55 protein-coding genes, 2 tRNA genes, 1 pseudogene and 1 riboswitch (2 of these 59 only partly in view) are annotated in these 55,267 nt (G+C 73.3%); of the genes and pseudogenes, 40 read left to right on the top strand and 18 right to left on the bottom strand.

Annotated elements, in window-relative coordinates:
- From PUR71_RS24170 to PUR71_RS24160, 3 genes and pseudogenes are all read left to right on the top strand, one after another.
- Positions 1-295: the 3' portion of an FAD binding domain-containing protein gene (locus PUR71_RS24170; protein ID WP_329929225.1), read on the top strand. The gene continues 572 nt to the left of window position 1, outside the view; 295 of the gene's 867 nt are visible here — the last part of the coding sequence; the start codon falls outside the window, past its left edge; it ends in the stop codon at positions 293-295.
- Positions 296-366: 71 nt separating this feature from the next.
- Positions 367-861, top strand: a pseudogene (locus PUR71_RS24165) ((2Fe-2S)-binding protein); the annotation flags it as partial.
- 620 nt (positions 862-1,481) lie between these two features.
- Positions 1,482-3,809 (top strand): xanthine dehydrogenase family protein molybdopterin-binding subunit, encoded by a 2,328-nt coding sequence (locus PUR71_RS24160; RefSeq protein WP_329929180.1) that lies wholly within the window; start codon positions 1,482-1,484, stop codon positions 3,807-3,809.
- A gap of 63 nt (positions 3,810-3,872) precedes the next feature.
- Here the strand turns inward: PUR71_RS24160 and PUR71_RS24155 are convergent.
- Positions 3,873-3,944: transfer RNA gene (locus tag PUR71_RS24155), tRNA-Cys, on the bottom strand.
- An 83-nt stretch (positions 3,945-4,027) separates the two neighbouring features.
- Positions 4,028-4,094: riboswitch (guanidine-III (ykkC-III) riboswitch) on the top strand.
- Positions 4,095-4,139: 45 nt separating this feature from the next.
- Between PUR71_RS24155 and PUR71_RS24150 the strand changes: the two genes are divergently transcribed.
- Together PUR71_RS24150 and PUR71_RS24145 are read left to right on the top strand one after the other, a co-directional pair.
- The gene (locus PUR71_RS24150) at positions 4,140-4,454 is read left to right on the top strand and encodes a DMT family transporter (protein WP_329929179.1); all 315 of its coding nucleotides are present in this window, start codon (positions 4,140-4,142) and stop codon (positions 4,452-4,454) included.
- A 106-nt stretch (positions 4,455-4,560) separates the two neighbouring features.
- Positions 4,561-5,994, top strand: a complete 1,434-nt coding sequence (locus PUR71_RS24145) for an MFS transporter (protein ID WP_329929178.1) — start codon at positions 4,561-4,563, stop codon at positions 5,992-5,994.
- A 3-nt stretch (positions 5,995-5,997) separates the two neighbouring features.
- Here PUR71_RS24145 and PUR71_RS24140 read toward each other — a convergent pair whose 3' ends face one another.
- Positions 5,998-7,314: a hypothetical protein gene (locus PUR71_RS24140; RefSeq protein ID WP_329929177.1), complete on the bottom strand. Its 1,317-nt coding sequence runs from the start codon at positions 7,312-7,314 to the stop codon at positions 5,998-6,000.
- Between the two features lie 460 nt (positions 7,315-7,774).
- On the opposite strand from PUR71_RS24140, the gene PUR71_RS24135 reads away from it, so the two are divergent.
- The 3 genes from PUR71_RS24135 to PUR71_RS24125 are packed head-to-tail and all read left to right on the top strand — an operon-like array spanning position 7,775 to position 12,260.
- Positions 7,775-8,362 (top strand): class F sortase, encoded by a 588-nt coding sequence (locus PUR71_RS24135; protein WP_329929224.1) that lies wholly within the window; start codon positions 7,775-7,777, stop codon positions 8,360-8,362.
- Positions 8,359-9,684, top strand: a complete 1,326-nt coding sequence (locus tag PUR71_RS24130) for an alpha/beta hydrolase (RefSeq protein WP_329929176.1) — start codon at positions 8,359-8,361, stop codon at positions 9,682-9,684. The genes PUR71_RS24135 and PUR71_RS24130 overlap by 4 nt, the downstream gene beginning before the upstream one ends.
- On the top strand, positions 9,681-12,260 hold the full coding sequence (locus tag PUR71_RS24125) for a rhomboid family intramembrane serine protease (RefSeq protein WP_329929175.1): 2,580 nt from the start codon (positions 9,681-9,683) through the stop codon (positions 12,258-12,260). The genes PUR71_RS24130 and PUR71_RS24125 overlap by 4 nt, the downstream gene beginning before the upstream one ends.
- 59 nt (positions 12,261-12,319) lie before the next feature.
- Here PUR71_RS24125 and PUR71_RS24120 read toward each other — a convergent pair whose 3' ends face one another.
- Positions 12,320-12,766, bottom strand: coding sequence for an SsgA family sporulation/cell division regulator (locus PUR71_RS24120; RefSeq protein WP_329929174.1), 447 nt, complete (start codon positions 12,764-12,766; stop codon positions 12,320-12,322).
- A 305-nt stretch (positions 12,767-13,071) separates the two neighbouring features.
- Between PUR71_RS24120 and PUR71_RS24115 the strand changes: the two genes are divergently transcribed.
- From PUR71_RS24115 to PUR71_RS24095, 5 genes are all read left to right on the top strand, one after another.
- Positions 13,072-14,904: a DEAD/DEAH box helicase gene (locus PUR71_RS24115; protein ID WP_329929223.1), complete on the top strand. Its 1,833-nt coding sequence runs from the start codon at positions 13,072-13,074 to the stop codon at positions 14,902-14,904.
- 272 nt (positions 14,905-15,176) lie between these two features.
- Entirely contained in the window at positions 15,177-15,467 is a 291-nt protein-coding gene (locus PUR71_RS24110) for a TM2 domain-containing protein (RefSeq protein WP_443077540.1), read from the top strand.
- Between the two features lie 17 nt (positions 15,468-15,484).
- On the top strand, positions 15,485-15,907 hold the full coding sequence (locus PUR71_RS24105; protein WP_329929173.1) for a DUF2752 domain-containing protein: 423 nt from the start codon (positions 15,485-15,487) through the stop codon (positions 15,905-15,907).
- Positions 15,908-16,308: 401 nt separating this feature from the next.
- Entirely contained in the window at positions 16,309-16,959 is a 651-nt protein-coding gene (locus tag PUR71_RS24100; protein WP_329929172.1) for an IclR family transcriptional regulator, read from the top strand.
- Positions 16,960-16,997: 38 nt separating this feature from the next.
- Entirely contained in the window at positions 16,998-17,804 is an 807-nt protein-coding gene (locus tag PUR71_RS24095) for a S16 family serine protease (protein ID WP_329929171.1), read from the top strand.
- 18 nt (positions 17,805-17,822) lie between these two features.
- Here the strand turns inward: PUR71_RS24095 and PUR71_RS24090 are convergent, their stop codons facing one another.
- Both PUR71_RS24090 and PUR71_RS24085 read right to left on the bottom strand, forming a co-directional pair.
- Positions 17,823-18,392 (bottom strand): Lrp/AsnC family transcriptional regulator, encoded by a 570-nt coding sequence (locus PUR71_RS24090; RefSeq protein WP_329929170.1) that lies wholly within the window; start codon positions 18,390-18,392, stop codon positions 17,823-17,825.
- Between the two features lie 112 nt (positions 18,393-18,504).
- Positions 18,505-19,044 (bottom strand): hypothetical protein, encoded by a 540-nt coding sequence (locus PUR71_RS24085; RefSeq protein ID WP_329929169.1) that lies wholly within the window; start codon positions 19,042-19,044, stop codon positions 18,505-18,507.
- Positions 19,045-19,210: 166 nt separating this feature from the next.
- Between PUR71_RS24085 and PUR71_RS24080 the strand changes: the two genes are divergently transcribed.
- The 4 genes from PUR71_RS24080 to PUR71_RS24065 all read left to right on the top strand — a co-directional run bounded on the left by PUR71_RS24080 (position 19,211) and on the right by PUR71_RS24065 (position 24,796).
- Complete coding sequence (locus tag PUR71_RS24080; protein ID WP_329929168.1) at positions 19,211-19,915, top strand: response regulator transcription factor; 705 nt, start codon at positions 19,211-19,213, stop codon at positions 19,913-19,915.
- Positions 19,916-19,947: 32 nt separating this feature from the next.
- On the top strand, positions 19,948-21,363 hold the full coding sequence (locus tag PUR71_RS24075; RefSeq protein WP_329929221.1) for a sensor histidine kinase: 1,416 nt from the start codon (positions 19,948-19,950) through the stop codon (positions 21,361-21,363).
- Between the two features lie 242 nt (positions 21,364-21,605).
- A complete protein-coding gene (locus PUR71_RS24070) occupies positions 21,606-23,201 on the top strand; it encodes a glycoside hydrolase family 18 protein (protein WP_329929167.1) in 1,596 nt (531 codons plus the stop codon).
- 197 nt (positions 23,202-23,398) lie between these two features.
- Positions 23,399-24,796, top strand: coding sequence for a glycosyltransferase 87 family protein (locus tag PUR71_RS24065; RefSeq protein ID WP_329929166.1), 1,398 nt, complete (start codon positions 23,399-23,401; stop codon positions 24,794-24,796).
- Between the two features lie 64 nt (positions 24,797-24,860).
- Here the strand turns inward: PUR71_RS24065 and PUR71_RS24060 are convergent, their stop codons facing one another.
- Entirely contained in the window at positions 24,861-25,304 is a 444-nt protein-coding gene (locus PUR71_RS24060) for an SsgA family sporulation/cell division regulator (protein WP_329929165.1), read from the bottom strand.
- A 409-nt stretch (positions 25,305-25,713) separates the two neighbouring features.
- Here PUR71_RS24060 and PUR71_RS24055 point away from each other — a divergent pair, with 409 nt between their 5' ends.
- Positions 25,714-27,129, top strand: a complete 1,416-nt coding sequence (locus tag PUR71_RS24055) for an RDD family protein (RefSeq protein WP_329929164.1) — start codon at positions 25,714-25,716, stop codon at positions 27,127-27,129.
- An 89-nt stretch (positions 27,130-27,218) separates the two neighbouring features.
- Complete coding sequence (locus PUR71_RS24050; protein WP_329929163.1) at positions 27,219-27,959, top strand: RDD family protein; 741 nt, start codon at positions 27,219-27,221, stop codon at positions 27,957-27,959.
- A 43-nt stretch (positions 27,960-28,002) separates the two neighbouring features.
- Here PUR71_RS24050 and PUR71_RS24045 read toward each other — a convergent pair whose 3' ends face one another.
- Positions 28,003-28,236 (bottom strand): hypothetical protein, encoded by a 234-nt coding sequence (locus tag PUR71_RS24045; RefSeq protein ID WP_329929162.1) that lies wholly within the window; start codon positions 28,234-28,236, stop codon positions 28,003-28,005.
- Between the two features lie 231 nt (positions 28,237-28,467).
- Between PUR71_RS24045 and PUR71_RS24040 the strand changes: the two genes are divergently transcribed.
- Both PUR71_RS24040 and PUR71_RS24035 read left to right on the top strand, forming a co-directional pair.
- Positions 28,468-29,181 (top strand): endonuclease V, encoded by a 714-nt coding sequence (locus PUR71_RS24040; protein ID WP_329929161.1) that lies wholly within the window; start codon positions 28,468-28,470, stop codon positions 29,179-29,181.
- 102 nt (positions 29,182-29,283) lie between these two features.
- Positions 29,284-29,838: a DinB family protein gene (locus PUR71_RS24035; RefSeq protein ID WP_329929160.1), complete on the top strand. Its 555-nt coding sequence runs from the start codon at positions 29,284-29,286 to the stop codon at positions 29,836-29,838.
- A gap of 4 nt (positions 29,839-29,842) precedes the next feature.
- Here the strand turns inward: PUR71_RS24035 and PUR71_RS24030 are convergent, their stop codons facing one another.
- The gene (locus PUR71_RS24030) at positions 29,843-30,382 is read right to left on the bottom strand and encodes a hypothetical protein (RefSeq protein WP_329929159.1); all 540 of its coding nucleotides are present in this window, start codon (positions 30,380-30,382) and stop codon (positions 29,843-29,845) included.
- 469 nt (positions 30,383-30,851) lie between these two features.
- Positions 30,852-31,394, bottom strand: a complete 543-nt coding sequence (locus PUR71_RS24025; RefSeq protein ID WP_329929158.1) for a hypothetical protein — start codon at positions 31,392-31,394, stop codon at positions 30,852-30,854.
- Between the two features lie 256 nt (positions 31,395-31,650).
- Here PUR71_RS24025 and PUR71_RS24020 point away from each other — a divergent pair, with 256 nt between their 5' ends.
- On the top strand, positions 31,651-32,655 hold the full coding sequence (locus tag PUR71_RS24020; protein WP_329929157.1) for a hypothetical protein: 1,005 nt from the start codon (positions 31,651-31,653) through the stop codon (positions 32,653-32,655).
- Between the two features lie 17 nt (positions 32,656-32,672).
- Here PUR71_RS24020 and PUR71_RS24015 read toward each other — a convergent pair whose 3' ends face one another.
- The gene (locus PUR71_RS24015) at positions 32,673-33,260 is read right to left on the bottom strand and encodes an isochorismatase family protein (protein WP_329929156.1); all 588 of its coding nucleotides are present in this window, start codon (positions 33,258-33,260) and stop codon (positions 32,673-32,675) included.
- Between the two features lie 258 nt (positions 33,261-33,518).
- A complete protein-coding gene (locus PUR71_RS24010) occupies positions 33,519-34,835 on the bottom strand; it encodes a nicotinate phosphoribosyltransferase (protein WP_329929155.1) in 1,317 nt (438 codons plus the stop codon).
- A gap of 152 nt (positions 34,836-34,987) precedes the next feature.
- Between PUR71_RS24010 and clpS the strand changes: the two genes are divergently transcribed.
- From clpS to PUR71_RS23975, 7 genes are all read left to right on the top strand, one after another.
- Positions 34,988-35,281: an ATP-dependent Clp protease adapter ClpS gene (gene clpS, locus PUR71_RS24005; protein WP_280680041.1), complete on the top strand. Its 294-nt coding sequence runs from the start codon at positions 34,988-34,990 to the stop codon at positions 35,279-35,281.
- 70 nt (positions 35,282-35,351) lie between these two features.
- Complete coding sequence (locus tag PUR71_RS24000; protein ID WP_329929154.1) at positions 35,352-35,924, top strand: DUF2017 domain-containing protein; 573 nt, start codon at positions 35,352-35,354, stop codon at positions 35,922-35,924.
- A gap of 224 nt (positions 35,925-36,148) precedes the next feature.
- On the top strand, positions 36,149-37,603 hold the full coding sequence (locus PUR71_RS23995; protein WP_329929153.1) for an amino acid permease: 1,455 nt from the start codon (positions 36,149-36,151) through the stop codon (positions 37,601-37,603).
- Positions 37,604-37,672: 69 nt separating this feature from the next.
- Entirely contained in the window at positions 37,673-38,104 is a 432-nt protein-coding gene (locus PUR71_RS23990) for a M67 family metallopeptidase (protein ID WP_329929152.1), read from the top strand.
- Between the two features lie 161 nt (positions 38,105-38,265).
- Complete coding sequence (locus PUR71_RS23985; protein ID WP_327677307.1) at positions 38,266-38,385, top strand: putative leader peptide; 120 nt, start codon at positions 38,266-38,268, stop codon at positions 38,383-38,385.
- A gap of 114 nt (positions 38,386-38,499) precedes the next feature.
- The gene (locus PUR71_RS23980; RefSeq protein ID WP_218200404.1) at positions 38,500-38,778 is read left to right on the top strand and encodes a MoaD/ThiS family protein; all 279 of its coding nucleotides are present in this window, start codon (positions 38,500-38,502) and stop codon (positions 38,776-38,778) included.
- A gap of 73 nt (positions 38,779-38,851) precedes the next feature.
- Positions 38,852-39,820 carry a PLP-dependent cysteine synthase family protein gene (locus PUR71_RS23975; RefSeq protein WP_329929151.1) on the top strand — a complete coding sequence of 323 codons (969 nt, stop codon included), beginning with the start codon at positions 38,852-38,854 and terminating at the stop codon, positions 39,818-39,820.
- 13 nt (positions 39,821-39,833) lie between these two features.
- On the opposite strand, the gene PUR71_RS23970 is transcribed toward PUR71_RS23975, so the two are convergent.
- Positions 39,834-40,328, bottom strand: coding sequence for a type II toxin-antitoxin system PemK/MazF family toxin (locus PUR71_RS23970; RefSeq protein ID WP_329929150.1), 495 nt, complete (start codon positions 40,326-40,328; stop codon positions 39,834-39,836).
- A gap of 191 nt (positions 40,329-40,519) precedes the next feature.
- Here PUR71_RS23970 and PUR71_RS23965 point away from each other — a divergent pair, with 191 nt between their 5' ends.
- Positions 40,520-40,705, top strand: coding sequence for a MarR family transcriptional regulator (locus tag PUR71_RS23965; RefSeq protein WP_443077539.1), 186 nt, complete (start codon positions 40,520-40,522; stop codon positions 40,703-40,705).
- A 209-nt stretch (positions 40,706-40,914) separates the two neighbouring features.
- A complete protein-coding gene (locus PUR71_RS23960; RefSeq protein WP_329929149.1) occupies positions 40,915-41,661 on the top strand; it encodes an MBL fold metallo-hydrolase in 747 nt (248 codons plus the stop codon).
- On the opposite strand, the gene PUR71_RS23955 is transcribed toward PUR71_RS23960, so the two are convergent.
- The 3 genes from PUR71_RS23955 to PUR71_RS23945 form a co-directional block, all read right to left on the bottom strand.
- Positions 41,649-41,831: a hypothetical protein gene (locus tag PUR71_RS23955; protein ID WP_329929148.1), complete on the bottom strand. Its 183-nt coding sequence runs from the start codon at positions 41,829-41,831 to the stop codon at positions 41,649-41,651. The two genes, PUR71_RS23960 and PUR71_RS23955, sit on opposite strands and share 13 nt — an antisense overlap.
- A 113-nt stretch (positions 41,832-41,944) precedes the next feature.
- On the bottom strand, positions 41,945-43,222 hold the full coding sequence (locus PUR71_RS23950) for a PTS transporter subunit EIIC (RefSeq protein WP_329929147.1): 1,278 nt from the start codon (positions 43,220-43,222) through the stop codon (positions 41,945-41,947).
- Between the two features lie 534 nt (positions 43,223-43,756).
- Positions 43,757-45,052 (bottom strand): PTS transporter subunit EIIC, encoded by a 1,296-nt coding sequence (locus tag PUR71_RS23945; protein ID WP_329929146.1) that lies wholly within the window; start codon positions 45,050-45,052, stop codon positions 43,757-43,759.
- Positions 45,053-45,450: 398 nt separating this feature from the next.
- Here PUR71_RS23945 and PUR71_RS23940 point away from each other — a divergent pair, with 398 nt between their 5' ends.
- From PUR71_RS23940 to rdgB, 4 genes are all read left to right on the top strand, one after another.
- Positions 45,451-45,684: a PTS glucose/sucrose transporter subunit IIB gene (locus tag PUR71_RS23940; RefSeq protein ID WP_329929145.1), complete on the top strand. Its 234-nt coding sequence runs from the start codon at positions 45,451-45,453 to the stop codon at positions 45,682-45,684.
- Between the two features lie 105 nt (positions 45,685-45,789).
- Positions 45,790-46,515, top strand: a complete 726-nt coding sequence (rph, locus tag PUR71_RS23935) for a ribonuclease PH (protein WP_329929144.1) — start codon at positions 45,790-45,792, stop codon at positions 46,513-46,515.
- A 131-nt stretch (positions 46,516-46,646) separates the two neighbouring features.
- Entirely contained in the window at positions 46,647-47,039 is a 393-nt protein-coding gene (locus PUR71_RS23930) for a hypothetical protein (protein WP_329929143.1), read from the top strand.
- Between the two features lie 31 nt (positions 47,040-47,070).
- Entirely contained in the window at positions 47,071-47,676 is a 606-nt protein-coding gene (gene rdgB / locus PUR71_RS23925) for an RdgB/HAM1 family non-canonical purine NTP pyrophosphatase (protein ID WP_329929142.1), read from the top strand.
- Between the two features lie 61 nt (positions 47,677-47,737).
- Here the strand turns inward: rdgB and PUR71_RS23920 are convergent.
- Positions 47,738-47,812 (bottom strand) — tRNA-Leu (locus PUR71_RS23920).
- 572 nt (positions 47,813-48,384) lie between these two features.
- Between PUR71_RS23920 and PUR71_RS23910 the strand changes: the two genes are divergently transcribed.
- Positions 48,385-50,898: a chitinase C-terminal domain-containing protein gene (locus tag PUR71_RS23910; protein ID WP_329929141.1), complete on the top strand. Its 2,514-nt coding sequence runs from the start codon at positions 48,385-48,387 to the stop codon at positions 50,896-50,898.
- Between the two features lie 81 nt (positions 50,899-50,979).
- Here PUR71_RS23910 and bcp read toward each other — a convergent pair whose 3' ends face one another.
- Positions 50,980-51,453, bottom strand: a complete 474-nt coding sequence (gene bcp / locus PUR71_RS23905; RefSeq protein ID WP_329929140.1) for a thioredoxin-dependent thiol peroxidase — start codon at positions 51,451-51,453, stop codon at positions 50,980-50,982.
- Between the two features lie 146 nt (positions 51,454-51,599).
- Here bcp and PUR71_RS23900 point away from each other — a divergent pair, with 146 nt between their 5' ends.
- From PUR71_RS23900 to PUR71_RS23885, 4 genes are all read left to right on the top strand, one after another.
- Positions 51,600-51,941 carry a DUF3618 domain-containing protein gene (locus tag PUR71_RS23900; protein WP_329929139.1) on the top strand — a complete coding sequence of 114 codons (342 nt, stop codon included), beginning with the start codon at positions 51,600-51,602 and terminating at the stop codon, positions 51,939-51,941.
- Positions 51,942-52,170: 229 nt separating this feature from the next.
- Positions 52,171-52,473, top strand: a complete 303-nt coding sequence (locus PUR71_RS23895; RefSeq protein WP_329929219.1) for a GroES family chaperonin — start codon at positions 52,171-52,173, stop codon at positions 52,471-52,473.
- A gap of 11 nt (positions 52,474-52,484) precedes the next feature.
- Positions 52,485-52,787 (top strand): hypothetical protein, encoded by a 303-nt coding sequence (locus tag PUR71_RS23890; protein ID WP_329929138.1) that lies wholly within the window; start codon positions 52,485-52,487, stop codon positions 52,785-52,787.
- 63 nt (positions 52,788-52,850) lie between these two features.
- Positions 52,851-54,029 carry a winged helix DNA-binding domain-containing protein gene (locus PUR71_RS23885; RefSeq protein ID WP_329929137.1) on the top strand — a complete coding sequence of 393 codons (1,179 nt, stop codon included), beginning with the start codon at positions 52,851-52,853 and terminating at the stop codon, positions 54,027-54,029.
- Positions 54,030-54,090: 61 nt separating this feature from the next.
- Here PUR71_RS23885 and PUR71_RS23880 read toward each other — a convergent pair whose 3' ends face one another.
- Positions 54,091-55,267, bottom strand: partial view of a transglycosylase domain-containing protein gene (locus PUR71_RS23880; RefSeq protein WP_329929136.1) — the 3' end only. Its footprint extends 1,178 nt past the window's final position; the window shows 1,177 of its 2,355 coding nt (coding positions 1,179-2,355); the start codon falls outside the window, past its right edge; it ends in the stop codon at positions 54,091-54,093.

The following is a 55,267-nucleotide window of genomic DNA, read 5'->3' as shown; positions in this document are numbered from 1 at the left end:
CCCCGCCCGGCGGTCCGTGCGCTGCGCCGTCGGCGCCGTCGCGCCGGTGCCGCTGCGGCCGCTGGAGGCCGAGGCCTGGGTGGCCGGCTGCATCGACTGGGACGGCAGCCGGGAGATCGACCCCGCCGCGACCGCCGCCTTCGGCGAGTACGTCGCCGCCGCCTGCGTCCCCGACGGCTACGGCGCCGAGGGCGCCTGGGAGGCCGTGACCGAGGGGCCGAGCGCGGCCGCCGTTCGGCTACGGCGTACCGTGTCGGTGCTGGCCCGACGGGCACTGGGAAGGGCGCTGAAGTGACCACAGACCCCATCGACACCCTCGACGCCGACCCGCTCGGCCTCTCCCCGCAGGTCAGCCGCGAGCTGCGCCCCTGCGCCTCCTACACCCTGCGGGTCAACGGTTTCGAACGGCCCGTCACCGACGCCTGGATCGGCGAGAGCCTGCTCTACGTGCTGCGCGAGCGGCTCGGCCTGGCCGGTGCCAAGGACGGCTGCGAGCAGGGCGAGTGCGGCGCGTGCTCGGTGCAGGTGGACGGCCAGCTGGTGGCCGGCTGCCTGGTGCCCGCCGCGCTGGCCGCCGACAGCGAGATCAACACCGTCGAGGGCCTGTCGGCGACCGGCGGAGCGAGCGACGTCCAGCAGGCGCTCGCCGAGTCCGGCGCCGTCCAGTGCGGCTACTGCGCGCCCGGCATGGCGATGGCGGTGCACGACCTGCTCCAGCGCAACCACCGGCCCACCGAGGTCGAGGCCCGGCAGGCGCTGTGCGGCAACCTCTGCCGCTGCACCGGCTACCGCGGGGTGCTGGCCGCCGTCCAGAGCGTCGCCGACGCGCGCGCCCTGGAGGCGGAGGAGGCGGAGGAGGCCGCCCTCGCGGAGGAGGCCGCCCCCGCCGCCGCGCCCGCCACCGACGGGGCCGCCGGGCAGCCGGCCACCGAGGCGCGGGCCGAGGAGCCCGCCGCCGAACCGCCCGTCTACACCGACGCCTGGATCGAGCACGTCCCGCAGCCGCCCGCCGAGGAGCCGCCAGCCGCCGTCCCCGGCCAGGGTCTGCCGTACGCCGCCGACGGCCAGGGCGGCTACGACACCGGGGTGTACGACACCGGCTCGTACGAGATCCCGGCCGTCCCGGCGCAGCCGACCGACGACCAGGTCTACTACCAGCCGCAGGGCTACCCCGAGCAGCAGTACCAGGCCACGCCGGCGCACGGCACCTACGTGCCCGGCACCGGCTACCCCGAGGGCTACCCCCAGCAGCCCGGCTACGACGGCGGCTACGACGCCCCCGTCTACGAGCCCACCCCCGCCCACGGCACCCCGGTGCCCGGCCCCGGCTTCGACGGCGTCCCCGGCCCCGGCTACGAGGGCACGCCGTACGTCCCCACGCCCCCGCACGGCGTCCCGGCCGAGGGCGGCGCCCCGGCCGGCGTCCCGTACGGCGCCACCCCCGCCCACGGCATCCGGCTTCCCGAGGACGACCACGCATCATGACGTCGCCTACCGACATCGGCGCAGCAACCCAGCAGGACGGAGACGGGACCGGCGCGCCGGAGCCGTTCGGGCTCGGCAGCTCGCCGCTGCGCAGTGACGCCCTGCCCAAGGCGCTCGGCATCTACCCGTACGCCGCCGACCTGTGGGCCGAGGGGCTGCTGTGGGGCGCCGTGCTGCGCTCGCCGCACCCGCACGCCCGGATCAAGGCCGTCGACACCTCGGCCGCCCTCGCCCTGCCCGGCGTGCACGCCGTCGTCACCGCGGCGGACCTGCCGCCCGGCCCGGACGGCCTGCCCGACGGCGCCCCGGCCGGACCGATCGTCGCCGACCGCCCGGTGCTGGCCTCGGGCGTGGTGCGCCACCACGGCGAGCCGGTGGCCGCGGTGGCGGCCGACCACCCCGACACCGCGCGGCTGGCGGTCGGTCTGATCGTCGTCGAGTACGAGGCGCTGGAGGCCGTCACCGACCCGGAGCAGGCCTTCACCGCCCCGCCGCTGCACCCGGACGGCAACCTGTTCCGCCACCTGCCGCTGCGCAGCGGGGACCCGGACGCGGTCGGCGAGATCGTCGTCGAGGGCCTCTACCAGGTCGGCCGCCAGGACCCGGCTCCGCTCGGCGCCGAGGCCGGCCTCGCCGTGCCGCGCCCGGACGGCGGCGTCGAACTGCACCTGTCCTCCACCGACCCCCACGGGGACCGCGACCGCACCGCCGCGTGTCTCGGCCTGGAGCCGGACCGGGTCCGACTGGTCGTCACCGGCGTGCCCGGCGCCACCTCGGACCGCGAGGACCTCTCCTTCCAGGTCACCCTCGCGCTGCTGGCGCTGCGCACCGGCCGCCCGGTGAAGATGACGCTCACCCGCGAGGAGTCCTTCCACACCCACACCTCGCGCCACCCCGCCCTCCTGCGCTACCGCCACCACGCGGACGCCGAGGGCCGGCTGGTGAAGGTCGAGGCGCAGATCCTGCTCGACGGCGGCGCCTACGCGGACGTCTCCGCCGAGGCGCTGGCCGCCGCGACCGCCTTCTCGGTCGGCCCGTACGTGTGCCCGAACGTCTTCGTGGACGCGTGGGCCGTGCGCACCAACAACCCGCCGGCCGGGCGGATGCGCGGCGAGGGCGCGCTGCAGTCCTGCTTCGCCTACGAATCGCAGCTGGACCAGCTGGCCGCCCGGGTGGGCGTGGACCCGGTGGAGATCCGCCGCCGCAACGCGATGGCCACCGGCGACCCGATGCCCACCGGACAGGCCGTCACCTGCCCGGCGCCGGTGACCGCGCTGCTGGAGGCCGTCGCCGCCGAACCGCTGCCCGCGCTGCCGGTGGACGACCCGGACGCCGAGTGGCTGCTGCCGGGCGGGCCCGGCGGCGCCGGCGACCCGACGGCCGTGCGGCGCGGGATCGGCTACGCCGTCGGCATGGTGCACATGCTCGGCGCCGAGGGCGAGGACGAGGTGTCCACCGCGACCGTGCGGGTCAGCGGCGACCACGCGACCGTGATCTGCGCGGCCGTCGACTCCGGCCAGGGCTTCGCGACGCTGGCCCGGCAGATCGTGCAGACGGTGCTGGGGGTCAGCGAGGTCTACATCGCGCCGGCCGACAGCGACCAGTCGATCGCCGGGCCCTCCGCCCGCGGGCGGCACACCTGGGTGTCCGGCGGCGCGGTCGAGCGGGCCGCGCTGATGGTCCGCCACCAGCTGCTCCAGCCGATCGCCGCCAACTTCGGGATGTCGGTGGAGCTGCTCCAGATCACCGACGGCAAGATCACCTCGTACGACGGGGTGCTCGGCATGCCGGTCGCCGAGGCACTGGAGGGCAAGGAGCTCTGGGCCACCGCGCAGTGCCGCCCGCACCCGACCGAGCCGCTGGACGAGGCCGGGCAGGGCGACGCGTTCGTCTCCATCGCGTTCTGCGCGATGCGCGCGGTCGTGGACGTGGACATCGAGCTGGGCACGGTCCGGGTGGTCGAGATGACCGTCGCCCAGGACGTCGGCCGGGCGCTGAACCCGCGGCAGATCGAGGACCGGATCGAGGCCGGCGTGGCCCAGGGCGTCGGCCTGGCGCTGCTGGAGGAACTGCGCACCGAGGGCGGCGTGCTGCAGAACCCCTCGCTCACCGGCTACCGGCTGCCGACCTCGCTGGACACCCCGGAGGTGCGGATCGCGGCCCTGCTGGAGGAACGGGACGTGGTCGCGACCTTCGGCGCCAAGGCCGTCAGCGCCGCGCCCGCGGTGGTCGCCCCGGCGGCCGTCGCCGCCGCCGTCCGGGCCGCGACCGGCCTGCCGGTGGGGCGCCTGCCGATCCGGCCGGAGGACGCCGTCGCGGTGTGACGGAAAAGCGGAACGCGGAATTGCCGGTCGACTTTCGCAGTCGACCGGCAATTCCTTTTGTCGAGGCCGTGACGGGAATCGAACCCGTGTAAACCGCTTTGCAGACGGTTCCCTCAGCCACTCGGGCACACGGCCAGTGAATTCAGGATGGCGGAGTCCGGGAATGGGGTCAATGGCGTTTTGTAAATTCTGTATGGCAATGTGTGCTACCTTCGGAGGCAGGTGGCGCATTTCCCGCCACCCCGGACGAGCGCGTCGTACCCGGTGACGACAAGACGGCGCAGTTCAGCGGCAATCCGGCCGTTGTGGACTGCGGAGGTTCCTACCGTCATGGCCTGGCTCGTTCTGATCGTCTCGGGTGTCCTGGAAACCGTCTGGGCGGTCGCCCTGGAGTCGTCCAAGGGCTTCACCCGCCTCGTCCCCGGCCTCGTCTTCGGCGTCGCCCTACTGCTGAGCATGGGCGGACTGGCGTACGCGATGCGCACCGTCCCGATCGGCACCGGCTACGCGGTCTGGGTCGGCATCGGCGCGGTCGGCACCGCGCTCTACGGCATGGCCGTCCTGGGCGACGCGGTGACGCTGGCCCGGATCGGCTGCCTGCTGCTGATCGTCTCCGGCGTGGTCGGCCTGAAGGTCCTCCACTGACCCGGCCGCCGGCCCTGTCCCGGGGCGTGTCCTAGGTCCTGCGGCGGAGTCGCTCACCGACTCCGGTCAGGGGTCCAAGCGCCGGACGGACCTTACGATGGCACGTATGACCACTGCCTCCTCCACCTCGGTCGACTCCGCCCCGATGCCCGTCGAGAACGACCCCGGCGGCGGGGTGCTCAGCGGCCGCTACCGCGCCCTCACCCTGGGGATCGTGTCGGTGGTCCTGCTGCTCGCCTTCGAGGCGACGGCCGTCAACACCGCGATGCCGGTGGCGGCCCGGCAGTTGGACGGGCTCGGGCTGTACGCCTTCGCCTTCTCCGGCTACTTCACCACCACGCTGTTCGCCCTGGTCGTCTCCGGCCAGTGGTGCGACCGGCGCGGCCCGCTGCAACCGCTGTTCACCGGCATCGCGGTGTTCGGCGCGGGCCTGGTGGTGGCCGGGACGGCGCCGGGGATGTGGCTGTTCGTGGCCGGGCGGGCGGTCCAAGGGCTGGGCGGCGGGCTGGTGATCGTCGCGCTGTACGTCGTGGTCGGGCGGGCCTACCCGGAGCGGCTGCGGCCCTCGGTGTTCGCGGCCTTCTCCTCGGCCTGGGTGCTGCCCTCGATCGTCGGACCGGTGGTCTCCGGCGCCGTCACCCAGCACCTGGGCTGGCGCTGGGTGTTCCTGGCCGTGCCGGCGCTGATCCTGCTGCCGCTGGCGGTGATGGGCCCGGCGCTGGCCCGCTCCGAGCGCGAGCACCCGGTGCTCAAGGGCGCGGAGTTCGACCGCCGCCGCACCGTGCTGGCCGCGATGGCCGCCCTCGGCGCCGGCCTGCTGCAGTACGCGGGCCAGCGGCTGGACCCGATCGGGCTGCTCCCGGCGGCGGCCGGCGCGGCGCTGCTGCTGCCCGCGGTGCTCGGGCTGCTGCCCAAGGGCACGCTGCGGGCCGGGCGCGGCCTGCCGACGGTGATCCTGCTGCGCGGCGTGGCCGCCGGGGCGTTCTTCGCGGCGGAGGCGTTCATCCCGCTGATGATGGTCACCCAGCGGAGCCTGTCGCCGACGCTGGCCGGGCTGACGTTGACCAGTGGCGGACTGTCCTGGGCGCTGGGCTCGTGGCTGCAGGGCCGGCCGCGGGCCGAGCGCTACCGCGAGGCGATGATCCGGGGCGGGTTCGTGCTGACGGCGGTGGCCATCGCGGGGGCGGCGCTGGTGCTGGTCCCGGCGGTGCCGGTCTGGACGGCGGCGGTGGCCTGGGGCGTCGGCGGCATCGGGATGGGGCTGACGGTCGCGAGCGTCAGCGTGCTGATGATGAAGCTGTCCGCACCGCAGGACGCCGGGGCCAACTCGGCCTCCCTGCAGATGAGCGACGCGCTCGGGAACGTGCTGCTGGTGGGCCTCGCCGGGGTGCTCTTCTCGGCGCTGGGCGGCGGATCGGCGGCGGCCCACGGGAACGCCGAAGGCGCCGGGTCGCCCGGCGCCTTCGCGGTGATCTTCCTGACGATGACCGGGGTGGCCCTGCTGGGGGCGCTGGTCTCCGGCCGGGTCCGCAGGGCCTGACGGTCAGCCGGCGGCGGTCGGCGCGGTGGCGGTGGCCGTGGGGGACGGCGCCGCCGCCGGGGTGCCGAGGAAGTTCTCCCAGCCGCCCGCCGGGGCTTGGCCGGGGGCGAGGGTCTGCAGCTTGCGCAGGACCGCCGGGTCCTGCGCGTCCAGCCAGTCCACCAGCTGGCGGAAGGACACCAGCCGGACCTCCGGCTTTTCCGCGATGGACTTGAAGGCGTCCTCGACGGCGTTCATGTAGATGCCGCCGTTCCACTCCTCGAAGTGGTTGCCGATGATGTACGGCGCCCGGTTGCCGTTGTAGGTGCGGTCGAAGCCCATCAGGTAGGCGTCGCGCGCCTGGGCCTGGAAGCCCGGGTAGAGCGCGGGGTCGGCCTTGGTGTTGGGGCCGCACTGGTTGAACATGATGTTGTAGTCCATCGACAGCACCTGGAAGGTGTGGCCGGGGAACGGGATGGACTGCAGCGGGAGGTCCCACAGGGCACCGCCCTGGATCTTCTGCGGCCAGACCTGGCTGCCGTTGCCGCTGCTGTCGTAGCGCCAGCCGCGCTTGACGGCGGTGGGCAGCAGGTTGCGCTGGCCCTCCAGGCACGGGGTCCGGCTGCCGATCAGCTCCTTGCGGTAGTCGAACGGCAGCGCCGGCAGGTCGGTGAACCCGGTGTTGGTCCGCCAGTTCGTCACGAAGTCCATGGCCTGCTGGATCTCGCTGTCCCACTCCTCCGGGGACCACTTGCCGACGCCGGTGGAGCCGCAGAAGTGGCCGTTGAAGTGAGTGCCGATCTCGTGGCCCTCCAGCCAGGCGGCGTGCACGTTCTCCAGCGTGTCGTGGATGTGCTGGTCGCTGAGGTAGCCGATCTCGGACGCGCCGACCTTGTGCTGGGGCGGGCGGTAGAGGTCCTTCTTGGACTCCGGCAGCAGGTAGAGGCCGCTGAGGAAGAAGGTCATCGACGCGTTGTGCTCCTGCGCCAGCCGGCGGAAGCGGGCGAACAGGCCGTTGTCGAGCTCGCCGGCGCCGTCCCAGGAGAAGACGACGAACTGCGGCGGGCGCTCGCCCGGCTTGAGCCGGTCGGGGACGGGCTGACGGGGCTGGACGCCGGTGTCGGAGGTGGAGCCGTCTCCGATCAGGACGACCTGCGGCTTGGCCGGCGCGGGGGCCGGGGCCGGGGCCGGGGTGGCCGGCTGCTCGGTGGTCCCGGCGGGGGCCGGGGTGCCCGTCGCGTGCTCTCCGCCGCCGGCGCCGGTGGTCCCGCAGCCCGCCACCAGGGCGGCGGCACCGGCCGCGCCGGCGGCCAGCAGGGTGCGACGGGATAGGGAGTCCATGGTCACTCCGTTCATGAGGCGTTCGGCAGGCGTGCAGGCATGCGAAAGTCCGGTCGGACCAGTGAGGTGATAGAACCCGTGACCGGGTCAGCATGGCATGTGAACGCATTCGGTCGGCGAGTCGCCACAGACGGTCTCAAGTGATCGCCCGATTGATGCAACCGGACTGACTCGCTCCGTCGTCGATGGAGTGCGGGCCGGACCCGGGGCGCCCGGGCGTGGTGGCACTCCGTCGCGTTCCGTGACGGCGCCGCCACTCGGCGCAGGAGCGACGGCCCCAACCCTGCCGTTTGGGGGGGATTGGTACGACCATCGTATGGACGTGCCTTAGGGTCCCGTCCGGTTCAATTGGTTCCCAGGAAACTCCCAGGAATCGGGAAGTCGTCGGCAGAGGGGAGCGCCCGTGGGCGCCCAACAGCGCAGGAACCCGTGGCCGGGCACCCTCGCGGCCGGTACCGCGATGGTCCTCGGCGCCTGGCTGCTGCACGACGGCGGTCCCGGCGAGCTTCCCCCCGCCCCCGGCACCGGGCAGGCCCTGAGTGGGTTCGCCCCGGTCTCGGTCGTCCCGCCGCTCGGCCCGTCGGCGCCGACCCGGATCCGCATCCCGGCCGTCAAGCTCGACGCCCCGGTCACCGGTCTCGGCCTGGAGGCCGACGGCCGGCTCCAGGCGCCGCCCGCGGCGGACCGCAACCTCGCCGGCTGGTACCGGGGCGGGGCGACCCCGGGCCAGCGGGGCACCGCTATCATCGCGGGCCACGTGGACAACAAGAGCGGCCCGGCCGTCTTCTACCACCTGGGTGCGCTCCACCGCGGGGACCGGATCGAGTTCGTCCGGGCGGACGGCGCCACCGCCGTCTACCAGCTGTACGCCATCGAAGTGCACGACCGAAAGGACTTCCCGGACGACCGGGTGTACGGACAGGCCTCCGACGCGCAGCTGCGGGTGATCACCTGCGGCGGTGCGTTCAGCGAGGAGCACGGCTACGAGGGCAACGTCGTGGCCTACGGCTTCCTGGCCGACACCACCCGGCCGGGGAAAGCGGCATGACCCCGATCACCCTCGCCAACCCGTGGAACCCACTCGACTGGCCGCTGACGCACGGCCCGATCCCGTACGCCGTGCTGGCCGCGGGCTGGGGAGCGCTGCTCGTGCTCGCCGTCTCGCGCAACCGCTCGTGGTGGAGCTTCCGGCTGCCCGCCGCGCTGTTCACCGCGGCGGCGCTCAGCCTGCTGCTGGGCGTCGTCGTCGACGGCTGGTGGCACCCGTTCCCGGAGGGCACCCCGGACTACGTCACGTGGTGGGTGGCCGTTGCCCTGCTGGGCTTCTGCCTGGTCGGCTACCGCTTGCGCGGCGTCTCCTGGCGGCGCCGCGGGCTGGCGCTCGGCCTCGGCTCGCTGGTGCTGCTGATGGCCGCGTCGCAGATCAACATCGGCTTCGGCCAGTACCCGAACGGCAAGATCATGCTCGCGCCGTTCCTCACCGACACCGGGGCGAAGATCGCCCCGAAGGTCGCCGAGACCGCGAGCGCGCCGCAGGGCTCGGCGCTCTCGGAGGTCTGGACGCCCCCGGCCGGCCTGCCCGGCAAGGGCACCGTCTCGCAGGTGTACATACCCGGGGCCAAGTCCGGCTTCGTCGGCCGCAGCGCCTACGTCTACCTGCCGCCCGCCTACCAGGCCAACCCGCGGCCGCTGCTGCCCGTGCTCGTCCTGATCACCGGTCAGCCCGGGACGCCGGCGGACTGGGTGCTCAACGCCCAGGTGAACGAGTCGCTGGACGCGTTCGCGGCCGAGCACGGCGGCCTCGCACCGATCGTCGTGATGCCCGACCAGCTGGGCTCTACCTGGGGGAACACGCTCTGCATGGACTCGAAGATCGCGAAGGCGCAGACCTACCTCGCCGCCGACGTCCCCGACTGGATCGACAAGCACCTGCAGACCGCCAAGGGCCGCGGGTCCTGGGCCGTGGGCGGCGCCTCGATGGGCGGCACCTGCGCCCTGCAGCTCGGTGTCAACGCGCCCGACGTCTACGGCACCGTCCTCGACATGTCCGGCCAGGAGGAGCCCACGCTGGGCAGCCGGGACGAGACCGTCAGGAAGGCGTTCGGCGGTGACCGGGCCAAGTTCGAGTCGGTCGACCCGCTCTCGGTGATGGCCCACCGCACGTTCCCCGACACCTCGGTGGCGATCGTGGTCGGCCGCGGCGACTACGACTTCCGGCCGGGGATGGAGAAGGTCTACCAGGCCGTCCAGGCGGCCGGCATGAAGGCCAAGTTCGACCTGCTCCCCGGCGGGCACGGCTGGGGGGCCTGGCGGATCGGCATCGCCGAGCAACTGCCGTGGATCGCCCGCCAGACCGGACTGCTCAAGTGAGCCGCACCCGGGCGGCCGCAGCCGTCGTCACCAGGCCGGAGGTGGTCGTGGACCAGGAGCCGGCCACCCGCACGCCCGTCACCCCCACGCCCGTCACCCCCACGCCCGTCACCCGCACCCCGGAGCCGCGGCCGCAGCGCGTGCGCCGGACGGCCCGGCTGGTCGGCGCCCGACTGCGCTCGGCCCCGCTGACGATGGGGGCGCTCGTCGTCCTGTGGGGCGTCGGCGCGGCCACCGGGAGCCTGACCGGGCCGTCGGCCCGGCTGCTCCGGCAGGCCGGGACCGGCGTCCAGACGCTCTCCGAGGGCCGCTGGTGGACGCCGTTCACCTCGCTGTTCTGGTGCGCCGGGATCGGCGCGTACGTGTTCACCAGCCTGCTGCTGCTCCTCGTCGGCCCGGCCGCCGAGCGGCGGCTCGGCCGGTGGCGCACCCTCGGGGTGCTGGTGGTGGGGCAGGCCGCGGGCACCGTGCTCGGCACCGCGCTGGTCGCGGCCGGCTCCCGGGCCGGCGAGCAGTGGACCGACTCGGTGGTCGACCAGGTCGCGATCGGCCCCGGCCCCGGCCTGTTCGCCCTGGCCGCGGTGCTCGGTTACCGGCTCAGCGTGTTGTGGCGCCGCCGGATGCACCTGTTGGTGCTGCTCGTGCCGCTGGTCATGACGCTGTACGTCGGCCACCTGCAGAGCGTCCAGCGGTGTGCCGCCGCGCTGCTCGGGCTCGGCGCGGGCGCGCTGCTCACCCGAGGCCGGTTGCTGCTGCGCACCCACCGCTCCTCGCACGCCGAGACCAGGGTGCTGGTGGCGCTGTGCCTGGTCGCCGCCGCCTTCGGCCCGCTGATCGCCTCGTTCTACGACAACGCGGCCGGGCCGTTCAACACCTTTTCCGAGCTGTACTTCTCCCACCGGCTCAGCCCGGAGGAGATCGCCGACTACTGCGCGACGTCGGTGCACGACTGCGCCCGCGCGCACGCCGTCGAGCGGATCTTCGACACCCCGGGCCGGCTGATGGCGGCGCTGTTCCCGGCGCTGCTGCTGGTGCTCGCCGAGGGGCTGCGCCGCGGGCTGCGGTTCGCCTGGCGGATCACCGTCGTCACCGAACTGCTGTGGGTGGCGCTGCTGGTGTGGCTGTACAACGACTCCGGGGCGGACGCCGGGGACGTGATCCAGTACTTCGTCGAGGCGCTGCTGCTGCCGCTGCTGACCACGGCCCTGCTGCTCGCCACCCGCCAGCGGTTCCGGCTGCGGCTGGCGGGCCGGACGGTGCGCCGGCTGGCGGCCGTCGTGGGCGGCGCCGCGCTGGCGGCCGCCGCCGCGTACACGGTCCTCGGGGTCCTGGTCGCCGGCCAGTTCGAGCCGGGGGCGACGTTCCGGGGGCTGGTGCACGGGCTGCCCGCGCAGTTCCTGCCGCCCGCCTACAACGACCTGCTGCCGGACTACCCGATCGCGGTCGGCCCGGTGGCGCGGTTCCTGGAGACGTACTGCGGGCTGGCGTTCTGGGCGGTGGCGCTGACCGTGCTGCTGCTGGCCTTCCGCAAGCCGGTGGTCCACACGGACGCCGCGGCCGCGCAGCGGGCCCGCGCGCTGCTGACCGCGCACGGCGGCGGGACGCTGTCCTTCATCACCACGTGGGACGGCAACCACTACTGGTTCGACGAGGAGGGCCGGGCGGCCGTCGCCTACCGGGTGCTCAACACGGTGGCGCTGACCACCGGCGACCCGTTCGGCGAGCCCGCGGCCCGGGCCCGGGCCGTGGCCGGCTTCGCCCGGTACTGCGACGCGCGCGGCTGGACCCCGTGCTTCTACAGCGTCTCCCCGGAGACCAGGGCCGCCGCCGAGCAATTGGGCTGGCGCTCGGTGCAGGTCGCCGAGGACACCGTGGTCGCGCTGCCCGAGCTGGCCTTCACCGGCCGCAAGTGGCAGGACATCCGGACGGCCCTCAACAAGGCGGGCAAGCAGGGCATCACCGCGGAGTGGTGGGCCTACCGCGAGGCGCCGCTCGCGCTGAAGGACCAGATCCGCTCGATCTCGGAGGAGTGGGTCTCCGAGAAGGGCCTGCCCGAGATGGGCTTCACGCTCGGCGGTCTGGAGGAGCTGGACGACCCGGACGTCCGGGTGCTGGTGGCGGTCGACGAACAGGGCGTCGTGCACGGGCTGACCAGTTGGATGCCGGTGTACGAGGGCGGCGCGCCGGTCGGCTGGACGCTGGACTTCATGCGCCGGCGCTCGGACGGCTTCCGCGGCGTGAACGAGTTCCTGATCGCCTCGGCCGCGCTGGGCTTCAAGGAGGAGGGCGCGCGGTTCCTGTCGCTGTCCGGCGCGCCGCTGGCCCGCTCGGGGCAGGAGGAGGCCACCGGGCTGCAGCGGATGCTGGACTGGATGGGCCGGGTGCTGGAGCCGGTGTACGGGTTCCGCTCGCTTCTCGCGTTCAAGTCCAAGTTCCAGCCGGAGTACCGGCCGATGTTCATGGCCTACCCCGACCCGGCCGGGCTGCCCAGCATCACCCGGGCGATCGGCAAGGCCTACCTGCCGCACCTGACGGCGGCGCAGGGCGTCCGGCTGATGCGTCGGCTGTCGGGCTGACCGGAGCGGTGGCGGGCGGTCGCCGGCCGCGGGGGCGCCCGCGGACGCCGGCGCGCCGGTCAACCGAGCAGCTCGGCGAGCGCGCGGTCGGCGTCCAGGTGCAGGTGCTCCTCGCCCTCGGGGACGAGCAGCCGGCTGCGCCACAGGAAGCGGCGCAGGTCGGCGGTGTCGAACCGGAGCAGGGCGGTGCCCTCCGGGGCGCGCAGCTCGACCGTGGTGCGGCCTCCGGCGGCGGGGCGGACGTGGACGTCGCCGAGCCCGGCGGGCAGCTCCAGGCCCGCCGAGAGCAGGTGGCGGGCGAACACCCAGACGATGTCGGCGGCGGCCTCCGCGTCGTCGCGGGGGCCGTCGGCGGGCTCGTCGAGGGAGAACTCGGCGGGGAAGCCCATCCGGACGGCGAGCGGGTCCTCCGGTCGGTAGGCGAGCGTGACCCGCAGGCGGACCGAGCGGTGGAGGGAGAGGAACAGGCGGGCCTGGACGGTCTCTTCGACGGCGCTGTGGTGCACGGGGGTCCCTTCGGGGTCGGGCGGGGCCCCGGTGGTGCGGCCCCACACCAGTGAGAGCGGGGGGACGGCTTCCGCTTACGCCACTCCGCAGGGCTTTCGACGTGACCTGCGTCACGTCGATTTCCGGCCGTCGACCGGTCCCGCAGGCCCCGGACGGAGCCGGGTCGAAGCGCCGGAACGGAGCCGGGGCCGGTAGGCTGGGCGGGTTGTCCGATCGCCGCCCGACTGCGGGGTGAGGCCGCAAGACCGCCTCTGACCTGCGATGATCCCCTTCGGAGCCCGTGAGTACCGCCGCCGCCTCCTCGATGCCGCTCTTCTCCGACGTGTCGGAGCCGGACGCTCCCGTCCGGGCCGCCGGCCATGCCGCACCCGCCTCCTCGCACCACCTCTCGCCGGCCTTCCCCGGCCGTGCCCCCTGGGGTACGGCGGGCAAGCTGCGTGCCTGGCAGCAGGGGGCGCTGGACAAGTACATCGAGACGCAGCCGCGCGATTTCCTCGCGGTCGCCACCCCGGGCGCCGGGAAGACCACCTTCGCGCTCACCCTCGCCTCGTACCTGCTGCACAACCACCTCGTGCAGCAGGTGACCGTCGTCGCGCCGACCGAGCACCTGAAGAAGCAGTGGGCCGAGGCCGCCGCGCGCATAGGCATCAAGCTGGATCCGGCGTACTCGTCCGGGCCGCTGTCCCGCGAGTACCACGGCATCGTGGTCACCTACGCGGGCGTCGGGGTGAACCCGATGCTGCACCGCAACCGGACCGAGGCCCGCAAGACCCTCGTGATCATGGACGAGATCCACCACGCCGGTGACTCGAAGTCCTGGGGCGAGGCCTGCTTCGAGGCCTTCGAACCGGCCGCCCGGCGGCTCGCGCTGACCGGGACGCCGTTCCGTTCGGACACCAACCCGATCCCCTTCGTCCAGTACGAAGCGGGCGGCGACGGCATCCGCAAGTCCGTCGCCGACTACACGTACGGCTACGGGCACGCGCTCGCCGACCACGTCGTGCGCCCGGTGATCTTCCTCAGCTACAGCGGCAACATGCGCTGGCGCACCAAGTCCGGCGACGAGCTGGAGGCCCGGCTCGGCGAGCCGATGACCAAGGACCTGATCGCCCAGGCCTGGCGCACCGCGCTGGCCCCCCAGGGCGAGTGGATCCCCTCCGTGCTCCAGGCCGCCGACCGGCGGCTGACCGAGGTCCGCAAGGCCATCCCGGACGCCGGCGGGCTCGTCATCGCCACCGACCAGACGGTGGCCCGCGCGTACGCCAAGATCCTGCGCGAGATCAGCGGGGAGAAGGTCACCCTGGTGCTCTCGGACGAGGCCGAGGCGTCCAAGCGCATCTCCGACTTCTCCGAGGGCACCTCCCGCTGGATGGTCGCGGTCCGCATGGTGTCCGAGGGCGTCGACGTTCCCCGGCTGTCCGTCGGGGTGTACGCGACCTCGATCTCCACCCCGCTGTTCTTCGCCCAGGCGGTGGGCCGCTTCGTGCGCGCCCGCAAGCGCGGTGAGACGGCCTCGGTCTTCCTGCCGACCATCCCGATGCTGCTGGGCTTCGCCAACGAGATGGAGCTCCAGCGCGACCACGTGCTGGACCGTCCCAAGAAGGAGGGCGAGGGCCTGTTCGACGAGGAGGACCGGCTGCTCGCCGAGGCCGAGCGGGCCAACGAAGGCCCGGACGGCGCGGGCGGCGACGAGTTCTCCTACGAGGCGATCGGCTCCGACGCGGTCTTCGACCGGGTGCTGTACAACGCCATGGAGTTCGGTATGCAGGCCCACCCGGGGAGCGAGGAGGAGGAGGACTACCTCGGCATCCCCGGCCTGCTGGAGCCGGACCAGGTGCAGATGCTCCTCCAGAAGCGTCAGCACCGCCAGATCCAGCGCAGCAAGACCAAGCCCGCCGAGGAGGCCGACCTGCTGGAGCTGCCGGCCGAGCAGCGGCCGGTCGTCACCCACCAGGAACTGCGCGAGCTGCGCAAGGAGTTGAACACCCTGGTGGCGGCCTGGCACCACCGCACCAACCAGCCGCACGGCACGATCCACAACGAGCTGCGCCGCGAGTGCGGCGGCCCGCTGACCGCGCAGGCGACGGCGAATCAGCTGAAGGCGCGGATCGCCCGAATCCGGGAATGGGCGAAGTAACGGTACGTCAGTGGATTCCTCCCGTTCGGCAAGGGGGGAATCCGGAGCGCGGTAACGCGTTATGACATTCCGGTATAGCTGGTGGAATTGTCGGGGCGATCGGTCTGATCATCCGATAGTGTTCCGCGTGCCGCGCTGCCACCGGACCCGTCCGTGCTGCGCGCCGTCCCGACCGGGCCGGCCGTCAGCGACGGTGGAACGGCGGACACCTCACCACCCGGCAGGCGACCGATCTCACGGCCGGGCCAGTCACACCAAGGAGCACAGCGAACGTGTCGTACCCCCCTCAGCCCGGCCAGCAGCCGTACCCGGGTCAGCCGTACCCCGGCCAGCCGTACCCGGGCATGCCGGAGTACTCGGACAAGTCGAAGATCGTCGCGGGCATCCTGCAGCTCTTCCTCGGCGGGTTCGGCATCGGCCGCTTCTACACCGGTCACATCGGCATGGGCATCGCCCAGCTCCTGACCTGCGGTGGTTTCGGCTTCTGGGCCCTGATCGACGGCATCATGTTCCTGGTCAGCAACGACCGCACGGACGCCCAGGGCCGTCTGCTGCGCGGCTGACCTTGAGCGCGCCACGCATGGCACGCCGCCCCGGCTCCGGCCGGGGCGGCTTCGTCGTGCCCGCGCGCCTGCGCACCGCGGGCCCGCCGCTGGCCGTGCTCCTCGGAGGCCTGGCCGGCTCGGCCTACCTGTGGTCGCGCAACCCCCACCTGCCCGGGCAGGCGCTGCCGTTCTGCCCCTTCCGCCGGATCACCGGCCTGCAGTGCCCGGGCTGCGGCGGCACCCGGATGACCTACGACCTCCTGCACGGCGACCTCGCGGCCGCGTTCCACGACAACGCGATGCTGCTGGTCTGCCTCCCGCTGGTCGCCCTGATGTACGTGACCTGGCTGCGCGAGGGACTGGCCGGCCGCAGCTGGCGGCCGCCGCTCGGGCGGCGCGGTACGGCGGCGGTCCTCGGCGCCGCGGTGGCCTGGACGGTGTTCCGCAACCTCGGGTAGCCGCCCCGCGGCCGCGGCTCGAGTACCTCCCGCGATCCCGACTCCCGGAGTGCCCGGTACCCCGACGTGTCCGGACTTCGGACTGTGTTCGAACGAGCGACCGGGTCGGGTGGTCGATATACGGTCTTTTGCCCCGGTTCGTTCCGGACGCCGCAATCGATCACGACCGAATTTTGGACAACCACTTCCGTCGCGACATTTCCTTCACTACCTTTCCCACACGCTCTTCCGCCGGGTCACCCCCGAGAGACGGGCGCCGCAGGGCTCGCACGGGCGTCATGGATTCGCACCGCGATTCGCACTGCGCGACCCGAGCGCGGCCACCCCCCATCTGCGCGCGAAACCCCGCCCCGGGCCGGCCCCCGCCGGTCCGTGAGCTGCCGCGGAAAGGAATGCCCGTCGTGACAGCCGAGACCTCCCAGACCCTGGACCGTGGCGTCCGGGTGCTCAAGCTCCTCGCCGACTCCGAGCGCGGCCTCACCGTCACCGAACTGGCCGCCCGGCTGGCCGTCAACCGGACCGTCGTCTACCGGCTGCTGGCCACCCTCGAACAGCACGGACTCGTCCGCCGCGACATCGGCGGCCGGGCCCGGGTCGGCCTCGGCGTGCTGCGCCTGGCCCACCGGGTGCACCCGCTGCTGCGCGAGGCCGCCCTGCCGGCCCTGCGCAGCCTGGCCGAGGATCTCGGCGCCACCGCCCACCTCACCCTGGTCGACGGCAACGAGGCGCTGGCCGTCGCGGTCGTCGAACCGAGCTGGACGGACTTCCACGTCGCCTACCGCACCGGCCTGCGCCACCCGCTCACCGAGAGTGCCGCGGGCCGGGCGATCCTGGAGGCGCGCGCCTTCCCCCACCAGCGACGGCCCGAACAGGGCTTCGTCATCACCCGTGCGGAGGAGCAGTCCGGGGCGTGCGGCGCGGCCGCCGCGCTGCTCGGGCTGAGCGGCGTGGAGGGCAGCGTCGGCGTGGTGATGCTGAACGGACTGGTGCCCGAGCGGGTCGGGCCCCGGGTCGTCGAGGCCGCCACCGAGGTGGCCGACGCCCTGCGGTAGTGCCCGGGCGGGACGTCCGGTGTGTTTGGATTCCTCCTGTGTCCGACTCCAAGCTGACCAAGGCCCTGACCGCCCCGCGGACCCGTGCGCTCGCGCTCTGCGGGGTGCTGGTCGCCGCGCTGTTCGGGGTGGCCGGTTTCGTCCCGCTGCCGTACACGCTGACCTGGCCCGGCCTGACCGCGGACACCCTCGGCAGCTACCACGACAAGCCCGTCCTGACCATCACCGGGGCGCCGCTGCGCACCACCACGGGCGAACTGCGGATGGTCACCATTTCGGCCACCAACCCGGGGGACCGGACCACGCTGTGGCGCTCCCTGGAGGCCTGGGTGGACCCGGACTACGCGGTGCGGCCCACCGAGTCGGTGTACCCGCAGAGCAACCCGGCCAAGGCCGAGCAGGAGACGGCGCAGCAGATGACCGAGTCGCAGGACAGCGCGACCACGGCCGCGCTCGCCTACCTGCACCTGTCGCCGGACCAGGTCAAGGTGAAGGTCGACCTCGGCGACGTGGGCGGCCCGAGCGCCGGCCAGATGCTGGCGCTCGGGATCATCGACAAGCTGGCCGGCGACGGCAAGGGCGGCGACCTCACCGGCGGGCTCACGATCGCGGGCACCGGCACCATCGACGACCAGGGCAACGTCGGCGCGGTGGGCGGCGTCCCGCTGAAGACGCAGGCGGCCGCGCGCGACGGCGCGACGGTCTTCCTGCTGCCCAAGGACGAGTGCACGGACGCCGGCGTGAACAAGCCCGCGCAGCTGCGGCTGGTGCCGGTCGGCACGCTCGCCGAGGCGGTCTCGGCGCTGGACGCGCTCAAGAGCGGCGCCGGCGTTCCCTCCTGCTGACCGCCGGCCGGGCCCCGGCTACTCGGCGGCGGCCTGGTCCACCAGCGGCAGGATGCGGTACGGGACCGGGTTCTCCAGGGCGATCGCCGTCGAGGAGCGGACGATCCCGTCGAAGCCCACCACGCGGTCGATCACCCGCTGGAGGTCGGCGTTGGAGCGGGCCACGATCCGCACCATCATGTCCCCGGCGCCGGTGATCGTGTGCAGTTCCAGCACCTCGGGCACGCTCGCCAGGTGGGCCCGGACGTCGGCGCCCTGGCCCTGGGAGATCTCCAGGGTCGCGAAGGCCGTCACCGGGTAGCCCAGCGCGGCCGGGTCCACCTCGGGGCCGAAGCCGCCGATCACGCCCTTGGCCTGGAGCCGGTCCAGCCGGGCCTGTACGGTGCCGCGGGCCACCTGGAGGCGGCGCGAGCACTCCAGCACGCCGATCCGGGGCTCCTCGGCGAGCAGCCGGATCAGGCGGCCGTCCAGCGCGTCGATCGCGTCGTTCGTGCCGCCGGCCGTCGTGGCGGGCGCGGCGGCGGAAGGGCCCTGCGGGGTGGGGGCGTCGGGCGAGCCGGGTGAGCTCGGGGACTGGTCGGGGGGCATCGCGGTTCCGTCCTCCGGTGGGCATTCCGTACAGCGGTGCGGCCGATTCTCCCGCCCGGCGCACGGCTTGACCAGGAGGAAACGGAACGGTCGCGCGCAGGTCGGCCCGGCGTCAGCGCACCGCCGTCTCGACGACCGGGGGGTGGCCGTTCCAGTAGACGAACACCGAGTTGGCCTGGTTGTCCTTGGTGAAGTCCACCCGCATCCACTGGTCGCCGTTCCACACCTGCATCTGCCAGCCCGGGTCCGGGGTGGCCGAGACGAGCGAGGCCCGGTCCGGGCGGATGTCCAGGGCGACCCGGCCGCCGGGCACCGGGTAGCTCTTCACCGAGGACGTCGCCGTGGTGGCCGCGGGCACCGGGCGGTGCGAGGTCGGTGCGGCGGTCGCTGCGGAGGCCGGCGTCCGGGAGGAGACGGCGGACGGGGAGACGGGCTGGGCGGATCCGTCGGGCTGGGGCGCGGACCGCTCCTCGGCCGGGCTCGCGGCCGGCGTGAGCGGGCCGCCGCCGGTGGCGGGGGAAGGCAGCGGCAGGGCCTTGGGCTGCTCGAACGCGTCGCCGGTCAGCACGGCGTGCACGCCGAACCAGGACAGCGCCACCGCCGCCCCGGTGGCCGCCGCCCAGGCGCCGAGTTGTACCAGTCCGTTCCGCATCGTGCGGACATCCTGCCGTACTCCGCACCGGGGCGGACCGGCACCCCCGTTGACAGGAAGGGGAGTTGCCCACTGTCCGGGCCGCGCCCCCGCCGGCCACCGACCGAACCCCGACCCACCCCCGAGGTACAGACCAGTGCCCGCCCATGGCGTACCGTGCAGGGCCATGGCAACAGTGCTCGTGGTCGAGGACGACCCCTTCGTACGTTCCGCGCTCATCCGGCACCTGACCGACACCGGTCACGCCGTCCGCAGCGTGGGCACGGCCCTGGAGGCGCTGCGGGAGGTCGCCCAGGTCGGCTGCGACCTGGTGATCCTCGACCTGGGGCTGCCCGACCTGGACGGCAGCGAGGCGCTCAAGATGATCAGAGGGCTGACCAACGTCCCGGTGATCATCTCCACCGCGCGGGACGACGAGGCCGAGATCGTCCGGCTGCTCAACGACGGCGCCGACGACTACTTGGTGAAACCTTTCTCCGGAGAGCACCTGAGCGCCCGGATGGCCGCCGTGCTGCGCCGCATCGGCGGCGGCGCCGCCCCCGTCGCCCAGGTGCTGCGGGTCGGCGGACTGGCCATCGACCTCCAGCGCCGCGAGGCCGTCCTGGACGGGCGGCTGCTCGACCTGACCCGCCGCGAGTTCGACCTGCTGGCCTTCCTCGCCGCCCGCCCCGGCGTCGTCGTGCCGCGCAAGGAGATCCTCGCCGAGGTCTGGCAGCAGACCTACGGCGGCGACCAGACCATCGACGTCCACCTCTCCTGGCTGCGCCGCAAGCTCGGCGAGACCGCCTCCAGCCCCCGCTACCTGCACACCGTCCGCGGCGTCGGGGTGCGGTTGGAGGCCGCCGCGGAGCAGGGGGAGCACCGGACATGAGGCGGCCGGACGCCGGGCGGTTCGGGCTCTCGCTGCGCTGGGCGCTGGTCAAGGCCGCCGTCGCCGGGACCACCATGGTCGCGCTGGCCTTCCTCATCCCGCTCGGCCTGATGGTCCAGCAGACCGCCCGGGACCGCGCCTTCACCGCGGCCGGGCGGCAGGCCGCGGCGCTCGGCCCGGCCCTGGCCATCACCACCGACCAGGACGCCATCGACCGCGCCCTGGCCAGCACCGACGCCGGCGCCCAGAACCGGATGGCCGTCCACCTGCCCGCCAAGGTGCCGCCCGCCATCGCGCCCGGCGACGACGGCCCCGGCGGGCCGACCATCGGCCAGGCGCGAGCCGCCGCGGCCGACGTCTCCACCGCGAGCGGGAAGGGCCGCTCCTTCACCGTCGGGGTGCCCGGCGGCTACGCGCTCCTCCAGCCGGTCGCCGTCGACACCGGACGGACGGCCGTCGTCGAGGTCTTCGTCGCCGACGGCGACCTCACCCGCGGCGTCACCACCGCCTGGCTCGTGCTCTCCGCGGTCGCGCTCGCCCTGGTCGCGATCTCGGTGCTGGTCGCCGACCGGATGGGCACCCGGATCGTCGCCTCGGCCCGCCGGCTCGCCTCCGCCGCCCGCGCACTCGGCGCGGGTGACCTCGCCGTCCGGGTGCCGGTCGACGGCCGGGTGGCGGCCGGCAGCCCCGAGGAACTGCGTGAGGCCGGCCACGCGTTCAACACCATGGCCGACCGGGTGGTCCAACTCCTCGCCGCCGAACGGGAACTGGCCGCCGACCTGTCGCACCGGCTGCGCACCCCGCTGACCGTGCTGCGGCTCAACGCCGCCTCGCTCGGCGAGGGCGACGCCGCCGACGCCACCCGGCACGCCGTCGCCCAGTTGGAGCGCGAGGTCGACCAGATCATCCGCTCCGCCCGCCGCGCACCCGGGGACGCGCCCGCCGTCGCCGTCGGCTGCGACGTCACCGAGGTGCTCCGCGAACGGGTCGGCTTCTGGTCCGCGCTCGCCGAGGACGAGGGCCGCCGCTGGCAGCTCGCCGGGGCCGACCGGCCCCTGCCGGTGCCGGTGCAGCGCGGCGACCTGGCGGCGGTGGTGGACGCGCTGCTGGGCAACGTGTTCCGGCACACGGCGGTCGGCACCGCGTTCTCGGTGGACGTCCTCGCGACGGACGGCTCGGTCATCGTGCTGGTCGGCGACGCGGGCCCGGGCTTCAGCGACCCGGCCGCCGCCCTCAAACGCGGCGAGGGCCACGGTGGCGAGGGCTCGACCGGCCTCGGCCTCGACATCGTCCGCAAGCTCGCCGAGTCCACCGGCGGCGACCTCGCCCTCGGCCGCTCCGCCGTGCTCGGCGGCGCCGAACTCCGCCTGCGCCTGCGGACCCGCCCCGACACCGCCGGCCCGCGGGTCGGGCGCCGCCGCAGCCGGGCCGCACTGTTCCAGAAGTAGTCGTTCGTACAAGGGGGTTCGGGGGTGGGACGGGCGCGGTCGGGGGGTGTGGCGGGGATCTTCCTTAACAGCCCCCTAAGGGAGTTCTACCCCTCGCTCAGCAGGCCGGTTCCGGCCCTCGGGCGCCGCTAGCGTCGGTCGCGCCGGTCATCCGACCGAGCCGGGACGGCCGTCCGGACGCCTGTACGCACCCGCGTCCGGTCGGTGGTCTCCCGCCAGCACTCCGCGGAGGTAGCGCGCCCATGACGATCCAGCCCGACCGCCGTTCCGGCCACCGCAGGCGCAGCCGCAGGGGCACCGTCATCGGGGCCTCGGCGGTGGCCGCCGCACTGGTCGCGGGCGGCGCCGTCGTCCTCGCCTCCTCGGCGAGCGCCGCCTCGCTCGGCGCGGTCTACAGCCGGACGAGCACCTGGGACGCCGGCTACACCGGCCAGTACCTGGTGACCAATCCGGACGCGAAGGCGATCGACGACTGGACGCTGACCTTCGACCTCCCGGCCGGGGCGCGGATCGACTCGCTCTGGAACGCGACCTTCACCGCCGACGGGCAGCACGTCACCGTCCGGCCGGAGTCGTGGGACAAGCGGCTGGAGCCGGGCAAGAGCGTCGTGGTCGGCTTCGTCGCGCGGGGCGCCGGCGCGGCGCAGGGCGAGCCGGCCAACTGCCTGATCAACCACACGTCCTGCAAGGGCGGCGACGGCAGCGTGCCGACTCCCTCGGGCCGTCCGACCGCGACCCCCACGGCGACGGCCTCGGCGACTCCCAGCGCGACGGCCACTCCGACGGCGACGGCGACCCCCACCGCCACCGCCAAGCCCAGCCCGACCGCGAAGCCGACCACCCCGGCGCCTGGGACCACCGGCCCCGGCCAGTCCCCCACCCCCACGGCCACCGGTGCACCCGTGCCCCCGGCCGGCGCCGGGGCCGGCTTCGCCCCGTACGTCGACACCTCGCTCTACCCGCCCTACGACCTGGTGGCCACCGCCAAGGCCACCGGCGTGAAGAACTTCAACCTCGCGTTCGTCGTGTCCGGCGGCGGATGCACCCCCAAGTGGGGCGGTGTGAGCGACCTCTCCAGCGACGCCGTGGCCGCCCAGGTCGGCGCGCTGCGGGCGGCGGGCGGTGACGTCCGGGCGTCCTTCGGCGGAGCCAACGGCACCGAGCTCGCCGCCGCGTGCTCCTCCGTCACCGACCTGGCCGCCGCCTACCAGAAGGTCGTCGACGCGTACGGCCTCACCCGGCTCGACTTCGACGTCGAGGGCGGCGCGATCGCCGACGCCGCGGCCAACGGCCGGCGCGCCCAGGCCATCGCCCAGCTCCAGCGGACCGCCGCCGCCAAGGGCCGGCCGCTGGACGTCTCCTTCACCCTGCCCGCGCTGCCCTCCGGTCTGACCCAGGACGGCGTGAACCTGGTCGCCGGCGCCAAGGCCGGCGGCGTCGCCATCGGCGCCGTCAACATCATGGCGATGGACTTCGGCGACGGCGTCGCCCCGAACCCGCAGGGCCGCATGGGCACGTACGCGATCGCCGCGGCCACCGCGACCCAGGCCCAGGTGAAGAGCGTGCTCGGGCTGGACGACGCGGCCGCCTGGCGCAAGGTCGCGGTCACCCCGATGATCGGCGTCAACGACGTCGCCAGCGAGGTGTTCACCGTCGCCGATGCCAAGCAGCTCGCCGCCTTCGCCGCCGGCAAGCACCTGGCCTGGCTGGCGATGTGGTCCGGCACCCGGGACAAGGCCTGCGACGGCGGCGCGAAGGCCTACGCCGACGCGAGTTGCAGCAGCATCGTCCAGCAGCCGCTGGACTTCACCCGAGCCCTCGGCGCTTACACCGGCTGACCTCCGGCCCGACCCCCGGCCCGCCCCCCCGCCGGACCCCCGCTCCCTCCCCGCGCCCCGGCCGGGCGTGCTCCGATCCGCGACCGAGCACGCCCGGCCGGGGCCTTTCGTCACCCTGAGTGATTGTTCGTGGCCGAGCCCGCCCGGCGGGCATCCGGTATCGTCGCTGCTTGGCCGAGCCGTGGACGGAGTGGACAGTGACAGCGGTGCAAGACGAGCGCAGCCCGGGGCGGACCGCACCCGACCCCTCGCCCGGCCCCCTGTCGCAACGGCTGAAGCACGCGTTCGGCGTACCCGTCCGCTCCCTGCGCGAGGCCCCCCGCCGGCCGCTGCTGGCCGTCTCGGCCGTGGCGTTGCTCTCCCTGGTCGTGTACGCCGTGGTCCGCCACTTCGTGCACACCTCGATGGTCGACATGATCGTCTACCGGGCCGAGGGCGCCGCCGTCGCCAACGGCACCGACCTGTACGCGCTGCGCGTCACCGAGTGGAACCTCCCCGCGACCTACCCCCCGTTCGCGGCCATGCTGTTCGTCCCCACGACCTGGTTCCCGGTGCCGTTCCTGCGGGTGGCGATCACTCTCGGCAACCTCGGGCTGCTCGCACTGCTCACCCACCTGTCGTTCAAGCTGGTCGGCTGGCCGCGCAGGGAACTGCGGCCGCTCGGCGTGATCCTGGTGACCGGCTGCGGCGTCTGGCTCGAACCGGTGTTCACCACGCTCCGCTACGGCCAGATCAACCTCGCGCTCGCCTGCCTCATCCTCTGGGACCTCACCCGTCCGGACGGCCGCCGCGGCAAGGGCGTGGCGATCGGCATCGCCGCCGGCCTCAAGCTCACCCCCGGCCTGTTCGCCGTCTACCTGCTGCTCACCGGCCGCGTCCGGGCCGCCTTCGTGGCCGGCTTCACCTTCCTCGGCACCTTCCTGATCGGCGCGCTCGTCCTGCCCGACGCGACCTGGGGCTTCTGGACCGAGTACCTCTACGACTCGTCCCGGGTGGGCAAGACCGAGATCGTCGACAACCAGTCGCTGCGCGGCGCCTTCGCCCGCCTCCTGCACACCGCCGACCCCGGCACCCTCGCCACCCTCGGGGCCGGCGCGGCCGCCGTGGCCGGGCTCTTCGTCGCCGCCTGGGCCGCCCGCAGCTCCCGCTGGCTGCCGCGCGCAGAGGCCTGGGGCGTGTGCTGCGCCGCCGTCACCGCCGTGCTGATCTCCCCGATCAGCTGGACCCACCACTGGGTGTGGTGCGTGCCGGTGCTCGTCCTGCTCGCCGCCGAGGCCTCCGTCGAGCACGCCCGCCCGGCAGCCGTCCGCAGGGTCCGCTGGCGGGCCGTGTTCTGGGCCACGCTCCTCGCGTTCTTCTCCTTCGCGATGTGGGCCGCCAAGCCGCAGGGGCCGGCCGTCCTGCACATGGGCCCGCTGCGCCAGCTGCCCACCTCCGTCTACCCGTGGGTCGGGTTGTGCTTCCTGCTCGCCGCCGCCATCCGGATAAGGGCCCGGCGGCGGGCCGGCGGCGCACCGGTCGTCCGGCTGCCCGGACAGCGCGACGGCGGACCCGGCGCCGCGCGCGCGGCTCAGAAGGCCCCCGCGGCCCGCTGAGCCGCGCCGCGCGGGGACGGCCCCGTGGTCGCGTCCGGCCGGGTGTGCCCGTCGGGGCGCAGCCTCACGCGAGCAGTTCGGCGAGCGAGCCGTCCAGGTCCAGCGCGGCCAGCTCGCTGCCCGGCGGGACGAGCCGGTGCGCCCGCTCCAGCCAGGCCGCGACCACCGGCAGCGGCGCCTCCAGCAGCGCGTCCCCGGCGGGGGAGCTCAGCGCCAGGCACAGCACGCTGCGCCGCCCCACGGGGGTCCCCCCGGCCGAAGGCCGGGGGAGGGCCGGCCAGATCCGCACGTCGCCCTGGCCACACGGGCGGAACGTGCCCTCGACCAGCAGCTCGCGGGCGAACACCCAGGTCACCGGCGAGCCGGTGTCCAGGTGGAAGGTGATGTGGACCGCGTACGGGTCGTGGCTGCCGTACGACAGGCGGGCCGGGACGGGGACGCTGTGGTCGGGGGAGAGCACCAGGTTGAGCTCCAGCTCGTGCTCGACCACGCTGACGGGGCGCTCCATGATCGTCTACCTCTCTGCCTTCGGTTCGTGCCCGGTTCCGGGCCCTGTGCCCTTTGAGAGAGAGGTCCGCGCCGGCTCTTACTCGTGTTTCCGGAATTTCTCCGGAAAGTTCCGCCCGGGGTTGTGAACGGAGGCGTTGAGGGCGCGCGAACGCGTCCGCGCGCCAGGAGGCGGCGCGGTCGGATCCCATACCCCGGGCGGCCACCCGGTGTCCGGGGATTCGCCGATTTCCCGTCACCGGTCCGCCGAGGTACTACCCTTTGTGACTGCCCGGCGACTGTCTGACCTTCCGGTGATGCCCCCACACGCACCGCCCGCGGAGCCGCCCGCCGCGCCCCGGGCCGCCCGCGGGCCCGCCGGGCGGGCGTGCCGCGGCGCCGCCGGGACCTGCCAGGAAAGAAGACCCCGTATGACGGACCAGCCCTTCGCCGGCGGCGCGGACACGGCGGTCGGGCCCGAGCCTGGCTACTACGCCGACCCCTCGATCCCCGGCTTCGTCCGGTACTGGGGCGGCTCCGCCTGGGTGCCGGGCACCAGCCGGCCCGCCCCGGCGGACGGCGAGGTGCTGGAGCCGCCGCGCTTCGCGGCCCGGCGACCGGGGGCGGGTGCCGGCGCCCCGGCGGGCGGGCGGCCCGTGCCGCCGCCCGCCGTGCCGGTCCGGGAGCCCGAGCCCGCTCCGTCGGACGGTGGGGGCGGCGCCGGGGAGCGCGCCTCCGGGGACACCGGGCCGGTGTACCTGGACCAGACGGAGGGCGGGGCCTCGTTCGTCATCGGGCCGCGGCTGGAGTCGGCCGGGGGGCCGGTGTTCCGGGCGGCCGGGGAGCCGGGCGGCCCCGGTGGCCCCGGTGGGCCGACGGCGACCGACGCGACCGGATGGCAGGCCGACCCGCGCGCGCAGCGGGGCCTGATGGAGACGGGCGGGGCGCCGCGCTGGGTCTCGTGGGGGGTGCTTCCGGAGGCGCCCGGCGAAGAGGAGGGGCGCGCGGACGAGAGGTGCACTCCGGTTGATGAGGCGGCGGCGGCCGACGCCGATCCGGTGGTGGTCGGCGCGGCCCCCGGTCCGGCGGCGGCCCCCGGTCCGGCGGCGGTGCTCGCCGCGGCCGTTCCGGCCGTCCCGGCCGCCTCGGTCCCGTCGGCTTCCCCGGTGGCGGTCCGGACGACGCTCGCCGAGCCGGTGTCCGTCGCACCCGCCCCCGCGTCGGAGGAGTCCCACGACGTGGCCGAAGCGACCCCGGCTCCGGCCCCCGCCCCGGCTCCGGCCCCCGCCCCTGCCACCGCCCGCCCGCAGCGGCAGGCCACCGCGCGCCGCCGCCCCGCGCCCGCCCCGCCCGCCGGGCTCGGCCGGCGGCTCGCCGCGCGCGCCGTCGACACCACCGTCCTCGCGGTCGTCGCCACCGCGGCCGGGATCCCGCTCGGCAGCGCCGTGTCCGACCACATCCAGGAGAAGCTCGACCAGGCCCGGATGGCCAGCGCCCTCAGCCGCCACGAGGTCCAGGTGTGGCTGGTGGACGACGTCGTGGTCGGCAAGATCGCCGTCCTGCTCGGCATCCTGCTCTTCGTCAGCCTGCTCTACGAGGTGCTGCCGACCGCCCGCACTGGCCAGACCTTCGGCAAGCGGCTCGCCGGGATCCGGGTGGCCGACGCCGCCGCCTCCCCGAGCGCCGCCGTCCGCACCCGGCTGAGCCTCGGCCGCTCACTGCTGCGGTGGACCGTCAGACAGCTGTCGCTCCTCCTCCCCGTCGCCCTGCTCTGGCCGCTCCTCGACCGCCCGGCCCGCCGCGGCTGGCACGACCGGGCGGCGCGCACCCGGGTCGTCCGCGACTGAGCGGCGGGGCCCGGCCGCTTCCCGCCCCGCCGGTGCAAAACGGACGGAATATCCCTAACCCTGAGAATGTGTGATGTTCTACTCGGGGGATGAGCACCAACGACCCCTCAGGCCCCCAGCCGGAGGGGGGCGGCAAGCCCTCCTTCGACAAGCAGTCCCCGCAGTCGGGCGGCGGCACGCCGGAAGGCAAGCCGTCGGACCCGTACGGAAACCCGCCGCCCGCCGACGCCCCCCAGGACCGCCCCGGCGCGTACGGCGGCACCTACGGCGGCCCGCCCCAGGGTGCGCCCGGCTACGGCCAGCCGCCGTACGGACAGGACCCCTACGGACAGCCGCCCCACGGCCAGCACCCGCCCGGCCGCGACCCGAACGCCTACGGCACCCCCACCGGCGGCCCCGTCCCCGGGATGCCGCCTCTCGGCAGCTGGCCCAACCGGATCCTCGCCCGGATCATCGACTACCTGCTCGTCCAGGTGGTCGCCATCCTCGTCCTCCTGCCCTTCGCGCGCCTCGGCGACCGCTCCGGCGAGACCGGGGCGTTCTGGCTCGCCTGCGCCCTCTACTTCGTCTACGAGGGCCTCATGCTCAGCCGGGACGGCCAGACGCTGGGCAAGAAGGCGATGAAGGTCCGCGTCGCCATGCTCGTCGACGGCAACTCGCCCACCCAGTCGGCCGCCTGGACCCGAGCCGCCGTCTTCATCCTGCCCGCCGTGCTCTGCTGCGCCATCCTGTGGTGGATCATCGACGGGCTCTTCGGCGTCTTCGACAAGCCCTACCGTCAGTGCATCCACGACAAGGCCGCGAAGACCGTGGTGGTCTCCACGGCCTGACCGGTGGAGCGGCTACGCCCGGAACGGGACGCCCGGCGGCGGATCAGCGCGGCCGGGCGTACTCGTGCCCGGCCGGCGTCGGCACCCGGGCCGCCCGCCCGGACCGCGACGACGGCAGGGGCAGCAGCGCCACCAGCGTGCCGAGCGCCAGGGCGAAGCCCACCAGCACCGCGACCTCCAGGACGCCCGCGGCGCCCGAGACGGCCAGCAGCACCACGGTGGTGGCGACGACGGTGAACGTACCGAGGAGCAACTGGGCAGCGGACGGACGCGGCATGGCGGGGTCCTTCGCACGTCGGGGGAAACGGGCGGTCGGGGAGCTCCGGCCGGTGCGGCACCGGCCGCCAGGAGTCCTACCCGGCACAGGAGTTCGGTAAGTCCAGGCTAACCCCCCGCCCCCGGGGCACGGGGGGCGCACGGGCTCACCCCGGGGGTCGTCCGGGCCGCTCGGTACGGTGATCGGGACCGACCGTCCACCCGCGCACCATCACCCCAGGGGGAACCGCCCGTGCCCATCCCCGCCGACTGGCCCACCACCGAGGCCGAGGCCCGCGCCGAACAGGAGCGGCTCCGTCCGCTCGTCCGGGCCCACGACGACCCGGACGCCGCCGCCGTACGGCTCGTCGCCGGCGTCGACGTCGCCTACGACGACGACCGGGACCTCGTCGTCGCGGCCGCCGTCCTCCTCGACGCCGACACCCTCGACGTCGTCGAGCAGGCCACCGCCGCCGGGCGGATCGCCTTCCCGTACGTCCCCGGGCTCCTCGCCTTCCGCGAGGTCCCCGCCGTCCTCGACGCCCTCGCCGGTCTCACCCGCACCCCCGACCTCGTCGTCTGCGACGGCTACGGGCTCGCCCACCCGCGCCGCCTGGGCCTCGCCAGCCACCTCGGCGTCCTCACCGGCCTGCGCACCCTCGGTGTCGCCAAGACCCCGTTCACCTTCGACCACCGGGCCCCCGACGCCCCGCGCGGCTCCACCAGCCCCCTCACCGACCCCGCCGACGGCGAGGAGGTCGGCCGGGCCGTCCGCACGCAGCCCGGCGTCAAACCCGTGTTCGTCTCCGTCGGCCACCGCATCGGACTCGACACCGCCGTCGCCACCACCCTCCACCTCGCCCGCCGCTACCGCCTCCCCGAGACCACCCGCCGCGCCGACCACCTCTGCCGCGGAGCGCTGACGGCGGCGCAGGGGGCGCCGGCGCAGGGGTCGTCGACGGACTGACGTCGCCGTGGTTCCGGTCGCTGCCGGGCGTGGCGGTAATTCGGTGAGGGGTGGCGGCAATCGTGCTGGTCAGGGGATTGGCCCGGTTCCATGCTTGGGGACATGAGTGATTCGGGGAACACCGCCGCCATCGAGCCGGACGTCAAGGACTGGACCTGGGTGCTGGAGCGCGCCTGCCCGGAGTGCGGGCTGGAGACGCCGGCCGTCGTCCGGGAGGACGTCGCGGGCATGATCCGGGCGAACGCGGCGAGTTGGGCGCAGGTGCTGGGCGCGGCCGGAGTGCGCCGGCGGCCGGCGCCCGGGGTGTGGTCGGCGCTGGAGTACGCGTGCCACGTGCGGGACGTGTTCCGGCTGTTCCACGTGCGGCTGGGGCTGATGCTGACGCAGGACGGGCCGCTGTTCGCCGACTGGGACCAGGACGGGACGGCCGTCGCCGAGCGGTACGGGGAGCAGGAGCCCGCCGTGGTGGCGGAGGAACTGGTGGCGGCGGCCGAGGTGCTGGCGGCGGCGTTCGACGCGGTCGCGGGGGAGGAGCAGTGGCGGCGGACCGGGAACCGGAGCGACGGTGCGCGGTTCACGGTGGAGTCGTTCTCCCGCTACCTGGTCCACGACCCGGTGCACCACCTGTACGACGTGACCGGCGCGCGGCACGCGTAGCACCTCACCAGCCGGAGGCCTCGCGCAGCATGGTGCGGCGCAGCCGGCCGGCCACGCTGGCGGTGTCGGTGCCGATGACGTCGGCGATCTCGGGCGCGGCGAGGCCGACGACGTAGTGGAGGATCGCCAGGTCGTCGTCGGCGGGGTGGCGCTGCGGCGTGGCGGGCACCGGCCGGCGGGTGTGGTCGGCGACGGTGCCGCGCAGGATCTGCCAGGCGTGCGCGGTGGGGTTGGCGGTGCCGAGCAACTCGCGCCAGTGGACGGCGATTTCGGCGAAGGCCTGCTGGACGGCGGCGGCCGCCTCGGCGCGGTCGGGGAGCCAGACCCGGGCGTAGCTGAGGTACCGCGGGCGGTGGAGCTCGCAGAAGGCGGCGAAGTCCACGGGCACGTCCGCGGGCAGGACGAACGGAAGGTCGACGGGCAGTTCCGCGGGGACGCCCGCGGGCGTGTCGCCCGGCGCGTCGGCCGGTGCGCGGCCCGGTGGGCCGGCCGGTTCGCCGGGCCCCGGGGGTGGCTCGGCGGAGCTCGTGTGGCGGTTGGTCATCTCGACTTCTCGGCAAGGGAGATGGGCGTCTGACGGTCGATCATCTGTGCTCACTCTACGGTAGGCCCTCGGTGCGCTGGGTGACCAATCGGATGGAATGCCCGGATCCCGCCGCCGCTCGGCCGGTTCCCGTGCCGGCCGGTGCGGCGCGGTGCGGGCGCGGCCGGCGCGGCGGCGGCGGGGGGATCGGCGGGAGGGTGGTGCGCAATGCCGCTGGGGCGTGGGGGTGAGCGTGTCGAGGCTGGTCAGAGGCGTGCTGGGGGCGTGCTGTCGGTGAGGTCGGCGTGGGCCGCGCGGCGGTTGATGTGTCACCGTAGGCGTTGCGGCGGCTGACGTCCACGCCCACGGCGCGAAGGCGTGCACGCGCAACCGCACGTACGACCGGGGCGCCCGGTTTCCGGCGTCCGGGGGGTGGTGCGGCCACGCCCCGGGGGCACGCTGACCGGGGCGTGGCGGTATTGACGGTCCGTCAGTGGTGCGGGCGAGCCTCGGCGGGGGAGATGCGGTCGTCCGCGGCGGTGCTGCGTTCGGTCTGGGCGGGAAAGGTCTCGATGGCCCGTCGGCGGGCGAGCTGGGCGGCTGCCGCCGCGGCGGCCCCGGCGGCCCCGGCGGCGTTCGCGGCCGTCGTGCCCGCGCCCTCCTCGCAGGAGCGGCTGGAGTGAGCACTGGTGACGCGTCGTCGGCGGCCGAGGGCGGTGCGTGCGGCGTGTTCCTCGGCCGCCTGTCTCGCGGCCAGGTAGGCCTGGACGGCGGCCATGCCGTAGACGGGCTGGATGAGCTGGTGGCCCTTGAAGAAGGGTCTGGCGGGGGCGAAGCCGGCGGCGACGACGAGGTCGCGGATCTCCGCTATCTCGGCTTCGCTGCGGGCGGTGAAGCGGACCTCCCAGCCCTTCTTGTACGTATGGCCCTGTTCGCCGCTGCGGCGGGCCGGGTCCGGGCGGCGGACGTATCCGGGCAGGCGGCCGAGGCGGAGTTGGGCCGCGCGGAGGCCTGCGGTCTCGTCACGTGACATGACGTAAGACTAGGCAATCCCACGGGCGGGAGTGACGCCTGGAGGGTGTCTCGCCGTATGCCTTTGGTCACCCTCGGTCAGACGACCTGGTCGTTGATCGTTTTCGATCAAATAAGAAAAGCGTATTGGCATCCATTACTCCGAAAGAGTGAGGGTATGGGGACTTTAGTGCAGGCTGGTCCCGGTTTCGCGACGGTTGGGTAACAGTGCGTCAGGCAGCGGCTCGCAGGTCCGGGCGGTTGGGGATGGTGTCGGCATGACCTACCGCATCCCCTCGCCGCCGCCGTCCCTGGAGGAGCTGGCGAAGCGTCAGCAGAACGTCGTCACCGCGAGCCAGCTGCGCGCCCGGGGCGTGCCGGCTCGCGTCATCACCGAGCACTGCCGCCGGGGCGGTCCCTGGCAGCGCGTCCTGCCCCGGGTGTACCTGCTGCAGGTCGGGGAGCCCACCCCGGAGCAGCGGATGTGGGCCGCGCTGCTGTACGCGGCGCAGAACGGCCGCGAGGAGGGCCGCCGCGAGGGCGCGGTGATCACCGGCACGGCGGCGCTCGCGCTGTACGGCTTCGCCGCCGTGCCGCGGCTGCCGGCCGTCACCGGGGTGGACGTCCTGGTGCCGCGCCAGCGCCGCCTGAAGGACGTCGGTGAGGTGCGGATCCTGCGCACCGAGCGGGAGTTGGTGGCCCGCTCGGTGCACGGCCTGGCCTGTGCGCCGGTGGCCAGGGCGGTGGCCGACGCGCTGTGCGAGTGGACGGCGGGCGGGATGGCCCCGGCGCCGGTCCGCGCGGTCCTGCGGGAGGCCGTGTCACGGCCCGAGGGCCGGTGCACCGTGCGGGAGTTGGCCACCGAGCTGGCCGAGTCGGGGCTGACCGCCGAACCGCGGGTGCGGGCGGCGCTGGACGAACTGCTGGCCGCCGAGCGGGATTCGGTGCTGGAGCGGCTCGGCGAGCTGGTGGACGAGTGGCTGCTGCCCGCCCCGCTGGCCGGCCCGGAGCTGCGGATGCGCGGCGGCACGTACATCGCCGTCCCGGACCTCTACTGGCCGCAGCGCGGCGTCGCGGTGGAGGTGGACTCGGACCTGCGCTGCGTCAGCGAGGGGGAGGCCGCGTGGGTGCGCGGGGGGCAGCACCGGATGGAGTACCTGGGCATCCGGGTGGTCTACGTCAGCGGGGCGCGCCTGGCCGCCGACCCGGAGGCCGTCGGGGGCGAGCTGCGCGAGGCCTTCCGGGAGGGCGGGACGGACGTCGTGGAACTGCTGCTCGCCTAGGACGCGCCCCGGAGGCGTCAGCGCACGACCGGAGTGCCCACCAGCTCGACCCCGGCCGCCCGGAGCTCCTCCAGCGCGGCGGCGGTGGTCCGTGCCGCGACCCCCGCGGTGAGGTCCAGCAGGACGCGGGTGGTGAACCCGGCCCTGGCCGCGTCCAGCGCGGTGGCCCGGACGCAGTGGTCGGTGGCGATGCCCACCACGTCGACCTCGTCGACCTGACGTTCGCGCAGCCACTCGACCGGCCCGCGCCCGTTCTCGTCCAGCCCCTCGAAGCCGCTGTACGCGGCCGAGTGGGCGCCCTTGTCGAAGACCGCCTCGACCGCGCCGGAGATGACGGCCGGCGCGAAGTTGGGGTGGAAGCCCACGCCCTCGGTGCCGGCGACGCAGTGCACCGGCCAGCTGGTGACGTAGTCCGGCTCGGCGGAGAAGTGGTCGCCCGGGTCGATGTGGTGGTCGCGGGTGGCGAGGATGTGGTGGTAGCCGGCGGAGGACTCGGCGATCAGGTCGGTGATGGCGGCGGCCACCTCGGCGCCGCCGGCGACGGCCAGGCTGCCGCCCTCGCAGAAGTCGTTCTGCACGTCGACGACGATCAGTGCCCGGTGCATGGCTCGCATCCTCGAAATGTGGGGGGCGTCCGGTGGAAGCGGGTGCCCCGGTGGTGGGGGTCCCCGGGAGGGCCCGGCCCGCGGGCGGGTGGGCGCGCGCGGATCGTTCGCGGAACGTACGCGGGGAGTTCCCGGGGACTCCATGGGAACTCTACGGCTGACTCTAGGGAGTGGCGCGCGGAGGCGGAAGGCCCGTGGTGCCCTGCGCCACCCGGCGCCGGGCGCTGGGTCGGCTCTTGCGGATCGGCAAGACCCGCCCTAGAGAACGAGTTCGGTCGGCAGGACCGGGTCGCCCTTGGAGAGCTGAGTGGCCGACAGCGGCAGCGCGGCGCGGGCGCGGACGTGCCGGTCGCGCGCGGCGGCGAGCGGCTCGCGGCCGACGGTCTCCCCGGCCAGGACGAGCGGCACCTGCCTCAGGTGCGGCTCCAGCTCGGCCGGGACGGGCCCGGTGCCGACGACCTCGGCCTCGGCGACGCCGTCCGCGTCGGGCCGGCGGGCCGCCCACTTGCGGCCGCCGATGCTGGTCTTGCCGCCGGCCGCGCGCTTGGCGACCGGGACCAGCGGCCCGTCCGGCGTCTCGGCGCGGGCGACCAGCTTGTAGACCATGGCGCAGGTCGGGTGGCCGCTGCCGGTGACGAGGCTGGTGCCGACGCCGTACCCGTCGACGGGGGCGGCGGCGAGCGCGGCGATCGCGTACTCGTCGAGGTCGGAGGTGACGATGATCCGGGTGTTCTCGGCACCGAGGTCGTCGAGCTGGCGGCGGACGCGGTGGGCGAGCAGGGTGAGGTCGCCGGAGTCGATCCGGACGGCGCCGAGTTCGGGCCCGGCCACCTCGACGGCGGTGCGCACGGCCTCGCGCAGGTCGTAGGTGTCGACCAGCAGGGTGGTGCCCTTGCCCATGGAGGCGATCTGGGCCTGGAAGGCGTCCCGCTCGCTGTCGTGGACGAGGGTGAAGGCGTGCGCTGCGGTGCCGGTGGTGGGGATGCCGTGGGTGAAGCCGGCCTCCAGGTCGGAGGTGGCCGCGAAACCGGCCACGTAGGCGGCCCGGGCGGCGGAGACGGCGGCCCGCTCGTGGGCCCGGCGGGCGCCCATCTCGATGACGGGGCGGCCGCCGGCGGCGGCGGTCATCCGGGAGGCGGCGGCGGCGATCGCCGAGTCGTGGTTGAGGATCGAGAGGATGACGGTCTCCAGGATCACCGCCTCGGCGAAGGTGCCGGTGACGGTGAGCAGCGGCGAGCCGGGGAAGTAGACCTCGCCCTCGGGGTAGCCGTGGATGTCACCGGTGAAGCGGTAGTCGGCGAGGTAGCGCAGGGTCTCGTCGTCGACGACGCCCTGGCCGGCGAGCCAGTCCAGCTGGGCGGGCGTGAAGCGGAAGTCCTCGACCGCGTCGAGCACCCGGCCGGTGCCGGCCATCACCCCGTAGCGCCGCCCGCTCGGCAGCCGCCGGGTGAACACCTCGAAGACGGAGCGGCGGTGCGCGGCCCCGCTGCGCAGGGCGGCCTGCAGCATGGTGAGCTCGTAGCGGTCGGTGAGGAGCGCGGTCGAACCGGCCGCGCGCACTGAAGTGGCGTCCATGCGGATGATGTTACTACTACTTAGCGTCAGATTGACGATTTCTCGTCCACGGGCCGGGGCGAAATCGCCCGGGGGTCCCCCGGATGGCAGCATGGGCACTGGAAGGGCTTGGACGTCGAGCGCCGTGAGGGCGCAGCGAGGAGGACCCGGCGGTGAGTGTCGCGCCCGTGGAGATCGAGCGCCCGGAGGTCGAAGGACTGCCGGTGACGGAGCCCGACACCCCCTGGGTGACCATCGTGCACAACGACCCGGTCAACCTGATGAGCTACGTCCAGTACGTTTTCCAGGCCTACTTCGGGTACCCGAAGGACAAGGCGCGCAAGCTGATGATGGACGTCCACACCAAGGGTCGGGCGGTCGTCTCCAGCGGGTCCCGCGAGGAGATGGAGCGCGACGTCCAGGCGATGCACGGCTACGGCCTCTGGGCCACGCTGCAGCACGACTGACCTCCGGGCCCCGTCGGGGATCCCCGGGTACGGACGACGAGTGACGACGAAGACGGGCTGACCGATACAGATGGCTGGGTTGTTCGAGGGCACCGGTGGCGGGAGCGCGGCGATCGCGCTGGACGAGGTGGAGGCCTCCATCCTGCGCTCGCTGGAAGTGCAGATGCTGGAGCTGATCGGCCCCGGCCCGGGCGGGGAGGGCGCCGACCCGCTGGCGGCGCTGTTCGCCGAGGGGCCGACCGAGGCTCCCGCGGATCCGGCGCTGGCCCGGCTCTTCCCGGACGCCTACGGGGATCCGGCGAAGCCTGCGGACGCGGAGGCCAAGGCGGCCGCCGCGGAGTTCCGCCGCTACACCGAGCTCGACCTGCGGGCCCACAAGCGCGACGACGCGCTGCTCGTCATCCGGTCGCTGGACGGCCTCGGCGGCGGTGGCGTGCTCAAGCTGCCCGCCCCGGACTGCCTGCGCTGGCTGGGCGCCCTCAACGACCTGCGGCTGACGCTGGGCGCCCGGCTGGAGGTCACCGAGGAGGACGAGCAGGGCCTCTACGACCTGCCGGACGGCGACGAGCGCAAGCCGCTGGTGATGGCGTACCTGTGGCTGGGCGCGCTCCAGGAGTCGCTGCTGGAGGCGATCGCGGACTGAGGTCCTTGCGCCGCCCCGGTCGTCCGCCTGCGGTCGATCCTGCCTGATCGACGGAGTGCCCCGGTTGATTTGTCCAGTATGTGGACGATCAGCCGGGGCATTTCCCTTCAAACCGGGCGAACCATGCCAGGGCATGCTCAAATAACGCTCAGACGAACACCGCTCTGCGAACCCTGCGTGGTACGACTTCTGCACCCCACGAGACCCACCCAGGACGGTGCCCCATGGCCGAGCAGCAGGACGACCACGTGGTCGACGCCGAACCGGACGAGGAGGGCTACGAGCGGGGGCTCGGCAGCCGCCAGATCCAGATGATCGCGATCGGCGGCGCCATCGGCACCGGCCTGTTCCTCGGCGCGGGGACGGCGATCTCCAAGTCCGGCCCGAGCCTGATCCTCTCCTACGCCGTCGCCGGCGTGGTGATCTTCGCGATCATGCGGGCCCTCGGCGAACTGCTCACCTACCGCCCGGTCTCCGGCAGCTTCGCCGAGTACGCGCGCGAGTTCCTCGGCCCCTTCGCCGGCTACGTGACCGGCTGGACCTACTGGCTGTTCTGGGTCGTCACCGGCATGGCGGAGACCACCGCCGCGGCGGTCTACGTGAAGTTCTGGGCCCCCGGCTTCCCGCAGTGGGTCAGCGCGCTGTCGTTCCTCGTCGTCCTCTACGCGGCCAACCTGATCTCGGTGAAGCTGTTCGGCGAGATCGAGTTCTGGTTCTCGATGGTCAAGGTCACCGCGATCATCGGCATGATCCTCATCGGCGTCGGCGTGCTCACCCTCGGCTTCAGCAAGGCCGGTGACACCGCGTCGATCACCCACCTGTGGCAGGACGGCGGCTTCTTCCCCAAGGGCATCGGCGCCACCGTGATGACCCTGCAGATCGTCATGTTCGCCTACCTGGGCGTCGAACTCGTCGGCGTCACCGCGGGCGAGAGCGAGAACCCCGAGAAGACCCTGCCGCGCGCCATCAACACCCTGCCCTGGCGCATCGCCCTGTTCTACATCGGCGCTCTGGTCGTCATCCTCTCCCTCGTGCCGTGGACCGAGTTCCAGCCCGGCGTCAGCCCGTTCGTCGCCGCCTTCGGCAAGATCGGCATCCCCGCCGCGGCCGGCATCATCAACTTCGTCGTGCTCACCGCCGCGCTGTCCTCCTGCAACTCCGGCATGTACTCCACCGGCCGCATGCTGCGCGACCTCGCGCTGCGCGGACAGGCCCCCGGGCAGCTCACCAAGCTCAACTCCCGCCGCACGCCGGCCTTCGCCATCACCCTGTCCTGCATCCTGATGGGCGCCGGCGTGGTGCTCAACTACCTCGTCCCGGCAAGGGCGTTCGAGTACATCACCTCCGTCGCCACGGTCTGCGGCCTGTGGACGTGGGCGATGATCCTGATCGCCCAGATCCGCTACCGCAAGGCCTGGCGGGCCGGCCACCTGCCGGCCCCCACCTTCAAGGCGCCCGGCGGAGCCTGGGTCAGCTGGGCCGCGCTCGCCTTCCTCGCCCTGGTCGTCGTCCTGATCGCCCTCGACGAGGACAACCGGATCTCGCTGTACGTCTTCCCGGTCTGGGCCGCCGTGCTCGTGGCCGGCTACCAGGTGCTCAAGAGCCGCCGCCCCGAGGCCGTGCACGGCGTCGCGCACGACCACCTGCACGCCGCGGCCGACGCCGACGAGACCCGCTGACCGCTCCCCGGAGGCCCCGGCGCCCCGGTCACCTGCCGGGGGCCGCCGGGGCGTGGCTATCCTGACCGCATGCTGACCATCACCCGAGAACTGCGCGACCTGATCGTCGCCCACGCCCGCGCCGACCACCCGGACGAGGCTTGCGGCGTGGTCGCCGGACCGGCCGGCAGCGGCCGTCCCGAGCGGTTCATCCCGATGCTCAACGCGGCCCGCTCGCCCACCTTCTACGAGTTCGACTCGGGCGACCTGCTCAAGCTCTACCGCGAGATGGACGACCGCGACGAGGAGCCCGTGATCGTCTACCACTCGCACACCGCGACCGAGGCCTACCCGTCGCGCACCGACGTGAGTTACGCCTCCGAGCCCTTCGCCCACTACGTCCTGGTCTCCACCGCCGAGGGCAACGCTCCCGAGGACGCCTACGAGTTCCGCTCGTTCCGCATCGTGGACGGCGAGATCACGGAGGAAGACGTCCAGGTCGTCGAGGCCTACCCGGCCTGACGCGAGCCCGCCCGGGTGCGGCCCGCCGACCGTCACCGAACGGGCGGCGGGCCGTCGTCGTCCCCGGCGGGTCCCCGGCGGGTCTCACCAGAGGGAACGAAAACATCCGGATCCCGAGACGGACGTGTCGGAGCGGGGCCGGGAATCTATACGATGAGCCCATGCGTTCCGTCGATGTGAGCACCCAGGCCCCGGGCACCCGCCTCGTGGCGCGCCTGCACGTCGACCTGTGCCGGCTCGCCAGTGCGATCTGTCCCGGCACGCCCGCGCGCTCGCGCTGAGCCGCCCACGCCCCACCGGGCCCGCCGCCACCGGCCGCGCCGTGCCCCGCAACCCTCCGCCCCGCCGCGCCCGCTGCGGCCCACCCACCTCACGACTCGCACAGGAGCGCACCCATGGCCATCGAGGTCCGCATCCCGACCATCCTCCGCACCTACACCGACGGCGCCAAGGCCGTCGAGGGCACCGGCAGCAACCTCGGTGAGCTCTTCACCGACCTCGACGCCCGCCACCCGGGCATCGCCGCCCGCCTGCTGGAGGGCGGCGAGCTGCGCCGCTTCGTCAACGTCTACCTGAACGACGAGGACGTCCGCTTCCTGGAGGGCATCTCCACCGCCGTCGCCGACGGCGACAGCGTCACCATCCTGCCCGCCGTGGCCGGCGGCGCCCGCTGAGCTCCCGGCTCCCCCGCCCGGCGGCGGGGGAGCCACCCCTCCTCACCCTCACCGCCGTGGCCGGAGGCCTCCCTTGCGTTACGACAGTCCGCTCGAAGCCGTCGGCAACACCCCGCTGGTCCGCCTGCCGCGGCTGTCCGCCGCCGTGCCCGGCAACGCGGAGGGCCTCGTGACCCTCTGGGCCAAGCTGGAGGACCGCAACCCCACCGGCTCCATCAAGGACCGCCCGGCGCTGCACATGATCGAGCGGGCCGAGGCCGACGGCCGGCTCACCCCCGGCTGCACCATCCTCGAACCCACCAGCGGCAACACCGGCATCTCGCTCGCCATGGCCGCCAAGCTCAAGGGCTACCGGATGGTCTGCGTCATGCCGGAGAACACCAGCGAGGAACGGCGCGAACTGCTCCGCATGTGGGGCGCCGAGATCATCTCCTCCCCGGCCGCCGGCGGCTCCAACACCGCCGTCCGGATGGCCAAGGAGATCGCCGCCGAGCACCCCGACTGGGTGATGCTCTACCAGTACGGCAACCCCGACAACGCGGGCGCCCACTACGCCGGCACCGGCCCCGAGATCCTCGCCGACCTGCCCACCGTCACCCACTTCGTGGCCGGCCTCGGCACCACCGGCACCCTCATGGGCGTCGGCCGCTACCTGCGCGAGAAGGTCCCCGGCGTGCGGATCGTCGCCGCCGAACCGCGCTACGACGACCTCGTGTACGGGCTGCGCAACCTCGACGAGGGCTTCGTCCCCGAGCTGTACGACGCCGAGGTGCTCACCACCCGCTTCTCGGTCGGCTCCGCCGACGCCGTGCGGCGCACCCGCGAACTCCTCCAGCTGGAGGGCATCTTCGCGGGCGTCTCCACCGGCGCCATCCTGCACGCCGCGATCGGCGTCGCTCGCAAGGCCGCGGCGGCGGGGGAGCGGGCGGACGTCGTCTTCGTCGTCGCGGACGGCGGCTGGAAGTACCTGTCCACCGGCATCTACACCGCCGAGTCCACCGAGGCGGCCGTCGAGGCGCTGCAGGGCCAGCTCTGGGCGTAGCCCGCCCCCGGCCCTAGCCGCTCTGCAGGGCCCGCTGGGCGCGGGCCCAGACCTGACGGTCGACGGTGCCGGCCCGGCGGCGGAAGGCCGACAGCGGCACGCGCCGCAGCTCGTCGGTCTCCAGCCAGCTGGTCCGGCCCTGGCCGTCGCCCACCGAGCCGGGCGGCAGCGGCAGCACGCCGGGGCGCTCGGCGTGGTGCTTGCTGGTGATCTTCGCGACGGTCGCCGTACGGCCGTCCACCCGCAGCACCAGGCACGGGCGGTCCTTCGAACCGGGGCCGTCCTCGAACGGCACCTCGGCCCACCAGATCTCCTGCGGCGCCGGCCCGGAGCGCGTCGAGCCCGCCGGGCGCGGCTTGGGCCCGGCGGGGCCGGCGGGCCGCGGGGCCGGGCGCGTGGCGGGCCGGGACGCCGGCCGGGCGCGCTTCACCAGCGCCGACGCGACGGCCGCGAGGACGGCGACGCCCGCGACCGCCAGGACCACCCAGATGCCAGTAGTGCCGTTCATGCGGCGAACCGTACCGGGCCCGTGGTGGACCCCACCACTGTGAGCGCTGTGACAGTTGAGTATTTGTCCGCGCGTTGCTCCTGGTTCGTCACGGATCGACCACGGCGCCCGATCTGTACCGGGCCCCCGGCCGGGGGTTGGAAAGGCTGCCCTCACGAACGTCCGCCCCCGACCCATCCGGAGGTGCCATCGTGAGTGAAGAGCTGTGGTCGTACGCCGAGATCGCGCGCTGCATCAACGTCCAGCCCGAGACCGTCCGCAACTACCGCCGCCACGGGCTGCTGCCCGACCCGGACGTCATCGACGGCAGCGGCCACCCCCGCTGGTACCCCGGGACCATCCGCGCCTGGGCCCGCAAGCGGCCCGGCCACCGCTGATCCGACCCCACCTCCGGGCGCCCTCCGGCTGCCCCGCCCCGGGCCCCGGCGTTCTGGTGATTCCAGCCACAGCCCGGCACGGGGACGGGGGCAAAGTGCCGCTCCGCCCTTACTCTCGACAACGCGAACGCAGTGCTACCGGCCGGTTCTCCGGTCTGTCCTGCCATTTTCCAGCAGCAGCCAGGACGTGTCGGGGCGGAGGGGCTCGGATGAAACTGACCGTGGTGGGGTGCTCGGGGAGCTTCCCGTCCGCCGACTCCCCGTGCTCCAGCTACCTCGTCGAGGCCGACGGCTTCAAGGTCGTGCTCGACCTCGGCAACGGCGCGCTGGGCGCCCTGCAGAAGTACACCAGCCTGTACGACGTCGACGCCGTCCTGCTGAGCCACCTGCACGCGGACCACTGCGTCGACCTGTGCGCCTACTGGGTCGCCCGCAACTACCGCGCCGAGGGCTGCCCCGACCCGATGCCCGTCTACGGCCCGGCCGGCACCGCCGAGCGGCTCGCCCGTGCCTACGACATGCCGGAGAACCCGGGGATGAAGGAGGTCTTCGACTTCCGCACCCTCACCCCGGGCGTCTTCGACCTCGGCCCGTTCCGGATCGGCGTCGCCCAGGTCGCCCACCCGGTGGACGCGTTCGCCTTCCGCCTCGAGCACGGCGGCCGGTCCCTGGTCTACTCCGGCGACACCGGCGAGAGCGCCGACCTCGTCGAACTCGCCCGGGACGCCGACCTCCTCCTCTGCGAGGCCGCCTACGTCGACGGCCGCGACACCTACCTCGGCGTCCACCTCAACGGCCGCGAGGCCGGCGAGCACGCCACCGCCGCCCGCGCCCGCCGCCTCGTCCTCACCCACATCCCCCCGTGGACCGACGCCGAGCACAACCGCCGCGACGCGGCCGCCGCCTACCCCGGCCCCGTCGACCTCGCCCGCCCGGGCGCCGTCTACGAGATCTGACCGGGGCGGCGGGCGCTCTTCGGCGGCCGGCGTTCCCTGGCGCGCCGGCTGCCGCTGACCGGCTGGCCGCCACCGGCGCGCAGGGCGACCACACCGTCGTGATCGCGGGTGGCGCCGCCCTGCTGGTGGGCGCCGCCACTCGCGCCCTGGTCCGCCGTCGTCGGACGCACTGAGCGGGGTTCGCCGCGCCGCGTCGCCCGGATCCGTCCGCGAACGACCCCGCCCCGCCGCTCACGGAAGGAGCGGCGGGGCGGGGTCGTTGCCGCGGGACGGGGTGCGGGCCTCAGGCCTTGGTGACGTCCTCGATCTCCTCGTCGTCCTCGCGACCGGGGGTCTTGAGGTCGAACTTGGTGATCGCGAAGCGGAACAGGAAGTAGTACAGGGCCGCGAAGGCGAGGCCGATCGGGATGATCAGCCACGGCTCGGTGGCCTTGTTCCAGGCGAGCACGTAGTCGATCAGGCCGCCGGAGAAGGTGAAGCCGTCGTGCACGCCGAGCGCCCAGGTGACGGCCATCGACACGGCGGTGAGGACCGCGTGGATGACGTACAGGGCCGGGGCGATGAAGACGAAGGCGAACTCGATCGGCTCGGTGACACCGGTGACGAAGGAGGTGAGGGCCAGCGACAGCATCATGCCGGTGATGGCCTTGCGGCGGTGCGGCTTGGCGGCGTGGGCGATGGCCAGCGCGGCGGCGGGCAGCGCGAACATCATGATCGGGTAGAAGCCCGACATGAACTGTCCGGCGGTCGGGTCGCCGGCGAAGAAGCGGGTCAGGTCGCCGTGGACGACGGTGCCGTCGGGCTTGGTGAAGTCACCGGTCTGGAACCAGGCGAAGGAGTTCACGAACTGGTGCATGCCGACCGGCAGCAGACCGCGGTTGACCAGGCCGAAGGCGCCCGCACCGAGCGCGCCGGCGCCGATCAGGGTGTCGTTCATGCTCTTGATGGCGTCGCCGATCGGGCCCCAGGTCAGGGCGAAGAGCACGCCGACGGCGGTGCCGACGAAGGCCATGAGGATCGGCACCAGGCGGCGGCCGTTGAAGAAGCCGAGCCAGTCGACCAGCTTGGTGCGGTGGTACTTCTGCCACAGCACGGCGGCCAGCAGGCCGATCACGATGCCGCCGAGGACACCCGGGTTCTGGTAGGTCGGGGCGACCCACTTGCCGTCGGCGATGTGGCCCTCGGTGACCGGGAACGCGGTGAGCACGTTCTTGTACACCAGGAAGCCGACCAGCGCGGCGAGCGCGGTCGAGCCGTCCGCCTTCTTCGCGAAGCCGATCGCGATGCCCACCGCGAACAGCAGCGGCAGGTTGTCGAAGACGCCGCTGCCGGCGGTGTTGAACACCGCGGCGACCTTGTCCCAGCCGAGGCCGTCCTTGCCGAACACGTCGTCCTGGCCGAGGCGCAGCAGGAGGCCGGCCGCGGGGAGAACGGCGATGGGCAGCTGGAGGCTGCGGCCGATCTTCTGCAGACCCTGGAGGAGGTTCTGGCCGAACTTCTTGGCGGGGCTTGGCGCGGCCGGAGCCGTGGCGGGCGCCGGTGCCTGCGCAGACTGACTCATGGGGGTGGCTTCCTAACGGCATGGCGGGTCGGTCGGGGGGACGGTGCACAGGGGGCCGAACCGCGAACTGGTCTACACCACGTGTGGTGTAGACCAGTTTTGTAGCACGGGTGGGGAAGTGGTGGAACCCCGGAAAGCGGTGCCGCCGGGAAGCGCTATGAAATCGAAACCTACTTTCGGAAGGTCGATCATGATTACCCGCCGGGAGCGGGATTTTGGCTAATTGCGCAACAAAAACACGGGCCCCGCCGGGGAGCGGGGTCGGAGCCGGTTCCGTGTCGGTTCGGTGTCGGCTCGGGTCCGGAGAGTGAACGAACGGCCGCCGGTCCTCCGGGCGGGTGTGCTGCGACGTCCGTCACGCGAGCGGGCCGACCGCCGGGCCGACCGCCGGGCCGGTCGTCGGGTCCGGACGTCGGGCCGGTGTTCCCTCGCGGGTATCGGAATTGTTCGGCCCACCGGGTATTCGGTCCTTTCCGGGGAAGTCGAAGGCCCCCGGACCGACGGGTCCGGAGGCCATGGCGAAATTCTGTCGGGTCAGGCTTTCGTGACGTCCTCGACTTCGTCCTCGTCCTCGCGTCCCAGTGTCTTCAGGTCGAACTTGACGATGACGAACCAGAAGAGCGCGTAGTACACCACGGCGAAACACAGGCCGATGACGATGATCAGCCACGGTTTCGTGGCCAGCCCCCAGTTGATGACGTAGTCGATCAGGCCGGCCGAGAAGCTGAAGCCGTCGTGTACCCCGAGCCCCCAGGTGACGGCCATCGAGGCGCCGGTCAGCAGCGCGTGCACGCCGTACAGGACCGGGGCGAGGAAGGCGAAGGAGTACTCGATCGGCTCGGTGACGCCGGTGACGAAGGAGGTCAGGCCCACCGAGAGCATCAGGCCGTAGATTTCCTTCCGGCGGTGCGGCTTGGCCGCGTGCGCGATCGCGAGCGCGGCGGCGGGCAGGGCGAACATCATGATCGGGAAGAAGCCGGACTGGAATTGCCCGGCCGTCGGGTCGCCGGCCAGGAAGCGCGGAATGTCCCCGTGCGCGATCGTGCCGTCCGGCTTGGTGAACTCGCCGAACTGGAACCAGACGAACGTGTTCAGCAGCTGGTGCATGCCGATCAGCAGCAGCGCGCGGTTGAAGACGCCGAAGATGCCGGCGCCGACCGCGCCGAGGTCGGCCAGGGTCTGGCTGAAGTCGGTGAGCCCGCGGCCGATCGGTGGCCACACCCACAGCGCGACGACCGCGGTCAGCATGCCGACCAGCGCCGTGATCATCGGCACCAGGCGGCGGCCGTTGAAGAACCCCAGCCAGTCGACCAGCTTGGTGCGGTGGAAGCGCACCCACAGCCACGCCGACATCAGGCCGATCAGGATGCCGCCCAGCACCCCCGGGTTCTGGTACGTCGCGTTCGCCGCCTTCGCCGACCCGTAGTCCACGCACTGGTCGCTGACCAGCACCGTCGGCGGCTTGCAGTGCTCCGGGAAGGCGTGCAGCACCTTGTAGAAGACGAGGAAGCCCACGACGGCGGCCAGCGCCGTCGAGCCGTCCGCCTTCTTCGCCATGCCGATCGCCACGCCGACGCAGAACAGCATCGGCAGGCCGAGCGCCGAGTCCAGCAGGGCGCCGCCGGCCGCCGCGAAGACCGTGGCGACGTCCGTCCAGCCGAGGCCGTCCGCGCCGAAGACGTCGGGCTGCCCGAGCCGGTTCAGGATGCCCGCCGCCGGGAGCACCGCCACCGGGAGCTGGAGCGAGCGGCCCATCTTCTGGAGGCCGCCGTAGAAGGAGTGCCACCACGTGGTCTGCGGGGCCGGGGCCGTGGCGCCTGCCGAACTCATGCTTCGCCCTCCGGGAGCAGTTGCCGACCGCCGACCCCCGGCGGGAGCCTCGAGCAGGCCCCAGGAACACCCGGGGTCCTTCCTGCGTTCATCGGAGTACCCATATATTGGTGTAGACCACTGAAGGACACAGGCCGCACGCCGGGACGGAACCCCGCTGATCGTCATCCTCGGGCGCAGATCCGCGACGGTGCGCGCCGGACTGGGCCAAAAGTGGACTAACGTGGCGGACCGGACCGACCCGGGTGATGCTTGTCGCGCTGCCCAGCAGCACGACCACAGCTGAACCCGCGTCAGACCCGGCAGCGACCTCACCGGCCCCGGCCGGGTGGTACCAGCACAGCGCAGGACGGCGCCCGGCAGAGCAGCCGGCGGGCCGAGACAAAGGGAGAAATCAGATGGCCAGCAAGGCTGAGAAGATCGTCGCCGGTCTGGGCGGCATCGACAACATCGAAGAGGTCGAGGGCTGCATCACCCGCCTGCGCACCGAGGTCAAGGACGCCTCCCTGGTCGACGAGGTCGCCCTCAAGGCCGCCGGCGCCCACGGCGTCGTCAAGATGGGCACCGCGATCCAGGTCGTCATCGGCACCGACGCCGACCCGATCGCCGCCGACATCGAGGACATGATGTGAGCTGAGCCACCCGGCCCACCACCGCACCGGCCCGCCCCTCCCCGCGAGGACGGCGGGCCGAGGCACATCCGGAACACCCCGCCCGAGCGACTACGCTCGGTGCCTATGTCACGCATCGACGGCCGCACCCCCGACCAGCTCCGCCCCATCACCATCGAACGGGGCTGGAGCAAGCACGCCGAAGGCTCCGTCCTCATCTCGTACGGCGACACCAAGGTGCTGTGCACCGCCAGCGTCACCGAGGGCGTCCCGCGCTGGCGCAAGGGCAGCGGCGAAGGCTGGGTCACCGCCGAGTACTCCATGCTCCCGCGCGCCACCAACACCCGCGGCGACCGCGAGTCCGTCAAGGGCCGCATCGGCGGCCGCACCCACGAGATCAGCCGCCTCATCGGCCGCTCCCTGCGCGCCGTCGTCGACCACCGCGCCCTCGCCGAGAACACCATCGTCCTCGACTGCGACGTCCTCCAGGCCGACGGCGGCACCCGCACCGCCGCCATCACCGGCGCCTACGTCGCCCTCGTCGACGCCGTCGCCTGGGCCCGCGACCGCAAGCTCCTGCGCGCCAAGGGCCAGCCCATCACCGGCGGCGTCAGCGCCGTCAGCGTCGGCATCATCGACGGCACCCCCATGCTCGACCTCCCGTACGAGGAGGACGTCCGCGCCGAGACCGACATGAACATCGTCTGCACCTCCGACGGCCGCTTCGTCGAGGTCCAGGGCACCGCCGAAGGCGCCCCCTTCGACCGCGCCCTCCTCGACCGGCTCCTCGACCTCGGCACCCTCGGCTGCGCCGAGCTCGACCAGATCCAGCGCAAGGCCCTCGAAGGCTGACACGCCCTCCGGCCGTCGCCTGTACACGCGCGGCCCGCAGCCCGTACGGTTCCCGCAGCACCCCGTTGCGGGAACCGTGCCCCGGCCGGGCACGTCCTCCCCTACGGAACCCGCGCCCCCAGGAGGACCGGATGCCGTCCAGCATCGCCCGTCCCGCCGCCCTCGCCGTGGCAGGTCTGATCATCATCCTCCCGCTCAGCGCGGTCAGTTGCTCCGCCGCCCAGAAGGCCCTCGACTGCGGCACCACCGCCGCCCGCGTCACCACCGACATCGCCGACGTGACCAGCGCCTACGGCAGCACCAGCAACGACTCCGCCGCGGCCCAGAGCAAGGCCCTGCAGAAGCTGCGCACCGACCTCGACCAGATCGGCAAGAACTCCAAGAACACCGACGTCGTCAAGGCCGTCAACGACCTGCGCACCCAGGCCGACAAGGTCCAGCAGGCCGCCGACCGCAAGGAGGCGCCCGACCTCAAGCCCCTCGCCGACGCGGCCGGCAACCTCACCTCCGTCTGCACCGGCTGACGGCCCGCCGACGACGGATAGGGTGGGCGATATGTCCACCCGATTGATCCTCGCCACCCGTAACCAGCACAAGGTCGCCGAACTCCGCGCCATCCTCGGCGAGGCCGGCCTGGACGTCGAACTCGTCGGCGCCGACGCCTACCCCGAGATCCCGGACGTCCCCGAGACCGGCGTCACCTTCGCCGAGAACGCCCTCCTCAAGGCCCACGCCCTCGCCCGCGCCACGGGCCTGCCCGCCGTCGCCGACGACTCCGGCCTGTGCGTCGACGTCCTCAACGGCGCCCCCGGCATCTTCTCCGCCCGCTGGGCCGGCAAGCACGGCGACGACCGCGCCAACCTCGACCTGCTCCTCGCCCAGCTCTCCGACATCGCCGAACCCCACCGCGGCGCCCACTTCTTCTGCGCCGCCGCCCTCGCCCTCCCCGACGGCACCGAACGCGTCGTCGAGGGCCGCCTCCTCGGCACCCTGCGCACCGCCCCTTCCGGCGACGGCGGCTTCGGCTACGACCCGATCCTCCAGCCCCTCGGCGAAACCCGCACCTGCGCGGAGCTGAGCGCGGCGGAGAAGAACGCCATCAGCCACCGCGGCCACGCCTTCCGGGCCCTGGCGCCGGTGGTGAAGGACCTGCTGGGCTGAGCGAGAAATGACGATGGCCCGCCGTCCTTCGATTCGAAGGTCGACGGGCCGTTTCGCTCAGTACGCCCGGTGGGACTCGAACCCACGACAACATGCTCCTAAGGCATGCCCCTCTCGCCAGCTGGGGTACGGGCGCATATCAGCACAAGCGTACCGGCTGGTGGCTTCCTCTGTGGCCACTTTCCGCGGGTAGGCAGGGTCGGTCGGCGGCCTCCGTTCGAGAGCCGCTGTGCTTCGTGTTCCGGCCGCGGTAAGTCGGCGTGATGGAGTGGCAGTTCGGGCAGAGCAGCCGAAGGTTCCCCCGCCGGTTGTCGAGCCAGTCGCCGTTGATGTGGTCGGCCTCCAGGGCCCTACGTCCTGATCCTCTGGCGCAGGTGCTTGCGGTTGTACGTGTTCGGCTCGCGGTCGAGTGCGATCACCATCTCGTCGAGCGTGCTTGCCGCAGCCGCAGCCTCGGCGAGCAGTTCGCGGTGTACTTGGTCGCCATGGTCGTTCCCCCTTCGGGCTGGTGTGCGCCCGTCCCCCGGTGTGCGGGGGATCCGCGAGTCGATCGGTTACGGACTTCCGGGATGTTTGGGAGTTGTTTGCCAATTGGTACAGACCTATTGACCCGTATGGTTCAGACCACATAGCTTCGGCGCCAATTGGAATCCCCCACGTGCGTGCTCCCCCACAGGCACGCGCCGACACTCTCTCCTGGAGGACCGAGTGTTGATCCGAAGCACGGCGGAGCGGCGTCCCACCGCCGCCTTCCGCCGCACGAGCGCCAGGGCCGGGTTCGCCTCGGTGGCGGCGGCCGGGCTGGCCGGGCTGGTGATGGCGACGCTGGGTGCGGCGCCCTCGCAGGCGTCGGCGGCCGTCGACAACTCCGCCTGTCGTCCCGACGGCCTGTACCGGACGCCCGGGGTGGACGTCCCGTACTGCTCGGTGTACGACACCGGCGGCCGCGAGAAGATGGGTGCGGACCACCAGCGCCGCATCATCGGGTACTTCACGGGCTGGCGCACCGGCAAGAACGGCGACCAGCCGTACCTGGTGAGCGACGTCCCGTGGGACAAGGTCACCCACCTGAACTACGCCTTCGGCCACGTCGGCGCCGACAACAAGCTCTCCGTCGGCACGGACGGCCCGACCAACCCGGCCACCGGGATGGACTTCCCGGGCGTGCCGGCCGCGCAGCTGGACCCGACGCTGCCGTACAAGGGGCACTTCAACCTGCTGACGAAGTTCAAGAAGCAGTATCCGAACGTCAAGACCCTGATCTCGGTGGGTGGTTGGACCGAGACCGGCGGCTACTTCGACGACGGCGGTTCCCGGGTCGGCACCGGCGGCTTCTACTCGCTGACCGTCAACCCGGACGGCAGCGTCAACCAGGCCGGCATCGACACCTTCGCCGCGTCGTCCGTCGACTTCATCCGCACGTACGGCTTCAACGGCGTCGACGTCGACTACGAGTACCCGACCTCGATGAAGGACGCCGGCAACCCGCTGGACTGGCAGCTCGCGAACGCCAAGCGCGGTTCGCTGGCCAAGGGTTACGCGGCGCTGATGAAGACGCTGCGCGAGAACCTGGACCGGGCCGGCGCCGCCGACGGCAGGCACTACCTGCTCTCGGTCGCGGCCCCGTCGTCCGGGTACCTGCTGCGCGGCATGGAGACGTTCCAGGTGACGCAGTACCTGGACTACGTCAACATCATGTCGTACGACCTGCACGGCGCCTGGAACAAGTACGTCGGCCCGAACGCCTCGCTCTACGACGACGGCAAGGACGCCGAGCTGGCGGCCGCCAACGTCTACGGCACCTCGCAGTACGGCGGCATCGGCTACCTGAACGCGGACTGGGCGTACCACTACTTCCGCGGCGCGATGCCGGGCGGCCGGATCAACGTCGGCCTGCCGTACTACACCCGCGGGTTCAAGAACGTCTCGGGCGGCACGAACGGCCTCTGGGGCACGGCCTCCGCGACGACCTGCCCGGCCGGTTCGGGCCTGACCTCGTGCGGTGACGGCGCGGTGGGCATCGACAACATCTGGAACGACAAGGACGACGCGGGCAGGGAGTCCCCGGCCGGGTCGAACCCGATGTGGCACGCGAAGAACCTGGAGAAGGGCATCCTGCCCGACTACCTCGCCAAGTACGGCGTGACGGACACCGCGCTGCAGGGCACCTACGCCCGCAACTACAGCGACAGCCTGGTCGCGCCGTGGCTGTGGAACGACACCAAGAAGGTGTTCCTCTCCACCGAGGACGAGCAGTCGGTGGGCGCGAAGGCGGACTACATCGTCAACCAGGGCGCCGGCGGCGCGATGATCTGGGAGCTCGCGGGCGACTACAGGTGGGACCCGGCGGCCAACGGCGGCAAGGGCGAGTACGTGCCCGGGTCGACGCTGACCTCGCTGATGTACGACAAGTTCAAGGCGGCCTCGCCGTACGGCGCGACCCGTTCGACGGTCGCACTGCCGCAGCAGACCCTGCCGATCGACGTGTCGTTCACCAACTTCGCGCTGGGCGACTCCAACTACCCGATCAACCCGAAGATCCACATCGTCAACAACTCGACGGTGACCCTGCCGGGCGGCACGGAGTTCCAGTTCGACTACTCCAACTCGGCGCCGGGCAACGCGAAGGACCAGTCGGGCTTCGGCCTCCAGGTGATCCGTCAGGACAACCCGGGGCCGGGCAACGCCGGCGGGCTGAAGGGCACCTACAACCGGGTGTCGGTCAAGCTCCCCGGCTGGCAGTCGCTGGCCCCGGGCGCGTCGGTGGACATGGACTTCGTCTACTACCTGCCGGTGTCGACGCCGTCGAACTGGACGGTCAACGTGGGCGGGACGCTGTACGGGATCAAGGGTGACCTGAGCCGGGGCGCGGTGGACGGGGGCGGCCAGACGCCCACTCCGACACCCACTCCGACGCCCACTCCGACGGTGACGCCGACTTCCACGCCGACTTCCACGCCGACCGCGACTCCGACCGCTACGGCTACCCCGACGGCCACGCCCACTGCGACGGCGACGCCGACGGCGAGCGCGACGCCCACCGCCACCCCGACCGGGGGAGCCTGCACGGGCGCGCCGAGCTGGGACGCGGGCACCACCTACGCCTCGACCACCAAGGTCTCGTGGAAGGGTCACTACTACCAGAACAAGTGGTGGACCAAGGGCGACGACCCCACGGCGAGCGGCGCGTGGGGCGTCTGGAGCGACCTCGGCGCCTGCTGACGACAGCGGCCCGCCGGGGTGACGGACGGCGGTGGCGGTGCACCCGGTCGGGGGGTGTGCCGCCACCGCCTTCTTCTGTTCTCAGGCCCCGACCTCGAGGTCGCGCAGCAGCTTGGCGACGTGTCCGGTGGCCTTGACGTTGTAGAGGGCGTGCTCGACGTTGCCCTGCTCGTCCACGATCACGGTGGAGCGGATGACGCCGGTGACGGTCTTGCCGTACAGCTTCTTCTCGCCGAACGCGCCGTATGCCGTCAGGGTCTCCTTCTCCGGGTCGGACAGGAGGGTGACCTTGAGGTCCTCGGTCTCGCGGAACTTGCCGAGCTTCTCCGGCTTGTCGGGCGAGATGCCGATGACGTCGTAGCCGGCGCCGGCGAAGGCCTCCAGGTTGTCGGTGAAGTCGCAGGCCTGCTTGGTGCAGCCGGGGGTGAGGGCGGCCGGGTAGAAGTAGACGATGACCTTGCGGCCGAGGTGGTCGGCCAGCGAGACCTGCTTGCCGTCGGCGTCGGGAAGGGTGAAGGCGGGGGCCTTGTCGCCGGGCTGGAGACGCTCACTCACGGTCGGACTCTCCTGTTGCGTGGACGGGGTCGTACCACGGCAAACTTACCTCCGATGGTGGGTGGGGCCGCGCGGCGCTGCCCGGCAGCTGACAGACTGGGTCAGTCGCACAGGACAACATCAGTGAAGTGAATGGGGTGGCCCGAGTGGGCGAGGCGAGCACGCAGGACAAGTCGGCGCGGACGACCGCCCAGATCGAGGCGGACATCGCGCGGACCCGCACCAAGCTGGCGGAGACCCTCGACGAGCTCGCCATGCGCGTCCACCCGACGACGATCAGTGCCCAGGTGAAGGCGAAGGCCGTCGCCGCGGTCGAGGAGAAGACGGCCCGCGTGTACGTGGCGGCCAACGGCGCGGTGGAGAAGCTGAAGGTCCGGTTCGTGGACGAGAAGGGGCAGCCGCGCAAGGAGCGGATCGTCCCGGTGGCGCTGGTCGGCGTCGGCGTGGTGCTGCTGCTGGCCTCGGCGCGGAAGCGCCGCAAGGACTGACCCGCCGCCGTCGGGGAGCCGGGCGCGGTCGAGCGCCCGGCTTTCCGCGTTCCCGGCCTTCCGCCTTCCCGGCTTCCGCGTTCCCGGCTTCCCGCGTGCCGGGCCAGCGTCACGCCGCCCGCCCGGGGGCGGTACCTTCGGGACCGTGAGTACGAACGACGAACCGAGCGCCAAGACCGCCCTCGACGCTCCCCGGCACGACCGCCTGGGCGAGAAGCTCCCGATCAGGATGCTGCACGACCGCGTCCTGGTGAAGCTGGACAGCGGTGAGGGCGAACGCCACTCCACCGGCGGGATCATCATCCCGGCGACCGCGGAGCTGTCGAAGCGGTGCGCGTGGGCGGAGGCCGTCGCCGTGGGCCAGAGCGTGCGCGCGGTGGAGCCGGGCGACCGCGTCCTGTACGACCCGGAGGACAAGCTGGAGGTGGAGGTCCGCGGCGCCACCTACGTGCTGCTGCGCGAGCGGGACCTGCACGCCGTCGCGGCGATGCGCTTCGGTGACACCGAGGGCTCGACGGGTCTCTACCTGTGACCCCGGAGCCGATGCGAGTCCTGTTCGAGCCCGGTGTCGTGGGCACCATGCTGTGGCCGTTCGACGTGGAGAGCCCGTACGGGTATCCGGCCGCGCTCGACCGCCTGCCGATCAGCGCCGGACTCGTGGCCGAGCTGGACGAGCTGACCGTGTTGTTCCAGTCCTCGATCGACTGGGCCGACCCGGGGGGCCCCGCGCCGTGGTCGGTGATGGAGAGGGTCGAGTTCCAGGCCCGGGCCCGGGCCGCCTTGGAGGCGTTGCGCCGGGAACTCGGCCCGGAGTGGACGATCCTGGGCGACGCCCCTGCGGTGTGACCGGCGGACCGGTTCGGGCCGCCGTTGCCGCGGATTGTCGGTGCCGGGCGGTACGGTCCGGGCATGACGACGCGTGTGCCGGTGATCGGGGACGACGAGCGGCGGGCCCGGGTGGGGTGGCGGCACCTGCTGGCGCCGTCCGCCCGGGTGGCATGGGTGGAGGAGGCGGCGGACGCCGTCGTCGGGCTGCACGCGACGGATGCCGCGACGGTGTACCTGTCGGCGTGCGCGCGGTTGCTGGAGCCGTCGGCGGCCGAGGTGGAGCGGGCGTTGTACGAGGACGTCTCGCTGGTGAAGCTGCTGTCGATGCGGCGGACGATATTCGCCGTGACGGAGGAGTTCGCGCCCTACGTGAGCTCGTCGACGGCGCGGGCGATCGCCGCCAGGGAGCGGGCGACGCTGCTGAAGCACCTGCGGGACCACGCCGAGGGCTGGGACGAGGCCCGACTGGCGGCGGCGGAGCGCGCGGTGTTGGCCGCGCTGGCCCGTCGCGGTGAGGCGACGACGCAGCAACTCGGCCAGGACGTACCGGAGTTGCGCGAGCAGATGCTGATGTCGGCGGGCAAGCCGTACGAGGCCAAGCAGAGCGTCGGCAGCCGGCTGCTGCGGCTGCTCGCGGCGGACGGGCACGTGCGGCGCGGCCGGCCGCGGGGGTCGTGGCTGAGCAGCGGCTACCCGTGGGCGCCGGTGCCGCAGTGGCCGGACGTGCCGGTGCGGGAGGCGAAGGCGGAGGTGGCGCGCCGCTGGCTGGCCTCGTACGGGCCGGCCACGGTCGAGGACGTGAAGTGGTGGACGGGCTGGACGCTGGGGGACACCCGCAAGGCCTTGGCGGACGTCGGTGCCGAGGCGGTGGAGCTGTCCGGCGGGGTGCCGGCGCTGGTCCTGCCGGGGGACGCGGAGCCGGTGGGCGGGCCGGAGCCGTGGGCGGCGCTGCTGCCGGCGCTGGATCCGACGGTGATGGGCTGGCGCGGGCGGGACTGGTACCTGCGGCCGGAGGACGTCCCGGCGCTGTTCGACCGGGCGGGGAACGCCGGTCCGACGGTGTGGTGGTGCGGCCGGGTGGTCGGCGGCTGGGCGCAGCGGGCCGACGGCGAGGTTGTGTGGCGGTTGTTCGGGGATGTCGGGGCGGAGGCGGAGGGGGCGATCGCGGGTGAGGCGGCGCGGTTGGCGGGCTGGCTGGGGGAGGTGCGGGTGACGCCGCGCTTCCGGACGCCGTTGGAGCGGGAGTTGGTGGCGAAGTAGGGGCGCGTACCGATCGGCACGCGCCCCACCTGGAGTTACTGCTCGGGGTTGCTGCTCGGCGTCACGGCGCCGCCGGCTGCGTGGCCGCGCCGGTGGGTGGCGCGCTGGCGGACACCGGGGGCGTGGGCTTGGGCTGGTGCGTCTGGCTGGGCCGGGGCGTGGCGCTGGGCTGCTCCTGGGTGGGGGTGGGGGCGGGCGCCTGCGGGCTGGGGGCGGCGGGGCCGGGGGTCGGTTCGCCGCCGGTGGCTGTGGGTCGGGCCGGCGCGGGGGCGGTGGCGGTCGGCGCGGGTGAGGGTGCGGTGCCGGGGGGCGTGGCGCCGGGGGTGGGGGTGACGCCTGCGCTGGGTGCGGCGCTCGTGGAAGCGCTGCCGGTGGGCCAGTTGTTCTGGCCGCCGCCGTTGCCGCGTCCGGTCTGGAGGTCGAAGTGCTTGACCTCGGTGCCGTCGAGGGCGTCGGTCATGTAGGCGGTCCAGATCTTGGTGGGGAAGGTGCCGCCGTTGATCCGGGTGAGGCCGGCGGTGCCGGCCAGCGGCTCCTTGGCGTGGGTCTTCGGGTTTTCGCGGAACAGGCCGACGGTGGTGGTGAGTTGGGGGGTGAAGCCGGCGAACCAGGCGGAGAGGTTGGAGTCGGTGGTGCCGGTCTTTCCGGCGGCGGGCCGGCCGAGGTCGAGGGCGGCGGCGCCGGTGCCGCGGGTGCTGACGACGTCGCGCAGGACGTCGGTGACGGTGTCGGCGATCTGGCGGTCGAGGGCGTCGGTGGCGGCGTGGTCGGGCATCTTGGGTACGTCGACGGAGCCGGATCCGGAGCCGGTGCCGAGGCGTTCGAGCTTGAGCACGGACCACGGGGTGCGTGCCCGGCCGTGGTTGGCGAGGGCGGCGTAGACGCCGGCCAGGTCGAGGGCGCTGGGGGTGGCGGTGCCGAGGGTCATCGAGGTGTTGGCCGGGTCCATGCCGGGGACGTTGTCGGGGATGCCGAGCTTGACGGCGGTGTCGCGGACGCGGGCGAGTCCGGCGTCGACGCCCTCCTGCGCGTACACGGAGTTGACGGACTTCACCATGGCGTAGCGCAGGGTGATGTTGCCGTAGTCGATGTCGTCCTCGTTGGGCGGCGCGTACGGGGTGGGGCCGCCGGTGACGTGGCGTTCGCTGGTGCCGTCGTAGCGCGTCTCGGTGGTGATCGGGCGGCCGTCGGGGGTGTGCTGGGCGACGAGGCCGGCGGCGAGGTCGATGGGCTTGAAG

The sequence above is a fragment of the Streptomyces sp. SP17BM10 genome (assembly GCF_036322405.1).
In the GTDB taxonomy this organism is placed as follows: Bacteria; Actinomycetota; Actinomycetes; order Streptomycetales; family Streptomycetaceae; genus Kitasatospora.
Note: the sequence above shows the minus strand (reverse complement) of the source record. Positions and strands in the feature narration are given on the sequence as shown.

Excerpts from the sequence above, each read along its gene's own strand:
- PUR71_RS23950 (WP_329929147.1), bottom strand. The coding sequence starts at position 43,222 with ATGAGTCAGTCTGCGCAGGCACCGGCGCCCGCCACGGCTCCGGCCGCG.
- PUR71_RS24055 (WP_329929164.1), top strand. The coding sequence starts at position 25,714 with ATGACGGACCAGCCCTTCGCCGGCGGCGCGGACACGGCGGTCGGGCCC.
- PUR71_RS24130 (WP_329929176.1), top strand. The coding sequence starts at position 8,359 with ATGACCCCGATCACCCTCGCCAACCCGTGGAACCCACTCGACTGGCCG.
- PUR71_RS24020 (WP_329929157.1), top strand. The coding sequence starts at position 31,651 with ATGACCTACCGCATCCCCTCGCCGCCGCCGTCCCTGGAGGAGCTGGCG.
- PUR71_RS24045 (WP_329929162.1), bottom strand. The coding sequence starts at position 28,236 with ATGCCGCGTCCGTCCGCTGCCCAGTTGCTCCTCGGTACGTTCACCGTC.
- PUR71_RS24015 (WP_329929156.1), bottom strand. The coding sequence starts at position 33,260 with ATGCACCGGGCACTGATCGTCGTCGACGTGCAGAACGACTTCTGCGAG.
- rdgB (WP_329929142.1), top strand. The coding sequence starts at position 47,071 with ATGTCCACCCGATTGATCCTCGCCACCCGTAACCAGCACAAGGTCGCC.
- PUR71_RS23985 (WP_327677307.1), top strand. The coding sequence starts at position 38,266 with ATGCGTTCCGTCGATGTGAGCACCCAGGCCCCGGGCACCCGCCTCGTG.
- PUR71_RS24080 (WP_329929168.1), top strand. The coding sequence starts at position 19,211 with ATGGCAACAGTGCTCGTGGTCGAGGACGACCCCTTCGTACGTTCCGCG.
- PUR71_RS23995 (WP_329929153.1), top strand. The coding sequence starts at position 36,149 with ATGGCCGAGCAGCAGGACGACCACGTGGTCGACGCCGAACCGGACGAG.
- PUR71_RS24010 (WP_329929155.1), bottom strand. The coding sequence starts at position 34,835 with ATGGACGCCACTTCAGTGCGCGCGGCCGGTTCGACCGCGCTCCTCACC.
- PUR71_RS24140 (WP_329929177.1), bottom strand. The coding sequence starts at position 7,314 with ATGGACTCCCTATCCCGTCGCACCCTGCTGGCCGCCGGCGCGGCCGGT.
- rph (WP_329929144.1), top strand. The coding sequence starts at position 45,790 with ATGTCACGCATCGACGGCCGCACCCCCGACCAGCTCCGCCCCATCACC.
- PUR71_RS23980 (WP_218200404.1), top strand. The coding sequence starts at position 38,500 with ATGGCCATCGAGGTCCGCATCCCGACCATCCTCCGCACCTACACCGAC.
- PUR71_RS23885 (WP_329929137.1), top strand. The coding sequence starts at position 52,851 with ATGACGACGCGTGTGCCGGTGATCGGGGACGACGAGCGGCGGGCCCGG.
- PUR71_RS24085 (WP_329929169.1), bottom strand. The coding sequence starts at position 19,044 with ATGCGGAACGGACTGGTACAACTCGGCGCCTGGGCGGCGGCCACCGGG.
- PUR71_RS23930 (WP_329929143.1), top strand. The coding sequence starts at position 46,647 with ATGCCGTCCAGCATCGCCCGTCCCGCCGCCCTCGCCGTGGCAGGTCTG.
- PUR71_RS24145 (WP_329929178.1), top strand. The coding sequence starts at position 4,561 with ATGACCACTGCCTCCTCCACCTCGGTCGACTCCGCCCCGATGCCCGTC.
- PUR71_RS23990 (WP_329929152.1), top strand. The coding sequence starts at position 37,673 with ATGCTGACCATCACCCGAGAACTGCGCGACCTGATCGTCGCCCACGCC.
- PUR71_RS23970 (WP_329929150.1), bottom strand. The coding sequence starts at position 40,328 with ATGAACGGCACTACTGGCATCTGGGTGGTCCTGGCGGTCGCGGGCGTC.
- PUR71_RS24105 (WP_329929173.1), top strand. The coding sequence starts at position 15,485 with ATGGCACGCCGCCCCGGCTCCGGCCGGGGCGGCTTCGTCGTGCCCGCG.
- PUR71_RS24035 (WP_329929160.1), top strand. The coding sequence starts at position 29,284 with ATGAGTGATTCGGGGAACACCGCCGCCATCGAGCCGGACGTCAAGGAC.
- PUR71_RS24150 (WP_329929179.1), top strand. The coding sequence starts at position 4,140 with ATGGCCTGGCTCGTTCTGATCGTCTCGGGTGTCCTGGAAACCGTCTGG.
- PUR71_RS23940 (WP_329929145.1), top strand. The coding sequence starts at position 45,451 with ATGGCCAGCAAGGCTGAGAAGATCGTCGCCGGTCTGGGCGGCATCGAC.
- PUR71_RS24090 (WP_329929170.1), bottom strand. The coding sequence starts at position 18,392 with ATGCCCCCCGACCAGTCCCCGAGCTCACCCGGCTCGCCCGACGCCCCC.
- PUR71_RS23895 (WP_329929219.1), top strand. The coding sequence starts at position 52,171 with ATGCTGCACGACCGCGTCCTGGTGAAGCTGGACAGCGGTGAGGGCGAA.
- PUR71_RS24030 (WP_329929159.1), bottom strand. The coding sequence starts at position 30,382 with ATGACCAACCGCCACACGAGCTCCGCCGAGCCACCCCCGGGGCCCGGC.
- PUR71_RS24050 (WP_329929163.1), top strand. The coding sequence starts at position 27,219 with ATGAGCACCAACGACCCCTCAGGCCCCCAGCCGGAGGGGGGCGGCAAG.
- PUR71_RS24070 (WP_329929167.1), top strand. The coding sequence starts at position 21,606 with ATGACGATCCAGCCCGACCGCCGTTCCGGCCACCGCAGGCGCAGCCGC.
- PUR71_RS24160 (WP_329929180.1), top strand. The coding sequence starts at position 1,482 with ATGACGTCGCCTACCGACATCGGCGCAGCAACCCAGCAGGACGGAGAC.
- PUR71_RS24000 (WP_329929154.1), top strand. The coding sequence starts at position 35,352 with ATGGCTGGGTTGTTCGAGGGCACCGGTGGCGGGAGCGCGGCGATCGCG.
- PUR71_RS24135 (WP_329929224.1), top strand. The coding sequence starts at position 7,775 with ATGGTCCTCGGCGCCTGGCTGCTGCACGACGGCGGTCCCGGCGAGCTT.
- PUR71_RS23945 (WP_329929146.1), bottom strand. The coding sequence starts at position 45,052 with ATGAGTTCGGCAGGCGCCACGGCCCCGGCCCCGCAGACCACGTGGTGG.
- PUR71_RS23960 (WP_329929149.1), top strand. The coding sequence starts at position 40,915 with ATGAAACTGACCGTGGTGGGGTGCTCGGGGAGCTTCCCGTCCGCCGAC.
- PUR71_RS24060 (WP_329929165.1), bottom strand. The coding sequence starts at position 25,304 with ATGGAGCGCCCCGTCAGCGTGGTCGAGCACGAGCTGGAGCTCAACCTG.
- PUR71_RS24025 (WP_329929158.1), bottom strand. The coding sequence starts at position 31,394 with ATGTCACGTGACGAGACCGCAGGCCTCCGCGCGGCCCAACTCCGCCTC.
- PUR71_RS23890 (WP_329929138.1), top strand. The coding sequence starts at position 52,485 with ATGCGAGTCCTGTTCGAGCCCGGTGTCGTGGGCACCATGCTGTGGCCG.
- PUR71_RS24115 (WP_329929223.1), top strand. The coding sequence starts at position 13,072 with ATGCCGCTCTTCTCCGACGTGTCGGAGCCGGACGCTCCCGTCCGGGCC.